Below are 50,718 nucleotides of genomic sequence, written 5' to 3'. Positions count from 1 at the left end.
GCTATCTCACTTTCAGCCTTAATCCCAACAGCCATTTCTCTCCTCTTCTTTCTATACTAATTAACCTAAAATTTCACAGATAGCATCAAACACTTCTGTCATAGGCTTAGTACCATCTACCTCTTTATACACATTCCTGCTCTGATAAAATTCTTCAAGAGGCTGTGTCTGTGCGTGGTATACCTCAAGACGCTTCTTAACAGTTTCAGGCATATCATCAGGTCTCTGAATTAAATCTCCGCTACATTTATCACAAATGCCCTCTGCCTTGGTATTGTTATAAATAATATGATAAGTTTCTCCACAGTTAGGACAGGTTCTTCTTCCTGACATTCTTTCAACAATGTTCTCATCAGGAACAACTACATTTACTGCATAGTCAATGTTCTCGCCTAATTTCTTAAGAGCCTCTTCAAGAACTTCTGCCTGAGGTATAGTTCTTGGATAACCATCTAAGATATAGCCCTTAGCACAGTCATCCTTTGCTACCCTGTCTAAAAGAATGCTTACAGTAAGTTCATCAGGAACAAGCTGTCCCTTATCCATATATTCCTTAGCCTTAAGACCAAGCTCTGTATTATTCTTGATATTATATCTGAATATATCTCCTGTAGATATATGTGGAAGACCGTATTTTTCAGCAATCTTAATTGCCTGTGTACCTTTGCCCGCACCCGGAGCACCAAGCATAACTATTTTCATATAGACCTCCTTAATTATTTAATAGGGAATTCCAGAGGAATTTCCTATTAAAATAAAAGCTGCAGCCGGACTATAACATTCATCTGTCATAACCTGCTACAGCTCGATATTAAATGTAACTTTTAATCATTTAAGAAACCTTTGTAGTGTCTCTCAAGCATCATTGACTCAATCTGCTTCATTGTTTCAAGAATAACGCCTACCACGATTATAAGAGAAGTTCCTCCAAATGATACATCTGCTCCAAATACACCTGAAAAGATAATTGGAACAAGGGCTGCAAATGTGAGCCCGCAAGCTCCTATAAATATTATGCTGTTAAGCACTTTTGTAAGATAATCACTTGTTGGACGACCCGGTCTTATACCTGGTATAAAACCACCTGACTTCTTCATATTGTTTGCAATCTCAAGCGGATTAAATGTAATAGATGTATAGAAGTAAGCAAAGAATATTATCATTACCACATAAAGTACAAGACCCAATGTGTACTTTGCCTCACCCAGACTGCTGAAATTACACCAAGCACCCTGATTTAACACCTTCAATATCTTCTCTCCAAGAGATGCCCCTGCACCGCTTTTTGGTTCTACACCAAGAAATCTGGCTATAATAATCGGTGTCTGCAAAATAGAACTTGCGAAGATAATAGGCATAACACCACCGGTATTTACCTTAAGTGGAATATTTGAACCTGAACCTCCAACAAGTCTTCTACCCTGAAGCTTCTGTGCATACTGCACAGGGATTTTTCTGATTGCATCATTTAATACAATTATATAAATTGTAAGTGCAACAATTACAACTACTATGAGGATTGCTGCAATAACCTTATTGATAACAGTTGTTCCGCCAACAACATAAGTATTAAATAATTTAATAATGTCTGATGGCATTCTTGAAACTATGTTTACAAGAAGGATGATTGATATACCATTACCCACACCCTTATCAGTAATTTTCTCACCTATCCACATAAGGAAGGCAGATCCTGCTGTAAGTGTCAGTGTAATAACTATTATTGAAGCTACGGATTTATTTTCCAAATAGTTCAAATTGCTAAAGCCTATTGCCATTGCCACACTTTCTATAAGAGCAAGTGCTACTGTAAGATAACGAGTGGCTGCTGCAATCTTCTTTCTTCCATCTTCTCCTTCTTTCTGTATCTCCTCAAGCCTTGGAATGGCTATGGTGAGAAGCTGCATTATAATAGAAGAAGTGATGTAAGGAGTAATACTTAGTGCAAAAATTGATAACTGTTCAAATGATCCACCGGTAATGGCATTCAGAAAGGACAGCTGAGTAATCTGAGATAAGAACTCAGATATCCTGCTACGATCAATCCCTGGAATTGGAAGCTGTGATCCAAGTCTGACTACTGCAAGACACAAGAGAGTGAATAAAATTCTCTCTCTTATATCCTTTACCTTAAGAGCATTACGAATCGCTTTTATCATTAGATCACCTCAGCAATCCCGCCAAGATTTTTAATCTTTTCTTCTGCCGAAGCACTGTAAGCGTTTACTTTAACTGTAAGCTTCTTTGTAAGTTCTCCATTTCCAAGAATCTTCACACCATCACAAACTTTTTTAATTACACCTGCATCAAGAAGAGCCTGAATTGTTACTTCAGTTCCATCTTCAAAGAGGTTAAGTTCTGATACATTGATAGCTACGATTTCTTTGGAATTTCTATTTACAAAGCCTCTCTTAGGAATTCTCCTGTAAAGTGGCATCTGACCACCTTCAAACCCCGGTCTTGGAGCTCCTGAACGAGCCTTCTGTCCCTTATGTCCCTTACCGGCAGTCTTACCATTTCCAGAAGCATGTCCACGGCCTCTTCTGAAATTATTACTCTGACGAGAGCCTGCTACAGGCTGTAAGTCTGTTAAATTCATGTTCACACCTCCCCTTCTTAGATTTCTTCTACCTTGAGCAGATATGCAACCTGCTTAATCATTCCTCTTATTGCCTCATTGTTAGGAAGAGTATTGCTGCGTCCTGTTTTCTTAAGGCCAAGAGCTTCTACTGTCTTCCTGTGCTTTGGTATGCGTCCGATAACAGACTTAACCAATGTTACTTTTAATTTATCAGCCATTATATTATCCTCCTATATTATAATTTACTATATCCGAATGAGCATTTACAGATCAGAAACGGAAATGCCACGAAGCCTAGCAAATTCTTCAGGAGTCTTGAGCTTAGATAAACCATTGATTGTTGCAAGTACAACATTCTGCTTGTTATTTGAACCAAGAGACTTAGTTCTGATATTCCTGTAACCTGCAAGCTCAAGTACATTACGAGCAGGACCGCCGGCAATTACTCCGGTACCATCAGGTGCTTTCTTAAGAAGAACCTCTGCACTTCCAAACTTACCAATAAAATCATGAGGTACGCTTCCGTTTTCATCAATTGGAAGTGAAACCATATTCTTAATAGCGTCTTCTTTACCCTTACGGATAGCTTCAGGGATTTCAGCAGCCTTTCCAAGACCTGCACCAACTCTGCCGTTCTTGTCTCCTACAACTACGAGAGCTGAGAATCTCATGTTGCGTCCGCCCTTTACAACCTTGACAACTCGCTTAATGGCAACTACTTTGTCAAAAAGCTCATTGTTCTCAGTATTATTATCTACTGAACGATTCATGTTTATTCCTCCTTCTCTTAGAATTCAAGACCTGCTTCTCTTGCAGCGTCAGCGAGTGCCTGTACTTTTCCCTGATAAATGAAACCACCTCTATCGAAAACGACTTCCTTAATTCCTTTTTCAAGTGCTTTTTTAGCTATAGCTGTACCTACTGCAGCTGCAGCAGCTACATTATTAGTATGTTCAAGACCGGCCTTAACATCCTTTTCAAGTGTGGATGCAGCAACTAAAGTAGCTCCAGCCTGGTCGTCAATGATCTGTGCGTACATATGGCTATCACTTCTAAATACAGCAAGACGAGGTCTTGCAGCTGTACCAGAAAGATGTGCACGCATTCTTCTATGTTTCTTTTCGCGAATAGCGCTTCTTGATGCTTTACGAACCATTCTTTTTCACTCCTTTAATTATTTTTTACCGGTCTTACCAACCTTACGCCTGATAATCTCATAATCGTACTTAATACCCTTGCCCTTATATGGCTCCGGCATTCTCTTCTCTCTGATTTCAGCTGCGTACTGACCAACCTTCTCCTTATCAATACCTTTAACAAGAATCTTGTTTGTACCTTCAACTGTTGACTCAACGCCCTCAGGATCAGTCATAACTACCGGATGAGAATATCCTAAGTTAAGGGTAAGCTCTTTTCCAGCTTTAGATACTCTATAACCTACACCGTTTACTTCAAGTGTCTTGGTATAACCTTCAGTTACACCAACTACCATGTTATTAATAAGTGTTCTTGTAAGTCCATGAAGAGACTTCATCTTCTTCAATTCGTTAGGTCTTGTAACAACAATCTCACTGTTCTCAAGTTTGATTATCATTTCCTTAGGAAGCACTCTTTCAAGTGTTCCCTTAGGACCTTTTACAGTCACTTTATTATTTTCTGCAATATCAACAGTAACACCTGCCGGTACTGCGATAGGCATTCTTCCTATTCGTGACATGCCCGCACCTCCATTTTTATTTTTGTTATCAGATACTAATTACCAAACAAATGCAAGAACTTCTCCACCAACTCCGAAGCCTCTCGCCTCTTTATCAGTTATAACGCCCTTGTTTGTAGATACTATAGCAACTCCGAGTCCTCCAAGAACCTTTGGAAGGTCTGCACAGTTAGCATAAACTCTATAACCAGGCTTTGAAATTCTCTTAATTCCGTTAATAACCTTTTCATTCTTATCCTTACCATACTTAAGTACGATATGGATATTCTTGAAACCGTTAACCTCATTGATTTCAAAGCTTTTTATATAACCCTCTTTCAAGAGAATCTCTGCGATTGATACCTTCATATTGGAAGCAGGTACATCAACCTCATCGTGTTTAGCCGTATTTGCATTACGGATTCTTGTAAGCATATCAGCAATTGGATCACTTGTTGTCATTTATATAACCTCCTTCCTAATATTACCAGCTAGCTTTCTTTACGCCTGGGATCTGTCCTTTATAAGCTAATTCACGGAAGCAAATTCTGCAAATTCCGAATTTTCTTAAATAAGCATGAGGACGGCCACAGATTTTGCAACGGGTATATTCCCTGGTAGAGAACTTTGCAGGTCTTTCCTGCTTAAGTTTCATTGATAACTTAGCCATGTTTCCTCCTTAATTACTTTGCAAAAGGCATTCCGAATGCTCTAAGCAATTCTCTTGCCTCTTCGTCTGTTTCAGCGGTAGTTACAAATATTACATCCATACCTCTTACTTTGTCTACTTTATCATACTCAATCTCAGGGAAAATAAGCTGTTCCTTAAGACCAAGTGCATAATCACCTCTGCCGTCAAAAGCATTAGGATTAACACCTCTGAAGTCACGAACTCGTGGAAGTGCAAGATTGATGAGACGGTCAACGAACTCATACATCTTATCACCTCTTAAAGTTACTTTACATCCGATTGGCATACCCTCACGGAGTTTAAAGTTTGCGACAGACTTCTTTGCCTTTGTATATACAGCCTTCTGTCCTGTAATTATTCCGAGATCATTAGCAGCTGTCTCAAGAATCTTAGAATTCTCTTTAGCCTCACCAACGCCCATATTAATAACTACTTTATCAAGCTTTGGAATCTGCATTACATTTTTATAACCGAACTTTTTCTGTAAAGCAGGTGCAATTTCCTTATCATAGGTTTCTCTTAACCTGTTCACTATGAATACCTCCTTCCAGTATTAGTCAATGATATCGCCTGTTGCCTTAGCTACACGGACCTTCTTGTCGCCCTGCATAGTAAATCCAACTCTTGTTACCTTGCCCTTTGCAACATACATAACATTAGAGATATCTATAGCAGCTTCCTCATGAACGAGTCCGCCGTTAGGATTGCTCTGTGATGCTTTCTTATGCTTTGTTACCATGTTAACACCTTCAACGATTACCTTACCTTCTTTAACGGAGATAACCTTTCCTTCGGTGCCCTTATATTTTCCTGTGATTACCTTAACGGTATCACCCTTTTTAATCTTACTGGTAGCCACTCTTACACCTCCTTATAAAACTTCCGGAGCAAGTGAAACGATCTTCATGAACTGCTTCTCACGAAGTTCTCTTGCTACTGGTCCAAATATACGAGTTCCGGTTGGTGTCTTGTCTTCCTTTATTATTACTGCTGCATTCTCATCGAACTTTATATAAGAACCGTCTTTTCTACGGCAACCCTTCTTAGTACGAACTACAACAGCTTTTACAACGTCACCTTTTTTAACAACTCCGCCTGGTGTTGCATCTTTAACACTGGCAACGATTATATCGCCTATAGCGGCATATCTTCTGGTTGAGCCACCCATAACACGAATGCAAAGAAGCTCTTTTGCACCGGTATTATCAGCAACTGCCAATCTGGTTTCCTGCTGTACCATTACTAGCACTCCTTTCAAATATTAAAAGATGGGATAATTATTTTGCTCTCTCAACTATTTCAACAAGTCTCCATCTCTTTGTCTTTGACAGAGGTCTGGTCTCCATTACTTTTACTCTGTCACCTACATGGCACTCGTTGTTAGCATCCTCAGCATAAAGCTTACGAGTTCTCTTAACGATCTTACCATACAGTGGGTGCTTCACATTATCTATAACTGCAACAACGATAGTCTTATCCATCTTATCGCTAACTACCTTGCCGGTACGCACTTTTCTAAGATTTCTCTCTTCCACGAGTATGTCTCCTTTCTTCGGATTAATTACCTAAGCCTAGTTAGCCTGTCTTGTTAAAACAGTCTGAATTCTTGCGATATTCTTTCTAACTTCTCTAATACGGCTTGTATTGTCAAGCTGGTTAGTTGCATTCTGGAATCTTAAATTAAAAAGTTCCTTCTTTGCAGCAACTAATTCTTCATTAAGCTCAACCTGTGTTTTACCATTAAGGTCCTGAACATACTTTCTACTCTTCATTATTCAGCACCTCCTTCTAAATCTGCTTTGGATACTACTTTACACTTAAGTGGAAGCTTGTGCATAGCGAGACGAAGAGCCTCTCTTGCGATTTCTTCATCAACTCCACCGATTTCAAACATTACTCTGCCAGGTTTAACAACTGCTGCCCAGTAGTCAAGGGAACCTTTACCGGAACCCATTCGGGTTTCAGCAGGCTGTAAGGTAACCGGCTTATCCGGGAATATCTTAATCCATACCTTACCACCACGCTTAATGTAACGAGTCATAGCAATTCTGGCTGCTTCTATCTGATTTGACTTAACCCAAGATGGCTCAAGTGCAACGATACCGAACTCTCCATTTGATATAGTATTGCCTCTGTGAGCAGCGCCCCTCATAGAGCCACGGAACTGCTTACGATGCTTTACTCTTTTTGGCATTAACATTATTTATCGCTCCCTTCCTTTTTGTTGTTTCCCTTAGTAGGAAGAACTTCTCCAAGGTAGATCCAGCACTTAACACCAACTTTACCATAAGTTGTGTCAGCCTCTGCAAAACCATACTCGATGTCTGCACGAAGTGTCTGAAGAGGAATTGTTCCCTCGCTGTAGAACTCTGTACGAGCCATATCAGCACCGCCAAGACGACCGGATACGCTTGTCTTTATACCCTTAGCACCGTTCTTCATAGTTCTGCCCATTGCAGACTTCATAGCACGTCTAAATGAAATACGGGCTTCAAGATCCTTAGCTATCTTCTCTGCAACCAACTGTGCACTTAAGTCAGCCTTCTTAATCTCCTTAACCTTAATATCTACTTTCTGCTTACTTAACTTCTGAACTTCTACCTTTAACTTGTCAACATCAGCACCTGCCTTACCGATTACTATACCAGGCTGTGAAGTATTAACAATAACGATAACTCTGTCAGTTGTTCTTTCTATTTCAATGCTACCTATTCCGGCATCGTAGAGTTTCTTCTTAAGAAATTCTCTAATCTTATAATCTTCTACAAGGAAGTCTGCGAAATCTTTACCAGCATACCATTTTGATGACCAGTCTTTGATTACGCCAACTCTTATACCGTGAGGATTAACTTTCTGTCCCATTTGGCCTTAACTCTCCTTTCGTATTACTTCTCATTAAGAATTACAGTTATGTGACTCATTCTCTTGAAGATGCGGTATGCACTTCCTCTTGCCCTTGGCTGTACTCTCTTCATGATTGGGCCATCTCCTGCGAAACACTCCTCAACGAAAAGGTTGTCGCGGTTAAGACCTTTAACCTCTGCATTTGCAATTGCAGACTTAAGTAACTTCTCTATTACTGTTGAAGCATATCTTGGGTTATATGCTAATATACCGAGTGCTGTATTTACATCCTTGCCTCTGATCGCATCAAGAACGAAACAAGCCTTCTGAGTTGAAACTCTTGCATAAGATAACTTTGCGTGTGGTCTCATTTCTCTATTGTTCTCATTTCTCTCTCTTTTGATCTGGGATCTATGTCCTTTTGCCATGGATGTACCTCCTTTCAGTTTTGTGGAAATATTCTATTACATTCTCTTTTCGTCTTTACCATGTCCTCTGTAAGACCTTGTTGGTACAAATTCTCCAAGCTTGTGTCCTACCATATCTTCTGTAACATATACAGGCACATGCTTTCTTCCATCGTGAACAGCTATTGTATGTCCAACGAATGAAGGGAAGATTGTTGAACGACGTGACCAAGTCTTAACTACGCTCTTATCACCGGCAGCGTTAAGAGCATCTATTTTCTTTAATAAATGTCCATCAGCAAATGGTCCCTTTTTAAGTGATCTTGCCATGATTAAACCTCCTTATAATCTATTATTTAAGTCCCTTACCATCGCGTCTTCTTACGATTAACTTATTGGACCTCTTATTGCTCTTTCTTGTCTTAAGACCAAGAGCAGGTTTACCCCAAGGTGTAACAGGGCCTGGACGACCAATTCCTGTTTTACCTTCACCACCACCGTGTGGATGGTCATTAGGGTTCATGACAGAACCACGAACTGTAGGTCTGAAACCTTTATTACGTGTACGTCCTGCTTTACCAACATTTACAAGTTCATGTTCAATATTTCCAACCTGACCGATAGTTGCACGGCACTCTACAGGCACCATTCTCATTTCACCGGATGGCATTCTGAGTGTAGCATACTTGCCTTCCTTAGCCATAAGCTGAGCTGCATTTCCTGCTGCACGGACTAACTGTCCACCCTTGCCAGGATATAACTCTATATTGTGAATATTTGAACCTACAGGAATAGCTGAAAGAGGAAGACAATTGCCTACTCTTACTTCAGCTCCGGCTCCGTTCATAAGGGTTGTTCCTACAGTTAAGCCTACAGGAGCAAGGATATAAGCCTTCTCTCCGTCTGCATAATGTAAGAGTGCTATATTTGCTGTACGGTTTGGATCGTACTCAATAGCAACAACCTTTGCCGGAATTCCATCTTTTCTTCTCTTGAAATCAATAATTCTATAAAGCCTGCGAGAACCGCCGCCTCTATGTCTTACAGTAATCTTACCCTGATTATTACGACCTGAATTCTTCTTAAGTGATACACACAAAGACTTTTCCGGAGTTGACTTTGTAATCTCTGCATAGTCTAAACCGGTCATATTTCGTCTTGAAGGTGTATATGGGCCGAATTTCTTAATTCCCATTATATAACTCCTTTCGCTGTTATCGGCTGCGCGCCATACTGTTTAATAATTATAATCCCTGGAAGATTTCGATATCCTTGCTGTCCTCAGCAAGTTTTACATAAGCCTTCTTTGTCTTAGCTGTTCTTCCAAATGTTGCTCCACGTCTCTTAACTTTTCCATCTGCAGTTACTGTGTTTACCTTAACAACCTTTGTTCCTGCAAACATTTTCTCTACAGCTTCTTTAATCTGAGTCTTGGTAGCTTCAGGATTTACAGAGAATACATACTTCTTCTCTGCCATGCCGTTCATACTCTTCTCAGTGATGATAGGCTTCAAAATAACGTCATAATATTTAATATCTGCCATTATGCGTATACCTCCTCAATCTTTGAAACAGCATCCTTAGTCATAACAAGGCTGTCATGATTTAAGATATCATACACATTGATGCTATTGGTCAAAGTTGTTGCAACTGACTCAAGGTTTCTTGCTGAAAGGATTACATTGTCTTCCTTCTCGCCAAGAACAATAAGTGCTCTATTAGCCTTAATATCCTCTAAAACCTTCTTAGCAGCCTTTGTCTTAATCTCACCAAGCTTGAACTCATCAAGCACGATAAGCTTATTCTCATTTAATTTTGTTGTGAGTGCAGAACAGATAGCTGCCCTTTTTTCTTTTCTATTCATTTTGAACGAATAATCTCTTGGCTGTGGTGCAAAAACAACACCGCCACCCTTCCACTGTGGGCTTCTGATAGATCCCTGTCTAGCGTGACCGGTTCCCTTCTGTCTCCAAGGCTTTCTTCCGCCTCCACGAACTGCCGCACGTGTTTTTGCACTCTGTGTACCCTGACGGTTGTTAGCAAGCTGTAAAACAACTGCTCTATGCATCAGATGCTCTTTAACTTCTACTGCAAAGATTTCATCATTAAGCTCTAATGAACCAACTTCTTTGCCTTCCATATTTAATACTGATATGTTTGCCATTTATCTTTCCTCCTTCCCGTCAGGTTCTATTATTTATTCTTCCTTGTTGTATTTTTGAGCATTACAAGCGCTTTCTTAGCTCCTGGAACTGCTCCTTTAACAAGGATTAAATTCTTCTCTGCATCAACTCTTACTACTTCAAGATTCTGAATTGTAACCTTTACATGACCCATATGTCCGGCCATCTTCTTGCCCTTAAATACCTTACTAGGATCGGAACAAGCTCCGTTTGAACCTGCATGTCTGTGGTACTTAGAACCATGTGCCATAGGTCCTCTGTGAAGACCATGTCTGTGAATAGCACCCTGGAAACCTTTACCCTTAGATGTAGCAGTTGCATCAACCTTATCTCCGGCTGCAAATACATCTGCCTTTATCTCATCTCCGGCTTTGTAGTTTTCAGCATCTTCAAGCTTAAACTCTTTTAAGAATCTCTTTACAGGAACACCTGCCTTAGCAAAATGTCCTTTCTTTGGCTTATTAACAAGGCTCTCACGAATCTCGCCAAAACCTACCTGAACTGCGCTATAGCCATCATTTTCTACTGTCTTAACCTGAGTTACCACAGTAGGATCAGCCTTTAATACAGTTACAGGAATTAATGAACCATCCTCAGCAAAAATCTGTGTCATACCGATTTTTGTAGCAAGTATTGCTTTCTTCATTTCTTTACCTCCTGTTAATCTACAGCGGACCGAAACTTGTCGGTCATCCTAGATGGCATAAATAGGAGTTTTCTCTCTATCATAACCCTAAGGATCTTGCTAAATTTGTTTTTCCTACTTACTCTTCATGTTGATTTTAATTTCAACACCGGCAGGAACATCAAGTCTTGATAACGCGTCAACCAATTTCTGGTTAGGCTCGAAAACATCAATGAGTCTTTTGTGGGTTCTCTGCTCAAACTGTTCTCTGGAGTCCTTATACTTGTGCACCGCACGAAGTATTGTAACTATCTCTTTCTTCGTAGGAAGAGGTACAGGACCACTAACCTTTGCTCCAGCCTTCTTTACAGTGTCAACAATCTTTGTTGCTGAACTGTCGATAAGCTGATGATCATACGCCTTTAATGTAATTCTCATTACTTGACTTGCCATAAAAAAAGTCGCCTCCTTTTCGCACTTTCGTGAATTCTCACTATTTAGTACGACAAGCGGTGACTGTACACACACCCGGGTGTTTCGCAAACATAACTATGAATGACTCACACCACGCCCTACTCTGTAGAACATATTAGTTGTTTTCTGTACAGTGACTTGTCGCCAGGTTTGCAGGCTTTACAGCCTCTTGACATTCGCTCCACGAAAAACCCAAAAACCTGTATAAACAGCTTTCTCGGCAACCTCCGCTTCTTAGCTATCAATGCCACAACAGTACCATTATATTCTATTTTTTATAATATTGCAAGTAATAATTAAGCTTTTTCCACTTTTAGTTGTTTTGTATAATATTGTTTATTATTTCCCTCATTACCTTGTCATATATTGCTTTAGTATAATGCAAGCCATCCCTAGTTTCAGCCTCATACCCTCTTACTGAAGATACTTCAGTATAGCCATCCACATATTTTACATCAGTCACTGCCAGTTTCTTCTTCATAGCAGCATTAAATTTCACTATATCCTTATTATCAATTTTATATTTCGCCTTGTCTACATATGGTAGTACTGATACATAAAATATCTTTGCTCCTGATTTTTCTGACAATTTAATCAGACAATTACTCAACTCCTCAGCATGATGTTCTCCCAAACTGTTTACTCCTAAAAGAACCGCAACATCAGTTATACCTTTTTCAGTAATGTCTTTTACCAAGTCTGCTTCCTCATTCTCAGTCAGCGTATTTATAATATATTTCTTCTGTACCTTACCAAGTCTTACCTTTAATTCATAATCTATAAAGTCCGTACCTACTCCACTTTCAGCCAGCCAGTATATTTTTTCATCAATTTTTTCTTCATATTCCTCCCTGTTTTGAGACATAAGAAAAACATTGCTGTCACCTAGAAGCAAGAGTTTTTTTTCTTTAATTTCGAATACCTTATTTCCACCTATGCCTGATGTTTCTTCTTTAGTATTAGTTTCCACCTTCTCTCCATCTTTCTTAATTTCATTTCTAATTGATTTCACATAAAACTCCGGTTTCTTTTTTAACAGCGACTTCCACTCCACCTGTTCGTACAGCAACATGGCAAGAATATTTAACATAGTAAAAATCAAAAAAAGCTTAAAGAGTTTGTATCTTTTATTCTCATTCATAGATACTCTACCTCCTTAAGCCTGTTAAATCACTTCAATTCTTCTTTTTTATTACTAATCAACGATAAGATTTCGCTAAATACTGCATTATAAACTTTTTTCGAATAATGAATGCCATCACTAGTCTGCTTATGATATTGCTTTACAGACTTTACAATTTTATATGCATCTACATAAGTTACATCACTTTTTTTAAATCCGTCCCGTGTCAGCTTATTATGCTGCATCATTACTTTTTCTCTGTTTTTATACCTGCCTTTATGTACATAAGGCAGTGTGTTTACATAATAAACTCTGCACCCGCTTTTTTTTGCAAGTTTTTTTAAACAGTCCACAATTAATTTAGTGGATTTTTCTCCATCATCAACCCCCGTATAACTCTTTTTCCCTTTTGACATTCCATAGGCAATACTGTCCCCTATAACCAAAATAGTTTTATCATCCTTTGGCTTCTTCTTAGTCTCAGCATATCCTTTATGACTAAATATAAAAAGAAACACTAAAATTCCACACAGCAAAAAAATCAACTTTTTAGAGTACCCTCTCATAAGTACCTCCATTTTAGTTAGTTTCACCGTATTCAGCCGAATGCAGTATGGTTATATTAGGGTAATACTTAAGCCATGCCTTACCGACTATTTTTTCTTTCTTTACATATTTATTGTCCCAAAATCTTGCATCTTTACTTTCGTCCCTATTATCACCCAGCATAAAGTAACAGCCTTCAGGTATATTATACGGGCCGTAATTTCCTTTCGGTGCATCATTGATATATGGTTCTGATAAAGGTTTATCACTGTCATTTATATATACAAGCCCATCTTTAATCTCCAGTTTTTCTCCAGGAAGACCTATAATGCGCTTAAGATAATTCTCACTTTCATCATCCGGATTGATAAACATAACTATATCGCCTCGTTTCGGCTCTTCAAACAAATATGCAAGTCTGTTTACTATGAGTCTATCATCCGGCTGAACTACCGGAATCATAGACCCCGTAGGTACTTCAGCATTGGCATACACAAATTTGTTCATTAAAAATGCCAGAACAAAAGCCAGTATTATAAGGAAAACATAATCCCTTACTTCCTTAATGACAGACTTTTTATCCCATTTCTTTTTTTCTTTATTATTTTCTATTTTATTTTCCATTATTTTCCAATCCACCTTCCTGATGCACCACAAGGAAGCACCAAGTTATTTTTCTTTACCGGCAGACCTATTTCTTCTGCCATTACTTTACCGCCAAACTTATCAGCTATTAAAGTATTTAACATATAACTAAGTACTGCAGGCTGCAAACCTGTAGTATAACTGTTTATAAGAAAAAATTCACTTTTCTTATGTAGCAGCTCTGTGCATTTTTTCATAAAAGGATATACCGATTCCTCAATTTTCCATATCTCTCCCTTAGGCCCTCTGCCATAAGAAGGAGGATCCATTATTATTCCATCATAATGATTGCCACGCCTTATTTCCCTCTCCACAAACTTAACGCAATCATCCACTATATAACGAATAGGTGCATTTTCAAGCCCTGAAAGCTTTGCATTTTCTTTTGCCCAGGCAACCATGCCCTTAGCTGCATCTACATGTACAACTTCAGCTCCGGCTTTTGCAGCTGCCACCGTCGCTCCGCCCGTGTATGCAAAAAGATTCAACACCTTCAGTTTCCTGTTACTTTTACTAATGATATTCGAAAACCAGTCCCAATTCACCGCCTGCTCAGGAAATAAGCCCGTATGTTTAAAACTAAAAGGCTTAAGATTAAAGGTCAAATCTCTGTAATGGATATTCCACTGTTCAGGAAGGTTAAAAAATTCCCATTCACCGCCACCACGATTACTGCGGTGATAATGTGCAGATGGTCTCTTCCATTCTTTAAGTTCTTTTTCAGTATCCCAAATCACCTGAGGATCAGGACGAATGAGGGTATAACCGCCCCAACTTTCAAGCTTTTCACCCTTTGAACAGTCTAAAACTTCATATTCTTTCCAATTATTAGCAATCCACATTGATGTATGGCTCCTATATTTTCTAATAAAACTGCCACATCAGGCTAAATTTTAACCTGATGTGGCAAAGTAAAATTTAATTTTAATCTGAAGCACAGGCTGCTTTATTCGGCTTTTCCTACTGAACCGAAAAGTTCCATTTTCTCTTTAACTGTAGCCTTGATAGCCTCAAATCCCGGAGCAAGTACCTTACGAGGATCAAATCCCTTGCTTGCTTTATCCTTATTTGCTTCAAAATATTCTCTTGTGGCTGCAGTAAATGATAACTGGCACTCTGTATTAACATTAATCTTAGATACACCAAGCTCTATAGCTTTCTTGATCATATCAGCTGGAATTCCTGTACCGCCGTGAAGCACAAGTGGTAAAATTCCTGTCTTTTTCTGTATAGCATCAAGAGTCTCAAATGAAAGTCCCTGCCAGTTTGCAGGATATACACCATGAATATTTCCAATGCCGGCAGCAAGGAAATCTACACCAAGGTCAGCTACTCTCTTGCACTCATCAGGATCTGCACATTCTCCCATACCAACTACACCATCTTCTTCTCCACCGATTGAGCCAACTTCAGCTTCGATAGAAACACCCATCTTATGAGCAGCCGCAACAAGCTCTGTAGTTTTAGCCACATTTTCATCAATAGGATAATGTGAACCATCGAACATGATTGAAGAAAAACCTGCTTCAAGGCACTTATAGCAGCCTTCAAATGAACCATGATCGAGATGAAGCGCTACAGGAACTGATATCTTAAGGTCCTTAAGTAAACCATTTACCATACCAACTACAGCATTGTAGCCACCCATGTACTTACCTGCACCTTCGGAAACACCAAGAATAACCGGACTTTTAAGCTCTTCTGCTGTTAAAAGAATGGCCTTTGTCCACTCAAGGTTATTGATATTGAACTGACCTACTGCATAATGACCTGCTTTTGCCTTAACTAACATATCTCTTGCTGATACTAAATACATAATGAACTCCATTCCGCATTTTTTACAATGCTATTTTAATGATAAATTATATTTAACTGTCCACATTTTATCACAACAATGCATAAAAGTAAAATAAAACTTAGGCTTTATTATATTTTCCATTTAAAAAATTATCAATCGCAGTCTCAACCGTACTTTTAAGCACAGGAATTGATGATATTTCTTTTGCAGCCAGATTATCTCTAAGTTTTCTATCAATTCCATTAGATATAATCATTTCGACACCTTCATTTTTGAGTGCTGACACTACATCTTCATCAACTGTAAGTTCTAAATCAGTTTTTTCTAACATCATGCTTCCTCTTGTTTCTACAATCAAAAACCTCTTAGCCTCTGCAAGTTTTCCTACCATTGATTCATTATTATCAATTGCAATGGCTACTTTGTGAATTTCTCCACCCTCCTCTATCTCTTCAGCATGATTTATGTTTTGAAGCAGATATTCAATTGTATCCGCAGTTTCAGAAAGTACATCTAACGCAAGCTCTTCTACCAACCCCTTGTCCATAGCCTCTGCAATCCTTGTATCCATCGGCAGTCTTGAGAGCACCGGTATTCCATATTTCAGACCTACATCATCAGTCTTTCCTTCTCCAAACGGATAGATAAGTTTTCCACAATCCGGACATTTGATGTAACTGTAGTTCTCCACCATTCCGAGAACCGGCACTTTCATGGCATTAGCCATATTTACAGCCTTTTCTACAATCATCGATACAAGTTCCTGTGGAGAAGTTACTATAATAATACCGTCAACAGGGAGTGACTGAAACACCGTAAGCGGAACATCTCCCGTACCGGGAGGCATATCCACAAACATATAATCCACATCTTTCCAGTTCACCTCAGACCAAAACTGCTTTACGGTTCCGGCTATAATCGGTCCTCTCCATACAACAGGTACGGATTCATCATCTAAGAGAAGATTGACTGACATAACCTGAACACCGCCTTTACTTACAGCCGGCTGTATTCCATTTTCATTTCCTTCCGCCTTCCCCTTAAGTCCAAAGCACCTTGGAATAGACGGACCTGTAATATCAGCATCCAGCACAGCTGATTTATAACCTTTTTTAGAAAATATTGATGCAAGCCTGGAAGTTACAAAGGACTTTCCTACTCCACCTTTTCCGCTTACAACTCCTATAACTCTTTTTACCGAGCCCTCATTTTTTAAGTCAATTATCTGTCTATTTCCACTATCGTTATTCAAAATACACCTCCTCGAATAATTTTGTTACCGCTTATATATTATCACTTTCCGACAAAATATTCAAATTTTCGCACTCAATTTTAAAATTTTACAATAGATTTTAATCTATATTTATGGTATAATTACAAAAGTTTACGCTTTTTAACTATGTAAGATGTGAAAGGAATGGTGCTAATGGCTTCCAATGCTAAAGATAAAGAAGAAAAATCTTTAAAAAATGAAACTGAAACTAAAAAATCTGCCAGAAAGTCTGTTAAAAAATCTGAAAACGCAAAATCTTCTAACAACATAACAGTCTCAAAAGATGATTTTCTTGCAAGATTAGAAAAAATTGTGGAACTTGCAAGAAAGAACAAAGATGTCATTGAGTCAGATAAAGTAAACGACTTTTTTAAGGATTTGAATATTGACTCTAATCAATATGAAAAAATTTGTGACTATCTTGAAAATAACAATATTACAATTATTAATATTAACGACATGGACGAAGATGCTTTTGATGATGTCCTGCCGGAGGTTGAAGATGATGCAGATCTTGATATAACTGATGACATCACTCTTTCTATAATGTCTGATGACCCTGTTAAGATTTACCTGAAAGAAATAGGAAATTATCCATTATTAAGCATGGAAGAAGAAGTTGAGCTTGCCAAAAAAATTGCCGAAGGCGATCAGTCTGCTTCTGAAAGACTTACCGAGTCCAATCTCAGACTCGTTGTAAGTATTGCCAAAAAATATGTAGGGCGTGGGCTTTCTTTCCTTGATCTTATTCAGGAAGGAAACTTAGGACTTATTAAGGCTGTTGATAAATTCGACTACTCTAAAGGATATAAATTCAGTACCTATGCTACCTGGTGGATAAGGCAGGCAATAACCCGTTCTATCGCAGACCAGTCCAGGACAATACGAATACCTGTACACATGTCGGAAGTTATTAATAAAGCCTACAGAATATCCAGAGGCCTTTTGCAAGAATTAGGCCGTGAACCTACTGAGGAAGAAATTGCTGAGAAAATGAACCTTCCTGTAGATAAAGTGAGAGAAATCATGAAAATTTCTGCTGATCCTATTTCACTTGACACTCCTATAGGAGAAGAAGATGACAGCCACCTTGGAGATTTCATAAAAGATGATACAATTATGGGACCTGAAGATGCTGCTGCCTATACAATGCTCCAGGATCAAATACAAAAACTTCTTAAAACCTTATCTGATAGAGAGCAGAGAGTACTCGTACTTAGGTTTGGGCTTCTTGACGGAAGGACAAGGACTCTTGAGGAAGTTGGAAAAGAATTTAATGTAACTAGAGAGCGTATCAGACAGATAGAGGCTAAGGCTCTTAGAAAACTCCGTCATCCTAACAGGGCAAAAATGCTCAGAGGTTTTGATTCTTATTAATTTTTGAAGAAATATCCTATTCAATAAACATAAAGACAGGCTGCTACAATTATAAGTATCAGCCTGTCTTTCTATTTAAGATTATTATGAATCTTAATATCAGTATTTCACTTATCTCCCTTCTCCACATCCATTAACTTACCATCATAGTAAAATTTTTGTGAAAATTTAATTCCAAGTGTCTTTTCATACTTTTTAATAAGTGGCAGTTCTCTTTCAGTTATTATGCTTAAGTTTCTTCCAACTCTTCCGGCTCTGCCTGTCCTGCCTGCTCTGTGGAGATAGGTATCGGCATCCTCAGGAAGATTTACATGAAAAACCGTATCCACATCATCAAATTGTAGACCTCTTGCCGCAATATCAGTTGCTATCAGATATTTGATTTTCTTATGTAAAAAGCCCTGCATAGCTTTTTTTCGCTCTTCTTTTGTACGCTCTCCGCCTATGAAGTCCACCTGATAATGATGATGGGCAAGCTTCTTATAAGTTTCTTCTATATCATAAATACCATTTACAAAAATAATAGCTTTTCTAGTTCTTATTGCTCCTGTTGTTCCACGAAGAATTTCAAGTTTGTTTCTTTTTTCACAAACTATATACCAGTGCTTGATATTATCCGGTATTTCCTTGCCGCCATCGGCAACAATTTCAGTAATATCTTTATCCCAAGCCTTTGCACCTTCTAAAGCTGCATTGGTAGCTGTTGCCGAAAATAATAAAAGCTGTCTGTCCCTTACAAAGCATTTAATCAAAGCATCAGTTGTTTCTTTATTATTTTTATCAAATAGCCTGTCACCTTCATCCAGTACCAGAGTTCTTACCAAATGAGCCGCTATCTTACGCTTTCTTATCAGCTCTATTATTCTTCCCGAAGTACCTACTATAATCTGCGGCTTTTTCTTTAAGTTTTCAATCTGCCTTATTATACTTGTATTTCCGCCAAGACACACCGAATGAAGTCCTATGCCTGTATTACCTCGTACAAGTTCTGCCTGCCTGTGTATCTGTAAGGCAAGCTCTGTAGTTGGGGCAACAATTACAATCTTGTTCTCATGCTCTGTCTTTTTATATTTCTCAAATAGAGGCAGCAAGTAAGCTAATGTCTTACCCGAACCTGTGGGAGCCTGCACAAAGAAACTTCCACCCTCAAGTATTTTCTTATAAGCTGCTTCCTGCACCGGAGTAGGATGCTTAAATCCAAACTTCCCTATTCCTACAAGGATCTTCTTATCTTCTATAAACTCATTAAATTCCATTATTTTGTAAACCAACTGCCTTTCATAGTGTGCTTAAATACTCTATAAGCTTTTTTCCCATTAGTAAAAGAAAAACTTGCCAGCTTATATCCATCAGGATTGTATTCATCAAAACTTCCATTATCTGATGCAGCAGCAACAAGATAACCATTGTTTACATCAATATTGCCATTATCCGAAGAATAAGGCAATTCTACTGCATTTTCCAAACTAAAAGTCATTTTTTCTTCATTTACAAGATATTTATAATAAAATGAATTCCTGCCTCCTGTGTTATTATTAAATACCATTATATGATACTGTCTGTTATCCAGCTTTTCATCCTTCTCTATATAAGCTGTACTCTGTCTCTTCTGACTTACAAAATCTCCATCTTTACTATAAAAAACTTTTCCATAGGCAGCCTTCAATTCATCAGTTCCGGAGATAATCGCCTTAATATTCGGATTTCTAAAAACATTGTTTATTCTTATTATCGAAGAAGTATTCTTCTCACTGACTATAAGGTCATTATCATTAATAAACTGTACAGAAGTAAATTTAAGTTTAGAACCGCCCTTCTTATAATATGAAGAAAACAGCTTATTAAAATTCACTATTTCCTTTGATTTGCCCTCTAAAATATCTAATGAAGAAATACCATCATTCCCATTTCTTTTAGACAGAGTGACAGCCTTTCTTATGCCGGTATTCAAATCCATATCTCCAAAGGCTACTGTACCATCCTCTAATCCGATAAATTTTTCAACCTTCCCCATCCTGTCAACCAAAGCAAATCTTCTCTTGTCTATTGCATAAAACAATTTATCATCAATAAGCCCTATATTTGTTTCAGGTGCTTCTCCGCCGTTTACAAGCGGTAGTTCAGCTCTTATTACTCCATAATTATCATAAAATAATATATGCCTGTTTTTTCTTCCATTATCATCTAAACCAAATACCGTGTACAATCCTTCTGACATTTGGCTTATTTCCCTCTCATGAACTGCCTCGAGAGTTTTCATTGTAACAGACTCCGACTCAGGAATTTCTACTTTATATCCTGCCTTAGCTATCATCTTATTATTTTCATCATAGATATATACAGATACATAATTTCGTTCACCAGGAATTAACCCTACTATAAGCCCCTCCTGCTCTGCAAGGGGCATTCCACTTGTATTTGTATACAATGAATTTGAAAAATTGCCGGCCTTAACATTTTCCCTACCATCAATTTCTTTCACGCTCACTGTGTATTTGGTATTTACTCTAAACTTATGCTTAAAATAAATATAGAGTCCAGTAGTATTAGTTCCATAAGGATTTACAATTAAAAGTGGAGAGTCTAAAGTATATTTTCTCTTTTTTTTGAACTTGTCTATTATACTTTTTGCCATTTTTTGATATTTCATAGAATATACTTCAGGCTTTTTAGTCTTAAGCTTTTTAGCCACCTTTTTATACATACTTTCTGCTGTAATAATTTCAGGCTTTGCATACTCTACCCTATCAGGAACAGTAGTTTCTGCTTTTTTGATATTTTCTTTTGTAGTCTTTGTTAAAAAGGCTGCTCCTGCCAGCACTACTACAAAAAAAATCGAAATTATAAGTGAAATCTTCAATGCTTTTTTTAACATATCTACCTCAACAATCTGCCAATATTTGCGTCCTCTGCTAAGTCAGGCGTACTGTAAAGTACAAGTAAATCTGTGATTTCATTCTCATTCAGATATTTCTTAAGACTCTTATTAAAATATCTGAGGTCAAGCATTATTATCCTATCATAATCCTTTATTAAGAATGGTACAAGGCTATGTGCAAAACTATCTTTGATAATAAGCAGAGTCTTACCGGTTTTATTATCCGTCTTTATATCTGTCACACTGTGATTACCGCCCAAAAATACTGTGTACTTATCCTTGCCTTTAAGAGCATCCGGATAATAAATGCTGTTAAAAGTCTTATCCTTATCATTATCCCACATCATACCGGCTTTGTCTATCTCTTCTGAAGAATAAACTGTAATACTGTCCGGTATCACTCCGCCTGTAATCCCTGTATTTACCTTAGAATCATAAGTACCAAGAAAATCTTCATCAACAATATCCACCTTAAAATATTTTAAAGGTAACACCTCAAGTCCCAATGCCTTTGCTATGGTTTCATAACCGTAATAGGCTCCGAGACTTGTCCAGTGATGATCAGTTCTATAATAAATATATTCATCTGCATGCTTTTTAAGATTTTTGCCTAAGCCTATTATAAAATCATCGCCTGCTTCCTTAACTACCTTATCTATAAAACTCGTCTGATTATAAACAGGTGCATCGGCAGGTAACCTATCTTTTAATATTTCTGAAGAAGACGGAGCAAGTGCTATCTTAAAATGTTCTTTACCGAATTTATCTGCATACATTTTTACAAAGTCTGCTATTACAGTCATATTGTTCTTAGCCGTTTCCGACTCAAACAAAGCCCCGTCATACTTTCCAAAAAGATAGCCTTCCTTTCCAAAATATACGCCATTATCATCCGTTCTTCCACGAAATCTTTCAAGAGCAGTCTTTACTCCCATAAATAAACTTCTTTTTGGGAATTGATCGGTAATAAAAGTTTCGTAATCTTTCATAAAACTTCCATCTAAAAGTTTGGCTGTTGTAAGTTTAGGTCTTTGCTCAAGATACCTGTTCTCTGTTTCTGAAAACTCTATCGGTTTATGGAGTACAGCTCCCAAAAATAATGCTGCTAAAGTAGTTCCAAAGACTGCTATCTTAGCATTTTCATAAGTTAATATCTTCATATACCTCTCCCATTAGAACCTGAAATACAAGAACGGATTGTATGTCGCTGCAACTAAGTAAGCTACACAAATTCCAAAAATTATTTCCATTACAACAATATTTATGAATTTACCTGCGGGCTTCTCTTTAGAAACAACTTTTTCAATACATTTTTTAGGTAAATTCGTACTTGCAAAAATAAGGATTATAATAAGGCTTAGATTGTTTAATAAAAGATAAATAAATTCAGTATTTATAATATCATAGCCTCCAAGCCCAAACATTCCTGCAAGGAAGGATGCTCCCTTTTTAAATGAGTCAAATGAAAACAACACCCATCCTACAATTACTAAGAGCATTGTATAAATATGTCTTATAAATATAGGTGCTTTTTCAATCCATCTTAATAAGAAGACTTTTTCCATAATGAGGATTGCTCCATAATAAAGCCCCCAAGCCACAAAGTTCCAACTTGCTCCATGCCAAAATCCTGTGAGCATCCAAACAATTATTATATTTCTAATCTGCTTAGCAATCCCTGCCCTGTTTCCCCCGAGAGGAATATATACATACTCTTTAAACCAAGTAGAAAGTGAAATATGCCACCTTCTCCAAAATTCAGTTATTGACTTTGCCATATATGGATAGTTAAAGTTTTCATCAAAATGGAAACCGAACATAAGTCCCATACCTATCGCCATATCTGAATATCCTGAAAAATCAAAATAAATCTGGAAGGTATAGGCAAGGATACCTAACCAAAATCCTCCCACCGACATCTGCGAATTTGTAAGTGCATTTACACTATCCCAAAGTAGTCCCGCATTATTTGCAAGCAAAACCTTTTTTCCCAAGCCGAAAATAAAACGACTGATTCCTTTTGCAAAATCTGCTTTATTTTCTACCCTGCCCTGCATTTCCTCCGCTACTGTACGGTATCTTACTATCGGTCCTGCTATTAACTGTGGGAAAAGAGTCACATAAGTTCCAAAATCCAAGATACTCTTTTGCACCCTGGTATCTCCCCTATAAACATCTATTACATAGGAAAGGCTCTGAAATGTATAGAAAGAAATACCTATAGGAAGTGCCAGCTTTATAGCTGTAATTCCCGCTCCTGTAAGAGAATTTACCGTATTTATAGTAAAATTGGCATACTTAAAAAATCCCAGCAATAAGAGATTTATTACTACAGCTAGAGCCAGTGAGACCTTTGCTCCATTTTTTTTGCCTGCTTTTATCTGTTTATCTATAACAAGTCCAAAAACATAGTCCACTGTTATAGTGAAACACATCAGCAAAATGTATATAGGTTCTCCCCAAGCATAAAAAAGTATACTTGACAAAAACAAAACAAGATTCCTTATACGCTTTGGTACTACGAAATAAATTGCCAGTACCAGTGGCAGGAATCTTGTAAGAAACAAAATACTTGAAAAAACCATGGGTGTTACTCCTTTTTAACTCTGATAAGCACCCATATCATACCATATTTAATTGTAAAATAAAAGATAGCAAAAGCCCAAATTTTTGTCTCTTTTTATTTTTTAATATTTGACATTTATTATGCCCCATATCATTTTTATCTTTTATAAAGGTTTCTTTAATACATATACAATGATTTTATCTGTTCCTTCTACAGCCTTTCCTTTTTCGTTATCCGTCTTTAATCCATCATATACTAAAAGAATCGGAAGAAAGTTCTTTCCCTTTTTTAGTTCTATATACGAAATTCCCTCTCCTTTATCCAGTGTTTTCACATCATACCCATAAGGATAATAGGCAAATATCAGTCTGGCTATACTTACATCAATATCTTCAGCAGAAAAAACTTCACTTAAAAGTATACCCGCCTTATGCCTTTTAAGAGATATTTTCTTATCATATGCTTCTTTTAACTTAAACTTTTTTACCAGTTTTTCAGCATTCTTAAGCTTGTCAGCCACCTTAAAACCATCAAAATCCAGACTAGCAAGGACATTATTCTTGATTTCCTCTTTTGATAGTCCCATCACAACCTGATTTTCAATAATATTTTTATAAGCTTCCTCACCTTTATTCGCTTCCACAATAAAATCTTTTTCTTTTAACCCCTCAAAAAACTTCTTATACTGTTTAGTAAAACTAATGGTAATTTTATAACTTAAACCCTTTACTTCAACATCTGTATAATACTTCTCTCCTATACGGATAGTTTTCCCCTTCGAAAATTTTTGTGCAGGTTGAAAATCCGGATTCTCCGCATCTTCTGCTCTTGTGAAAACAGTTGTTTGTACCGCCCATCTGTCCTTATCGGATTTAAAATGTAAGCTGTAATTCCAATTATCTGTCAAGAAATCATTATTCGGCACCTTTATTTTTACCATCTTATAGTCCTGAATTAAAGCGGTATAACTATCCGATGTTTTTGCAGACACTGTCTGTGAAAGAAACAAACTTATAAGCATTACCAATACCGGTAGTCCCATTCCCATTTTCTTAATCTTCTCTTGCATAAAACTTCTCCATTCTTCTGCATTTTTTATCTTTACTTTATTTTAGCATTTATCTTTTCAAATATTTGTAGTATAGTAAATATATATTTTTTTAGAAAGGTATAATTCATGAAACATATAAATACCACTCCTTTATATCAGAGCCTTAAACTCACGAGAAATTTAATAAACATAAGCTTTTTAATAATTTTTCTGATACTTTTATTTTGGGGAAATTATAACCCTGCCGCTGCCTTTGCAATGATATTTTATAATGCCTTACACTGGCTGTTGTTGTCAAACAAAAAAGACGGACGGCTATCAGAAATAAATATACTCAAACTTACTTTTACAGCCGCAGTTTTATTGCACTTAATTCTTGGCTATGGTTTTATGTACAAACTTCCCATTAAAATAAACGAACTGAGAAGCCTGCCTTTTATTTTAACAGCCGTTATTTTCTTATTTCGTTATACAAGTTATTTTTTAATTAAAATTAAAAGCAATAAAAAATAACTGATTATTCTGTCCTGCCTGCATTTCGCTTTTCGGCTTCTGCTTTAGAATATACACAACCGCAGTAATCCTGCCTATAAAGACCATAATCTTTTGATAATTGTACCGACCTGTGATATCCTCCCTTTTTCTTAAAATCTGAATAAAGATAAGGAATATCGTATTTCTCTCCAAATTTCTCACCAAGGCTATTTAGCCAGTCTGCATTTTTATGCGGACTGATTGAGAGTGTGGTAGTAAAATAATCTGCACCATACTCTTTTGCAGCCCTTGCAGCCTCTTCCATACGAAGTTCATAGCAGTGATAGCATCTTGCTCCACCCTCCGGCTGGTCTTCTCTGCCCTTTGCAATCTCATAAAACTTCTCAGGTTCATAAGTACCGCTTATCAAATTCACTTCATGTTCAAGCGGCATCTCTTTAATCAGTCTGGTAAGTTCTTTTATACGCATTTCATACTCTTCTTTAGTATCTATATTAGGATTATAAAAATATATTGTTATGTTAAAATATTTACTTAAGTATTCTAATGTGTAACTGCTGCAAGGAGCACAGCAAGCATGGAGAAAGAGAGCAGGAACTCTGCCCTCTTTTAGAAATTCTTCTATTTTTTCATCTAAAACTTTTTGATAATTGATTTTATTCAACTTATTCTCCTACATCTTTTTCATCTGCTCTTCTAAAATTTCTTTAGCATAAGAACAGGACTTTTCAACGGATCCAACTTCAAAAGGATTGGAAACATTGGCATATTTAAGTGTCTCAAGATATCTTAGACTTCCTCCAACCTTGCAGAGCTTAAGATAGTCTTCCCAAGCCTTCTCCTTATCTTCTGCATATTTCTTCTTAAACTCCATTGCTCCCATAGTTGTTAGGGTATAATTTATATAATACATAGGATCCTGGAAAATATGAAGTTTATGATACCAATAGCCTCCCCTATTCATAAATTCATCACTTTCATCATATTTTCTCCAAGGCATATATTTCTCTTCTAATTTATGCCATTCATAAGTTCTCTCTCTAGGAGTAAGCTCAGGTTTTGCATAGCAGATATGCTGAAATTCATCTACTGCCACTCCAAAAGGTACAAAGGTAATTGCTTCCTGTAAATGTTCAAAACGGTACTTGTCCGCATCTTTTCCAAAAAATTTCTCTGCATAAGGGTAGGCAAACTGTTCCATACTCATAGAGTGTATTTCTGCTATGTCGGTAGACTCTGAATAATAAGATGAAATAGGCTGGTTACGCATTGCCATATATCCTGCAAAAGCATGACCCAATTCATGAGTGAGCACCATCATATCAAAAATAGTACCGTTAAAACAAGAAAACACAAAAGGTGCTTTTATAGGTGAAAAACTTGTCATGTACCCTGTCGATGCCTTATGTGGTTTATTTTTAAGGTCAAGCAGCTCATGTTCTACCATAAAATCTATGAATTCAGCTGTTTCCGGACTCAAGTCATGATACATTTCTCTTGCCTTTTCTATCATAAAATCATCATCACCTGCCGGTACAGCATTTCCATCTGCAAAAACTCTCTTCTCATCATAGCTGTAAACTGCATCAATACCTATTCTCTTTGCCTGAGCCTCATAAAGTTTCTTACAAAGAGGAACAAGGTAAGCCTCTACCTGCTTCCTGAAAGACTCAACTTCAGCCTGTCCATAATCAGTTCTTCCCTGTTTCATATATCCTAAAGGAATATAATTTTCAAAGCCTAAGTTCCTTCCCATTTCATTTCTTATTTTAATTAACTCGGACCATATTTCTTCAAGACGAGCTTCATTGCTATGATAAAATTCAGAATATGCCCTAAATGCACTCTTTCTTACTTCTCTATCCTCATGTTCAAAATACTTCTGAATACCATAAAGATTTAATTCCTTGCCGTCAAAGTTTATTTTACATGATGCCATCATTTTCTGATATTCACTTGTCAGTTTTACTTCCTGTTGGATAAGGGGTATGTTTTTCTCTGAAAAACTTCTTTTATTTAATTCCATAGACATAAAAAACTGTTTTCCAAATTTAGCCTCAAAATCCCCCTTGAATTTACTTTCCATTATTGCGTTCTCAAATGCAACCGATAAAGGACCGAAGGTAGGGAAGGTTTCGTCAAGCACTCCCTGCTCTTCTTCATAAAACTTATCCGAGGTATCTAAGGTGTGCCTTATATAGGATATTGTATACATCATTATAAGTTCAGCGAATTCTTTGTCAGCCTCCATATATACGGACAATGCTTCTGTAAAGCTGTCTGCTGCCTTCATTTTCTCTATACTTATCTCAAAGTTTTTCTTAATTTTATCAAAATCAGGACGAACATATTCTAATTCACTAAATTTCCAATTTTCTTTCATATATCTGCCTTTCTATTAATAATATACCATATCAGCTTATAGGAAGATTATCTCTGTCCCAGTTTCAAGCTAGGTACTGCATTTAAAGTTAAATCTGCAATCATTCCTTTTTTATAATCATAATACGCGGCAGCCCCTATCATTGCCGCATTATCCGTACAAAGAATAGGTGAAGGATGAAAGAAAGCAAAGCCTCTTTTATCACAAGCATCTTTCATTGCAGCTCTTAAAGCTGTATTTGATGCCACTCCCCCCGCCATTGCAATCTTATTAAAACCTAATTGTCTTGCACCTTCAATAGTGTGACTAACCAGTACATCTACTACCGCTTCCTGAAAAGATGCTGCAACATCCGCCTTATTTATCTCCTCCCCCTTCATTTCACAGGAATTCAAATAGTTAAGCACCGATGATTTAACTCCACTAAAACTGAAATCAAACGGATTATCCACTACCTTTGCTCTTGGAAAGCTGATAGCATTTTTATCACCTTCTTCGGAGATTTTCTGAATTTTAGGACCGCCGGGATAACCAAGTCCTATGGCTCTTGCCACCTTGTCAAAAGCCTCTCCTGCTGCATCATCTCTGGTCTTCCCTAAAACCTCATACTCACCATAGTCTTTAACAATAACCAAATTAGTATGTCCGCCGGACACAACAAGGCATAAGAACGGAGGCTCTAATTCTTTATTCTCGATATAATTTGCAGAAATATGTCCCTCTATGTGATGCACTCCTATAAGCGGCTTATTATTAGCAAATGCTATGGACTTGGCTGCAGAAACCCCGACTAACAATGCTCCAACCAAACCGGGACCATAAGTTACGGCAACTGCATCTATTTCCTCCATGCTAAGTTTTGCTTCTTTTAATGCCTCATCTACAACCTGAATTACCTTCTCAATATGTTTTCTTGAAGCAATTTCAGGTACTACTCCTCCATAAAGTTTATGTATTTCTATCTGTGATGAGATAATATTTGAAAGCACATTCCTTCCATCCTTAACTACTGCTGCCGCAGTCTCATCACAAGACGATTCGATAGCCAATATATTCATTTTATGTCTTCTTTCTAGAATGTCTTTTCGGTTACTTCCCAAAAAAGAATCTTCCATTTTCCATCTTTATCTTCTCTTAAATAATACTTATGATTAGTTTTTTTGTGACCATTTCCCTCTTTTAGAAAAAATGAAACTAAAAGATTGCAAAACTTATATCCACCACGCTCTTCCATTTCAGCTTCTGCAAGTTCCTGTAAGCCAATATTAATTATTGTAACCTTAGATTTCTTATAACCTTCAATCTCTTTCTTTAACCTCGGTAAATATGTATCATAAGGATTTCTCTTCAACAGTTCCTCATCAAAAAGCTTCTGATTCTGAGCTGCAAGAACCTTAAGCTGTTCATCGCTAAGTTCCTCATTATAGTAGCATTTCATAAGCCTGTTATTAATTTTTAGTACTTCTCTTGCCGTACCCGGATAGTTATTATCAAGGTCAAATTCCATCAGTTTCTCAACCTCTGTTTTACTCTTCCTTACTTCTCTGTTTTTATTTCCCATGTTCCGTACCAAAAAAAATCCACCTATGACGGCTGCTGCCAGAGCAACCATTACTATAATAACAACAATCAGATTTTGCGCTTTTTTATACATAAGCACCTCCCCTTATTAGTCTTCATCGAACATTAAATCTACACTTTTCCCATCCTTACCAAGTTTAACTCCGCTAAATATTTCTTTCGCTTCTCTTATATACTGCTCAGGATGTGCCATTGACGGACTATAGTGAGTAAGCCACATTTTTCTCGGAACAGCTATCTTAGCCAGCTCACAAGCTTCGTACATGGTCATATGCTTCTTCTCTTTAGCCTTATAATCCGATTCATGATCCCCATACATACCCTCACATATAAATAAATCAGCATCCTTTGCCTTTTCAGCAATTAGAGGGATAGGTCTTGTATCTGTACAATATGTAACTTTAAGCCCTCTCCTTGCCTCACCCATAACCATTTCAGGAGTATAGATTTTTCCATCCATTTCAACAGTTTCACCTTTTTGAAGCCTGTTCCAACATTTTAACGGAACATCATTTTCCTTAGCTTTATCAGGTAAAAATTTGCCTGCTCTATCAACCTTTATATTATAGCCGTAACAAATCACATTATGTTTAAGCTTAAAAGCTTCGAGGGTCATTCCAAAAAACTCAAAACTTCCTCCATCACCTTCTATTTCAACAAAGTTCACCTGAAATGGAAGTTCCGGTGCAATAATACATAAGGATTTGACCACCCTCTCTACTCCCTTTGGCCCAAGTATAGTGATAGGCTCAGTTCTTCCTGAATTACCTATAGAAAGAAGCAGACCCGGAAGCCCTGCAACATGGTCTCCATGAAAATGTGTTATACAAATAAGTCCTATCGGATTGACACTCCATCCTTTTTTCTTAACAGCAACCTGCGTTCCCTCTCCACAATCTATGAGCACACTATTTCCATTGTACCTTACTAGAAGTGAGGTTAAAAACCTGTTAGGCAAAGGCATCATGCCTCCCGTACCTAGCAAACATATATCAAGCATTATTCATCCTCTATTTCTAATGACATAAGTAAGGCATCTTCCTTAGGTTCATCATAAAACCCGGACCTTATGCCATCTTCTTTAAAACCTAATTTTTTATATAAACTGATTGCAGTTTCGTTTCCATATCTAACTTCCAACAAAAACTTTCTTCTGCCATCCGATTTTCCATATTCAATAAGTTCTTTTAAAAGTCTCTGCCCTATTCCTTTACCTCTGGCTTCTTCTTTGACTGCAACATTATATATTTCAGCCTCATCCGATACACTCCAATAGCCACAGTATCCCAAAACTTCTCCATTCCTGACCGCACAAAAATAATGCCTGCCCGGATTGTTAATGCACTCAAAGAAAGCCTTTTCCGACCAAGGCATAGAAAAAACCTTCTTTTCTATTTCTGTAACCTGAGAACAATATTCATCACTTAATTCTACTATTTCTATATCATCCATAGTCACCTTATTTATCAGCCTGCTCTTTTTCTTTTCTTTCTCTTTCTGCCTGAGAGAGCCTTAAATATATAGGCTCATGACTTTCTGCTGTTTCAGCAACACCTCTATTATAATACATTTTTCCTAAAACTGCTACACTTCCTGCTCTTTGTTTTGAAATATTTGCAGTCGCATAAAAATGCTGAAGTTCCAGTCTTTCTTCTATGATATTTTTGTATACAGGTACTCCATCTCCAAGAAAAACAACCTTTTTCCCTAAATATTCACTGTTAAGCTCATTTATAAGTTCCTCTACCGCCAGTGCTCTATCTGCCTTAATCTCTGTAAATTCACCATCAGAAAAGGAATACAAACCATTATACACCTGTTCTCTTCTAGCATCCATAATAGGGCAGATAATCCCATCAAAAAATTGTATGTTGTAGGCTAAAGCTGCAAGAGTAGGTACCGGTATTATCGGTATGTTAAGGCTGTAAGCCAAGCCCTTAGCTGTCGCAGAACCTATTCTAAGTCCCGTAAAAGAACCCGGTCCGGCTGCAATAGCAATTGCTCCAACCTCTTTTAAATCTGTTTCCGACATTTTTACAATCTCGTTAAGCATCGGCATAAGAGTAGTTGAATGTGTTTTTTTATGCTCCACTGTATACTCCGCAATAAGAAGATCATCTTCAACTATTGCAACTGATGCAACCAATCCCGAACTGTCTATACCTATCAGCTTCATTATTTTACCGTAACCCTTCTATACTCAAATCCTTTGCTCAAATCTTTCTCTATATTAACATGCACTGCCGAAGGCGGAATAAGTTCCTCTATTCTAGATGCCCATTCTATAAGGCAGACTCCCTCTCCAAAGAAATAGTCCTCATAGCCTATTTCATCCATTTCTGAAACATCTCCAATTCGATATACATCAAAATGATAGAGAGGAAACCTCCCCTCTGTATATTCCTGAACTATAGTAAATGTTGGACTGTCTATATTTTCTTCTATATCAAGTCCTTTAGCAAAACCTTTTGTAAATACAGTCTTACCTACTCCGAGGTCACCTTCGAGGCAGATAATCTCTCCCTTACCTGCCTTTTCTCCAAGTTTTTTGCCAATTTCAAATGTCATTTCTTCTGAAAAACTTTCATAAACGGTCATTTTTTAGCCCTTTGCCTGTTTAATACTTAAAGATATTCTTTTTTTAGGAATATCTACTCCAATAACTTTCACATCAACTATATCACCAACACTTACAACTTCAAGCGGATGTTTTACAAATTTCTTATCCGACAGCTCAGAAATATGAACCAATCCATCCTGATGTACTCCGATATCTACAAAAGCTCCGAAGTCAATAACATTACGGACTGTCCCCTTCATCACCATACCTTCTTTAAGATCCTTCATATCCATAACATCTGTACGAAGGATAGGTGCAGGCAGATCTGCTCTCGGATCTCTTCCCGGTTTTTCAAGCTCGCTTATAATATCTTTAAGAGTAAGCTCACCTACATCCAGCTTAGCTGTCAAGTCCGGATGTTTCTTTATTTCAACGGAAATTCCTTTAATTCCGCCTCTAAGTTCTGATAAATCATAGCCCAGAGCCTTAAGAATGTCTTCTGCCGCCTTGTAAGACTCCGGATGCACACTACTTGAGTCAAGCGGATTGTCTCCATCCATAATACGCATAAAACCTGCACACTGTAAAAATGCTTTAGGTCCAAGTTTAGCAACCTTTAAAAGCTCTTTTCTGTTCTTAAACCTTCCGTTTTCCTCTCTGAAGCTTACGATATTCTTTGCTATTGTGCCATTTATTCCTGATACATAGGAAAGAAGCGGTGCTGAGGCTGTATTAAGGTCTACTCCAACCTTATTTACACAATCCTCTACAACTCCGCCAAGAGCCTCTTCAAGCTTCTTTTTGTTCATATCATGCTGATACTGTCCTACTCCTATAGCCTTTGGCTCTATCTTTACAAGCTCTGCAAGAGGATCTTGAAGTCTTCTGGCTATGGATGCCGCACTTCTCTGACCTACATCAAATTCCGGAAATTCCTCTGTAGCCAGTTTACTTGCTGAATATACGGAAGCTCCCGCCTCATTGACAATTACATAGGAAACAGGAAGATTCATTTCCTTAATCATATCCGAAATTATTTTCTCTGACTCTCTTGAAGCAGTACCATTTCCTACAGAAATCAGCGAAATCCCATATTTTTTAACTAAATCTGCTACTATTTTCTTAGTTTCAGCCACCTTGTTCTGTGGTTCTGTAGGGTAAACAACTGTTGTATAAAGTACCTTTCCGGTTTCATCAATAACCGCCAACTTACAGCCTGTTCTAAATGCCGGATCCCAGCCAAGCACTCTTTTTCCCAAAATAGGTGGCTGCATAAGAAGCTGTGTAAGGTTCTTTCCAAATACCTTAATCGCACCATCTTCTGCATTTTCTGTAAGTTCTGCCCTTATTTCATTTTCTATAGACGGAGCAATTAATCTTGTGTAAGCATCAATTGCTGTTTCTCTAAGTACTTCTGAGGTGTTCTTATTATCTCTGATTATAACTTTTCTACATAAGTAGTCTAATATTTCTTCTACCGGAGCTTCTATCTTTACTGTTAAAACCTTTTCAGCCTCACCACGATTAATTGCAAGTATTCTGTATCCTGTAATCTTTTTAACCGGTTCACTAAAACTATAATAAGTTTCATAAACGGATTCAGCTTCCTTGTCTTTTGCTTCTGAAGTTACATTACCTTTTTCAAAAGTAATATTTCGGATGTATTTTCTATAGTCTGCATTATCCGATATTTCCTCAGCAATAATGTCCATAGCTCCTTTGATTGCGGAATCAGCATCCAAAATTCCTTTTTCTTCATTGATATAGGCAAGGGCTTCTTCTGCCAAAGGCTTATCTGTCTGCTGAAGCGAAATAATGATAGCAAGTCCTGAAAGCCCTGCTTCCTTAGCTATAGTAGCTCTGGTTCTTCTCTTTTGTTTGTACGGTCTGTATAAATCTTCAACTGAAACCAAAGTCTCTGCTGCCTCTATTGCAAGCTTTAACTCATCTGTAAGTTTCCCCTGTTCATCTATAAGCCCTATAACCTGAGTCTTTCTGTCTTCAAGATTATTCAAATATCTGAGCCTTTCATCCAGATTACGCAGCACCTCGTCATTAAGTGCTCCATGCTGCTCCTTTCTATATCTGGCTATAAATGGTATGGTATTCCCCTCATCTATAAGCTTTATTACTGCGTTTACCTGCTCTTTTTTAATTCCAAGTTCTTCTGCAATCTTTTTTGCTATATCCATTGTCTTACCCTCTAAATAATATTTTGACACTTTATATCATTCTAAAGTTGAACTTCTACAAATATATCATAAATCGCTTTAATTGCAAGTTCAAAATCATCATTATCTACTCCGATTATGATATTAAGCTCGCTTGAACCCTGGTCAATCATTCTCACATTAATTCTTGCATGAGCTAAAGCTGCAAATATCCTTCCGGCTGTTCCTCTGACAGATTTCATTCCCCTTCCTACTACTGCAATAAGCGCAATACCGGACTCTATTTCTATTGAATCAGGTTCTGCAAGCTTGTGAATAGCTGAAATTACAAGCTGTTCCTTAGGCTCGAAGGCTTTCTGTTCTACAAAAAGCGTCATTGTATCTATACCTGATGGCATATGCTCGAATGAAATATCATTTTCTTCAAATGCCTGTAAGACCTTCCTTCCAAAACCAACCTCAACATTCATCATATCCTTATCTATGTTGATAGCGGAAAAACCTTTTCTACCTGCAATTCCGGTAATAATATATTTAGACTTCTGTCCTGTACTTTCAACTATCCAGCTTCCCGGATCTTCAGGTGCATTTGTATTCTTGATATTTACAGGAATACCTGCTTTTCTTACAGGGAAGATAGAGTCTTCGTGTAAAACAGAAGCTCCCATATATGAAAGCTCACGAAGCTCCTTGTATGTAATGATGTCAATAGGCTCAGGATTATAAATAATTCTTGGATCTGCAACCAGGAAGCCTGAAACATCCGTCCAATTCTCATATATATCAGCCTTAATCGCCCTTGCAACAATAGCCCCTGTAATATCTGAACCACCTCTTGAAAAAGTCTTGATAGTACCGTCAGGTAATGAGCCATAAAATCCCGGAATTACTGCATATTCAATCTTTTTAAGCTTCTTTCCAAGCACTTCATTGGTTTTTTCAGAGTCAAAAACGCCCTCTTTATCGAAAAATAATACAGCTGCTGCATCTATAAAAGTAAAATCCAGATACTTTGCCATAATAATTCCATTGAGGTATTCACCTCTGGAAGCCGCATAGTCCTTTCCGGCTTTTTCTTTAAGATTTTTCTCAATAAGAACAAACTCATCCTCCAATGAAAGAGTTATGCCAAGCCCTGCTATAATTTCATTATATCTTGATTTAATATCTTCAAATTCTTCTGAAAAGTCTTCATTATTTACAGCTTTTTCCTGACATTTATAAAGTAAGTCCGTTACCTTTATATCTGTGTTAAACCGCTTTCCGGGTGCTGATGGTATAGCATAATGTCTGTCCTTATCTGATTTTATAATATCTCCAACCTTCTTAAACTGCTCCGCATTTGCAAGTGAACTCCCACCAAATTTAACTACTTTCAACAATTACTTTTCCTCCAAATCATCTTAAATCTAAATAAAATATAATCTAACAATTAATTATATATATAAATTTACTTTTAAAAAGTAAAATATCTGCAAATACCATACCTTATAGCCTAACTCTTAATGATGATATTTGCAAGATGTTTTTAAAAATTTACTATTATTCTATTAATTAAATTGAGTCCCTTTACAGACTCATCAAAGTTATTTTCAGTCATAATACCTGTAATAAAGGCAAATTCGCCCTTCACTTTTTCCGTCTTTACTTCTTCACACTCTGCAAAACTTTTTTTTGCATCCTGCTTATCACTTTCAGGAACTCTCACAAAAAATCTCTGTTTATACTCTCTTATATCCCCAAGTTCAAGCTTATCTTCTTCCCAAATAATGTCTATATGTTTGTCCTTATTTTTAACAGCATCCACTATATCTGCTACTACTGCACTTGCTGTTGGAAGCTTGCCTGCACCTCTTCCATAAAACATCACATCATCTACCATATTTCCTTTTATGAAAATAGCATTGAACACATCATGTACACTGTAAAGCGGCTGTTCTCTATTTATTAAGGCAGGAGCTACCCTTGCATAAACTATTCCATTTTCTTTTTTGCTTTCACCTATCAGTTTTATTGATGCATTAATAGCTTTGGCATATTCCATATCCTCTTTAGTAATCTTTGTAATTCCCTCTGTACGAATATCTTCAAAGTCTACCTGTTTGCCATAGGCAAGAGAGGTAAGTATGGCAATCTTTCTACAAGTGTCGAACCCTTCTACATCGGCAGTTGGATTTTTTTCTGCATATCCCATAGCCTGTGCTTCTTTTAATACAGTCTCGTAGTCAAGTCCCTCATCGTTCATTTTGGTAAGTATAAAATTAGTAGTTCCATTAAGTATGCCTTCTATTTCAAGAATTTCCTCTGCTGTAAGTGCATAGTTAAGAGGCCTTATTATAGGTATACCACCTCCGACACTTGCCTCAAAAAGGAAATTTACATTATGTTCTTTAGCAAGTTTAATTAGACTCGCTCCAAACTTTGCCACAAGCTCTTTGTTTGAAGTACATACACTTTTACCGGCCTCAATGGAAGCTTTTACAAAATCATATGCAGGCTTAGTGCCACCCATAGTCTCTACTACTACAGTAATTTCATCATCATTTAATATATCGTTAAAATCATGTGTGATAAGCTTTTCTACTGCATCTCCAGGAAAATCCCTCAGGTCACAGATTCGTTTGACCTTTATCTCTTCGCCTGCCTTTGCTGCAATACTCTTACTATTAGTATTTAAAACCTCAAAAACTCCTGAGCCGACAGTTCCATATCCTATAATTCCTACATTAACCATTTATCACCTCTTATTTATTCTCTTGCGAGTATTTTCATCCTTCTGATACCTTCAATTGCCTCTATGCTTGATACCATTTCGGTAACATCCGTAAAGCCATCCGACACCTGAAGACTTAATGACAGCGAAGCAAGCCCATTTACCGGTATACTTTGATGGATGGTAAGGATATTTACCCCATGGTGTGCAACCTCTTTAAGCACCTCCGACAATAAGCCTTGCCTATCTTCCATTTCAAGTAGGAATGAAATTGTCTTTCCTCTTGCATCTTCATAGAAAAAATTAATCTCATCCTTATACTTATAAAAAGAACTTCTGCTTATACCTACTGCCTCAGCTGCCTCTCCAACTGTTGTTACTTTTTTAGTCTCAAGTAATTTTTTTGCTTCAACAACTTGCAGCAAAACCTCCGGTAAGGCTCTTTCCGAGACAACATATAACTTATCTTTCTTCATTATTCTTCCCATCTCTTAATAGTTATATTTGTAATTTTCACTTTTGTATGCCCTTAGTGGGCATTTGTTCGTAACAGAAAGAATAGTAACACAACTCATGGTTAATTTCAAGTATAAAAGCTGATAGTTTTATAGATAGTTTTTAGTTATTAATTACTAAATCTAACAAAAAAACACTAATTTAGAGCCTTAGAGATAATAAAGCAAAAAGAAATGTCAGTACAGGAATATCTCCCATACTGACATATTATAGTTAATCTTCTTTTTTAATACTCTTCCATTTTAAATATGCATTTATAAACGGATCGAAATTTCCATCGAGTACTGTCTGTGCATTACCGATTTCCACATTTGTTCTATGATCTTTTACCATGGTATATGGTTGCAACACATAAGACCTTATCTGGCTTCCCCAAGCGATATCCTTCTGCTCACCTCTGATTCCCGCTTCCTTAGCTTCATTTTCCTGTTGTTTTAACATATAAAGCTTTGCTTTAAGCATTTGCATAGCTTTGGCTTTATTTTGAAACTGAGAGCGTTCATTCTGACAGCTTACAACTATTCCCGACGGAAAATGTGTAATTCTGATAGCCGATGATGTTTTATTGATATGCTGACCACCCGCACCGCTTGCACGGAAGGTGTCTATTCTTATTTCATCATCTTTAATTTCAATATCTATATCTTCTTCAATATCCGGCATTACATCACAGGAAACAAAGGAAGTCTGGCGTTTACCTGCTGCATTAAAAGGAGAAATACGGACTAAACGGTGTACACCATGTTCACTCTTTAAGTATCCGTAGGCATTGGTTCCCGTAATTTCTATTGTACAAGATTTAACTCCGGCTTCTTCTCCAGCCAGATAATCAATTATCTCTGTTTTAAATCCTTTTCCCTCTGCCCATCTGGTATAAGCCCTCATAAGAATACTTGTCCAGTCACAGGCTTCAGTACCGCCTGCTCCTGCATGTAAGGTAATAATTGCATTATCTTTATCATAAGGTCCACTAAGCAGGGTTGAAATTCTAAGTGTATCAAATTCTGTCTTAAACCTTTCAAGCTCATCGCCTATTTCCGAAATCATAGAAGAGTCATTTTCTTCCTCTGCCATTTCTATAAGTGCACCTATGTCATCATACATAGTCTGTAATTCATCAAAACCCTCTATGCCATTCTTAAGACCTGATATTTCTGCCATTGTAGCATTTGCCTTATCGGCATTGTCCCAAAATCCCGGCTCTGATATAAGCCTGTTTAACTCTTCAAGCCTCATTTTTTTGCTTGTTAAGTCAAAGTGAATCCCTCACTTCGACTAATGGCTCTGCATAAGAGTTTAATGTAACTTTAAACTGGTCTAACTCTACCACTATCTCACCACCTTTTATTTTAGTTTTACGAGGGATAATTATAGCACAGAGGGGTGGGAGTTGGCAAGGATTGAAGTTGAACTATTCTAACGACTTATACTTTACATCATCATAACTATCTGCCAAAGGATTTTTCAAGTTATGTGTAATGCAACTCATTGTATGATACTTAACACCATCCCTTCTAAAATTAATCAGATAATAGTGATAGTCATAGTAATATTTTGAATCACTGTGATAAGTAACAGTTACATAATAACCACCCTGCTTATAATCTTTATAAACTTTTTTTGTTGCAATATCATCTGCCACAACACCTTGTAATTTTGAATATTCATTATACTTTATTTCTGCCATTATTCGCTGTAATGGGAAATGGTAGAGCCAGAGTACCAAAAATAACCCGGCTATAATCTTTGATGCAACTATTATAATACTTAATACACCCTTCTCTTTCTTTTTATTTTTAATCATAAAGCCTTTCCCCTATAAGATTTTGCCTTATTCATACATTAATACACCTTTTTACGCTTTAAATTCCAAATTTTATTATGCAGATCATATGGCAATATTATATTAGTTATAGGCTTGTCTGCATAATGAAAGTGTGGTCCATAATAATAAGCCTGCCAAACAAGCTTAGAACAATAAGTTTTGTTTGTAGAAGATAAATTCAAATCGATCTGATATTCTGCATTTGAGTTTAAGTAAGTATTTTTTGCCCATAATGCAGCCCCAAATGCAGCATGCCAAAAATCAGTTCTATAAACCTTTGTCCAGCCTTTAGATGTATATTCAGAATTCCATTCTGACAACGTCAGTGTATCCGGATGTTTACCAAATCCAGCAATATGAAGAATTCTATCAGAGGAAATAGCAATGCCTGAATGTCCAGTCAAACCACCAAAAGTTGTCCCATTTGTAATAAATACGTCTCCTGCTTCCATAGAATAATCAGATGTATAATTACTATCATAAACATTGTAAAACTCTTCCGAAGTTTCTAGTGCTTTTTCTAATTGTGCAGATTGTTCTTTTATTTCCTGCCATAAATCAAAAGTAATATCATTACTTAATATGCCTTCCTCTATAAGATTATTATAATTTTGATATTCTTCATTTAGATTTTTATTAACTGTTTCAGCTGCAGATACATTAATTGACATTGTTAAAAGCATAATAAATGATAAAACAATACTTAAAATTCTTTTCATAATATATTATCTCCATTCTTTTATACAGTCATAGGTTACTTTCAACCACCCTCAGTCTCCGTTCTTATACCTTTGCGGGCTCATTTCCCTCATAAAGCTCTCCCTTCCAAGCAGTTTCTCAGCAATGTTGCCATAACCTTTTAAATATTACCACTTTACTTCTATTACAAATATATCTTATCAAATAAAGTCAAAAATGCTATACCAAAAGCGGAAGCTTTTTCTATCCGGTTTTGGTATAGTATTCACCTCTATTTCATGATATCATTCGCCTCAATAAAATTTTAGGAGGTATTTGATTATGAAAAAGAAACTTAAAAGCACTTTTATAGGAGCAGTTTTACTCATGGCTGTAGTTACATTATTCTCCTTCCAGTCATTCGAAAAACCTTCCAACACATCTTCAGCAAAAATTTGTTCAATTGAAGGTACAGATGATGCTATCAGCCTCTACATGTATTTAGGTTAATCCGTTAAGCTATCTCTATATCTTCTCCATACCATTTTTTAAAAGCCTTCTTTATAGGGGCTTTTTGTTTTTCACTCGCTTTCATCAAACATCTAATTCTATAACTCTGAATATACTTGTCTCTACTTCCTTTATTGTCTCCTATCATTCTATCCATTGTATAAGTTCTCTCCTCCAATAAAAAACCCAAAAAATCTCCTCTAAGACATTCTATAGAATATCTAACAGTTTTATTAATAAGTGCTGTGGCTTTCTCAAATTGACTACCTTCTTCATAAAAGGTACATAAGTTATTATATATTAACGCTAATGGTACATAACGATACTTCAGCTCTATCTTACTTCTCTCATAAGATAATATAACCTTCTCCAATAACTCCATACTTTTATCCCTCATATTCATTCCTTTAAAGCAAATAGCTATATTATTCGCTATAATTGCCTCTGCCCTGCTAGGTACAAATTCTCCAACTCTATCAATTCCTACCTTTCCTCTTGTTATATTAAATGCCCTTATAAGTCTTTCAACAGTCTTACTTGGTGTACTTTCTTTGATTTTCATGTCAAATAACGCATCCATATATTCCACATATTGCTTATTTTTCTTAAATTCTAGTGAAAGCTTGACTTTTAATTCTTTATAAAGAACTTCTGCTTCCTCATATCTTTGAAAAGTATTCAGCTTCGCTATTTCTCTTTCCATTTCAAGCAAATAGAAATCATTGGTTATAATTCTACTCTCTGCAACTTCATTTTCTATATCAAAATAATCTAATATTTTCTGTAATGTGTTTCTTTTAGGCAGAGCTTTGCCACACTCTATCCTTGAAACAGTCTTTATATCTATCTCTAAATCTTCTGCAAGTTTTTGCTGTGAAATTCCTCTAATCAATCTTTCCCTCTTAACCATTTCAGATATTACATTTATGTTCCTCTGCTTATAGCCTACAAGTAAATTAATATCTTCTGTATTCCACTTAAATCCATATTCTTCATATAATTCTTTTAATGCATCTCTCATTTTCTTAAACTCATCATATAAAATTTTATTTATATTTTCAGAAAGAAAAAGTATCCTATCTAACAGCCGAGGAACATTTAATAACAGTCCATTGCTTACCAGCACATCCTCTGCTTTCATAGTAACTTGCAAGGCTTCCTCATATTTACCATTTTTTATAAAGCTGTCTCCTATAACCCAGGCAACCCTTCCATATAAATTGCACTTCACTTCTTCATCTGCAAAATGTCTGTCAATATAACTAAGTATAGTATTGCTGTATACACTAAGAGAATTTTCGCCAATCTCTTCATTATTTTTAAGATATAGAAGCAATAACACAATCTCATTTTCTCCAAATAAATATTCACCTAATTTATCTAAAGAAAATTTAGGCAAAGTAAGATTTATCGCCTTGTAAAAATGTTCATTAGCTTTATTGTAATCTATATATTTTTCTGAACACAGAATACCCACTATAGTTTCAATATATTGCAACTGTAGATTATTTCCTTTATCTGCTATTTTTTTATACTCTATTAATAATTCTTCTGCTTCGTCATAGTTTTTAGTTTCCAGTTTTCCATTCAATTTTTCTCTTAATATTAGTAGTTCATAGTCTTTTTCATCTTGTATAAGTTCTATCTTATTACTTGAACTACCCAACCTGCTTATAAGTCTCTCTAAAACGAAGAACTCTGCACCTCTTTCTCCCGCTTCAATTCTTCTTAAAACTGCTTCCGAGCATACTCCATCTCTCAATTTATCTATACTGATATTTTGTTTTGTGCGTTCATAGTTTATAAGTGCACCTATTCTTCCTATATCCATAATTTTCTCTACTTTCTTTAGAAATCTTATAAACATGTTTAAAATATCCTATAAATATTGCTTATATCAGTTTTATTATAACATTTTCCACAATCAAAATAAACCATCATACAGATTATATTGTCAATTTCCTCTGTATAATGGTTTATTTTTTTATAATTTTCATATTTACAAACTATTTCTTGGTTGTAAAAAATTTTGCTAAAAAAGCTATCTGCTGATATTTTATTTCTATTTAGTAAAATTTTATCACTTCAATCCCTTTACCAGTTTCCATCCAGAGTAGAAATGCACATCTCCCAATATTCTCCTTACAGCCTTATATTCTATTTCACCTTCTTTTTTACCCTTTACAGCCTGAATATTGACTTTTACATTGCCATTCTTTCCTTCTTCTATTACCAGATCTCTCAGATAATCGTATTTAAGCGGTATAATCTCTTGTCCAAACTCATTTATCATTCCCCACTTATCATTAACTCTTACAAGCTCAAGTCCTCCTTCAAAGCTTAGGTAATCATCATATTTAATGGCTGCAACAGTTCTTCCCATAAGGTCTATAGTTCCATATTTACCGTTCAGCTTTACTGTCGCATATCCTTCAGAAAAATCGCCCATATAATCATATTTAAATGGAATGTGCTTCTTTCCTTCCTCATTTACTGCTCCCCATTTACCGGACTTTTTAACTACTGCCATACCATCTTCAAATGATTCCACTTCATCATATTGTGCCGGCACAGCCTCTGTACCTTTCGCATTTATGACGCCCCATTTACTGCCTATCCTAACCTTGGAACTTCCATTTTGAAACCTGAAAATTTCATCATATTTGAAATGGGTTATTTCTTCTCCTCTTTTATCCACATAGCCCCATTTTCCATTTAACCTGGCTTTTATAAGATTATTGTAAATCATTCCTATTTCTTCATATTTCAGAGGTATTATTTCTTTGCCTTTATCATCTATATAGCCCCATTTACCATCTATGCAGGCAGAGAACATTTTCTCATCAGGATACCAGTTAATATAGTCATATTTTACAGGAATGATTTCCTCTCCTTTATCATTTATAAAGCCTTTTTTACTTCCAATTGTTACCTCTGTAAATTCTGCTCCTATCTGTTCAAAATTAAACCCATCATATTTTAACGGAGTCACTTCCTTGCCTGATTTACCTATAAAGCCACATTTGCCATCTAATTCTATACCTGCTTTGCTTCCATCAAACATCCAAGCCCTGTCATACTTAGGAGAGATTACTTCTTCACCCTTATTATTTACAAAGCCCCATTTTTCATCCTGTCTTACTGCTGCCAGACCTTCTGAAAATGGCAGAGCTGTCTGATATTTAAACTCAGTTATTTCCTTTCCTTTCTTATCTATAAAGCCCCATCTGTTTCCTTTTCTTACAGCTGTAACTTCATCTAAAAAAGGCAGAACCCTGTCATATATAAGCGGTACAATCTCTTTTCCTTTTGCATTTATAAAGCCCCATTTTCCATTAAGTTTTACTTCTATGGCATTACCGGCAAAATACTGTCCAATGCCGCTATACTTAGGTTTTACTATAACTTTTTCCTTATTGTCTGTAAGTCCCCATTTGCCACCCCGTCTTACCAAAGCAACATTATCTAAAACACCTACTTTAAAATCATATTTAGAATCCTTCGGCTTAGTTTCAGCATCTATGTCTTTAAGCGGTTCTTCATCTTCCACAAGCATTTCTCCATCCGGGCCTATCTTTACATCTGTTTTATTACCTTTTTCATCTAATACGCTCCATTCATCTTTAAGCCTGGCTGCTAACTTTCCATCAGTAAAATCCTTGATTTCATCATATTGGATAGGAATTATAAGTTCTCCCTTTGTATTTATTAAGCCCCATTTTCTATCTTTCTTTACAGCTATGGCTTCCTTTATATCAACTTCATTAACCTCATCATAAGTTATATCACTTATCTCTTTGTTAACTTCATTCAGGATTTTCCATTTACCATCAAGCCTTACTGCTGCCAAAGACCTGTCATAGTTAAACAGTATGTCATCATATTGAACAGGGATTACCTCTTCTCCCTTTTCATTTAAAGCTCCCTTTTTTCCGTTTAACTCTGCTGCAGTAAGCTTATCTTCAACACCTTCAATTTCAAAGCCCGGATCAATATCGCTATCACGTCCAATATAATCGTATTTTAATGGAGTAACTTCCTCACCTTTCATATTGATAAGACCTTTTTTACCATTTTTTACTACTGCAAGCCCATAATTAGTATAACCTGCTCCCTCGTAGGCAGGAGCAACTACTTCTTCTCCTTTTTTATTTACAAAGCCCCATTTATAATCTTTTTCGACAGGCGCATAACCCTCACGAAATCTCCTTACTTTCTGATATTTAAATGGGATAACCACTTTTCCTTTTGTGTCTATAGCTCCCCATTTATCTCCCTTCATCACATTTACCATACCATCACTAAAATTAAATCCATAATCATAAATTAATGGTATGACTTCTTTTCCTTTTTCATTTATATAGCCTGTTTTACCTGCTTTTTCTACCATCACCAGACCATCATTTGCCTCATAACCATCATCATAGTCATATTTAGGATAAACTACCACTTCTTTCTTTTTATTTATAAAGCCTAATTTTCCATTAACCACCACTCCCGTAAGGGCAAAATTATCTATAGGTTCAAGCTTTTCTACGTGCTTTAAATCTTTTAACTTCATTATTTTTGTTTTTACAACTTTACTGTTTACAGGCTTTTTAACAGTTGCCGCATTTGCTTTACCGGTTGTAGCTAAACTAATAGAAAGTGCTCCTATAAGCATTAGTGCCAAAAATTTTCCAGACAAATCATTCTTCATATAAACATCCTCCTTGTTTTAGTTAAAATATTTGAAAAAAACGCTGTTTTTATATGATAATTATAGCATTTTGTACGAAAAAATAAAGCCATTAAACAGGTTATATTCTTAATATTCTCTGTATAATGGCTTAAGCTTTTATTACGTTTAACTACTTTACCAGATGTTTCTAAGCTAAATATTAGCATTACTCTATAACTGATGTAAGATACTCCACAAGCATCTTTATTATGTTGCAAATAATTGACAATACTCCGTCAAACCTATATATTAGAAATCACAAAAAAGCAAAAATAAAGGAGCCTCCTATGTCAGAAGCTATGCTTAAAGAACATATAAAAACCCATTCCTTCAAGCGCTGTTACCTCTTATATGGCGAGGAACCATATATGGTAAGGCATTATAAAAATGCCCTTAAAAAAGCTGTTTTAGGAGATTCTGACAAGATGAACCTCAGCACATTTTCAGGCAAGGTAACCGATATAAATAATATTATAGAGCTGGCTGAAACTCTGCCGTTTTTCTCGGACTACAGATGTATCCTGATAGAAAATTCAGGGCTTTTTTCCTCTGCAAACGAGCTTTCGGAATATATCGCAAGGATTCCTGAAACTACAGTAATAATTTTTTCAGAAACTGAAGTTGATAAAAGAACCAAGCTTTATAAAGCCGTACACAAAAACGGATTTACGGTAGAATTCGATATTCAGAAAGAAAATGACTTAATCAATACAATAATAAAAAAATTTACTGCTAATAATATATCAATAAATTATGACCTTGCCAAATATTTTGTAATTCGTATCGGTCTGTCTATGGACGAGCTTTTTAGCGAAGCCAATAAACTGATTGCATATGTTTATGAGAATAAAATAGTAACTAAAGAAGATATTGACTATGTCTGTCCAAGACAGCTTTCCGACAGAATTTTTGACTTAATGGATTATATAGGTAAAAAAGAGCTGGAAAATGCTATATCGCTTTATTTGGATCTAATAAACTTACAAGAATCTCCTATTAAAATCTTATCCTTAATAAATACACATTTTTACCGTCTTCACTACATTAAACAGTGGATTGCTGAAGGAAAACGAGGAGAGCTTGCAAAACTTCTTAAAATAAATCCTTATTTCATGCCAAAATACATGGAGCAGTCCAAAAATTTCTCTGATAAAACACTAAAAGATGCCTTAGAATACGGCATCTTCGTTGACAATGCCATAAAAACCGGAGAGATGAATGAGTATATTGCCGTAGAAAGCCTAATAATTAAGTTTTCTGTTTAGCTTTCTTGCAAAAATAATTATAATTATCCCAAAAAAGCTTGCTTTCACTCCAAAATTTGTGCAAAGCAAGACCGCAATTACCACTCCCAGATAAAAAAATCCAAGGGAAACAAGATAAAATCTGCCTTTTTCCCTGTCTTCTTTTTTCCCTGTCAGGCAGTAATAGGTATAGCCTAAAACCATCTGCTTTAAGTTATTGGTAGAAAATATAGTAGAGCAGTTATATTTTCTAGTACCTGAAAATGCATTCCATTGTGTCGAAGACATAAAAAATATAGGAAGCAGCCCTAAAATGGGTTCTAGATTTTCAGGCAGGAAAGAGGAGATTACAAATCCTATGAACAATACAAAAAACACATATTCTTTCAAAAATTGCATTCCAAATTTATGTTTAAGAATTGCTCCCATAACATTTGCAAGAATATATAGTAAAAGTGCCATAAGCCTGAAGCTTACTTCTTTATAATCCCTTCCAAAAATATTTAATATAATCTCAATCAGGTTGGCTGTCTGTGCGGAGCCAAAATTTCCAAGCCTGCTAAAAAGTGCATATCCGCCCATAAACCCACCTGAAATACACATTATGTGATGTAATACTTCTTCCTGTTTCTCTGTCATATTTTCCATCTAAATTCAATCTTCTTTCGCTTTATGCATTGCCCTATCCGGGTAAGCATTTTTTTCAAAATTATAATAATCCTTATGCATAGGATTGGCTTTTCCGTAGTCCTTACTGAATTCAGCAAGCTCCAAATCACCAATCATAAAGGCTCTAAAAGAACCTGCTCCTGCAAGAGGACAGGTATCAAAATGATACCATTTATTCTTGTATTTGATTAAGTTCCAAAAATGGTCGCTGCTTTCTCCATCTCTTGTGACCATGATATTTTCAAAACCTGCTCCTGTGATAAGGGCTTCCGCAACTGCATAATATGTAAAGCAGTCACCTGTATGTGTTCTAAATCCATTGTATGCCGCCTCAGTAGCATTACTTTTATCAGAATGTCCTGTATAGTTAATCTTCGTATGGCAAAATTCAAATATCTTATCCAGTTTCTCAAGCTCTGTCATATCCTTTGTAGTTATCTCTGCCAAAGTATCTTTCACATATTTTGCCACTTCTGCTGCATGACTTTTATCAGACTTTCTTACTACTACTTCAGCTTCTTCTTCAGCCTTATTTCCTGCCTCATCCTCCGACCTGTAAATCACCTTATACATTCCCTCTTTTTTAGGATTTACACCTGAAGCATCTACCATAAGTGCAGTACCGCCAGGCTGATTATCTGTAACACTCACCCCTTCTCTATATGAAAAAGGACTTCCTATGTACAGTGTCAGATTTCTCACTCCTTTAATTATCGGCGGCTGCGTATCTTCTACTTCTAAGGTAAGGTTTATGTTTTTCTTATTCTTCTTAACCAAGGCTGTAAGAGGAATTTTATATTTACCCGTCTTTTTCAAAGCCTTATTTATGTTAAAATTTTCACGATATTCCAGCTTAAGCCCTTCCTGCTCTGTTGTTAAAAATTGACTTGCCGATAAGTCCTTTGTACCTAATTCTACTTTCAGCTTTCTTTTTACATCCAGTACATAAAGCAGGGTAGACTCTTCTGATTTATTTCCTACCAAATCCGTAGCAGTCAGCTTTATTTTATAAACTCCCGATTTTCCTTTATATTCCGAAAGCCCCGCTGCTTTTAACCTTGTCTCTGTGGCATCTTCTATTCTGTCAACAAATTCCTCTTTTTTACATTTTTCACCTGCAGCTTTCACTACTTCCCTAGTAAGGATAATAGGAGTTTCTGTATCTTCTACAGTAAGCAATGTAGTGTTAATATTTCCATTTATCAAAAACTGCACTGAATACTCCCCCGGCTTATCAAAGGGTATGTCACTCAAAGAAGTTATCATCTTACAATTAACCAATGGTATGTGATATTTAAGCAGACTCTCATAAAGCTCAGGATTTTTATAAAAATCTGTCTGTTTTAAATCAGTAGTTCCTGCCTCTATAGTAATCCCAGGCTTTAACGGTGCATTTATAAATAAAGAAAACCCACCCAAAATCATAAGAATCACAAGGCTCATAGCTGAAATAATCAAGTTTTTTTTTAGTTTACTCATAATTTTAGCCAATTACATCAGACATATTGTACTTTCCTGCACTTTTACCCTTAAGAAACTTGGCTGCACTCATAGCTCCCTTTGCAAAGACTGCCCTTGAATAGGCACTATGTTTAATTTCAATAACTTCATCAGTACCTGCAAAAATAACTTCATGCTCGCCAACTATCGTGCCGCCTCTTACTGCTGAAATTCCTATCTCTTCCCTATCTCTCTTCTTCCTTACTTCTGTTCTGTTTAAATTATAGGAAATATCCTCAAGCTCTTCTTTCATCACATCCGCAAGTGCAAGAGCTGTACCGCTTGGAGCATCTAATTTCTGATTATGATGCTTCTCAACTATCTCTATATCAAATCCATTGCCATAAAGAGTTTTTGTGACATTCTTAAGAAGCTTGAGAAATACATTTATACCAAGAGACATATTGGCAGAAACAAGTACAGCAGACTCACCTGCAAGCTTCTCCACCCTCTCAAGCTGACTTTCAGAAAGCCCTGTAGAGCAAAGTACAAGCGGAGTATGAGTTTTTTCACAATAATTAAGAAGTCCATCTATTGCAGCGGCAGTAGAAAAGTCTATAATTACATCAGCCTCATCCCTAAACTCCTCAAAGCTCTTGTACACAGGGTAGTCATTTTTAGCTTCACCGGATGGCTCAATTCCTGCTACTATAGTCATTTCTTCGTCCGCTGCAATAAGGCTTGACAACATCTGCCCCATTCTTCCATTGCATCCATGCAATATAACCTTTACCATAATCTTCTCCTTATCCTCTATATTCAATAGAAACTATTTTTTCATCTTCAAAAATAATGCTAAGTTCCATTCTACCCTTTTTATAGATATACTCATTTTCCTTTTTCTTTCTTTTTCCATACAGCTTTTCGGCTTCCTTTCTGGTCTGCCCTATATAAAGCCCCTCCTTCGTCTGTACACTGTCATCAGTAAGCAGTATGGATGCAAGTTTAAGCGACCCTGCCTCACTATCTTCATGTACAGTAAGTGTAAAACCACTGTATGTATAAATTTTATCTTCACCCTGCTTTGCACAGCTTGGCACTGTAAATGAATCAGCCTCTGCTTCAAGCTTATCAATATTTGCTGTAGGATCTTCACCTATAAAAAATTCTGCATTCTTTATTTTAAATGAATAGCCCTTATCCATATTCTTTTCTACAACAGAAGTTATATTATTTGCAACCATATTTTTTCCTGACTTGCAGCCTGTAACTACGAGTGTCATACCGGCACAGAACGAAATTATTGACAAATAATTAACAATTTTTAAACCTCGGCATATTTTCTTTCTCACTTCCAGCCTCCCTTACACTTACTTCACCGGTAAATAATGCTTCCGATTTACCATCTTCATATTTTACCAGTAATCTTGCCTCATCGTCAACTCCCAGTACCTTTGCCTTCTTAGAGCCATCAGGTGTAATCACAAAAATTTCCTTATTTAAGAGGGTCTGATACTTTTTATAGCTCTCCATAAAATCATGCTCAGGCAGTTTTTCATAATATTTAAAATAATTTTTTACTATAGCTGCAGAGAGTTTACTCATAACCCCCTTTGGAGGCTCCTCTTCATCATATACAAAACCTGCTATATCCCTAAGTTCTTCCGGAAAATTTTCGTCTGAAGGCTTGGTAATATTTATCCCAATTCCAACCACCGCATAAGAAAGTCTGCCATTTTCTACATCAGTAACCGCCTCTGTAAGTATTCCACAGATTTTTTTGCCGTCAAGATAAACATCATTTACCCACTTTATACCTGTATCCTTACCCGTTACCTCTCTTACTGCTTCAACTACAGCAACTGCTGCTATCGTGGTAAGCAGCATAGCCTCTCTAAAATCCATATCAGGTCTTAGCAACATACTTAGATAAATACCATTCTTAGGTGAAAAAAAGTTCCGTCCCAGCCTTCCCCTACCTTCAGTCTGCCTCTTAGCTATCAAAACCCTTCCCTCATCTATCCCGGCTGCCGCCATATCCTTCAATAAAGCATTAGTAGATGTAACCTCATCCCTTACCTCAGCCTCAATCTTAATCTTCCCCTTATAACCATTCTCCCCATCAGCCAGCTCATCTATAACACTCTTAGCAGAAAACACATCACCGTTATCCATTAATTCATACCCCTTATTACTCACCGAACTAATCTCATACCCCTCTTCCTTAAGAGCCTTCATATGTTTCCAAACCGCTGCCCTACTAATTCCCAAAACTTCCGCAATCCTCTCCCCCGATATAGCCTTCCCCCTACTCTCCTCAAGCAAACCTAAAATCTTATCCGCAGTTTTCATATCTCCCATCCATCCTTATCAAACTCACCAATAAGTCAAGCCTTTACTTCGTCCACTCTAACATAAGATAAATTCACTTAACTACTACACAACAAACAGCCCC

General features: G+C 36.5%; 58 protein-coding genes and 1 pseudogene. 3 read left to right on the top strand and 56 right to left on the bottom strand.

Annotated elements, in window-relative coordinates:
* Positions 1–60 precede the first annotated feature (60 nt).
* The 29 genes and pseudogenes from ACTTKP_RS02425 to ACTTKP_RS02285 form a co-directional block, all read right to left on the bottom strand.
* Positions 61–702 (bottom strand): adenylate kinase, encoded by a 642-nt coding sequence (locus tag ACTTKP_RS02425; protein ID WP_442552307.1) that lies wholly within the window; start codon positions 700–702, stop codon positions 61–63.
* Positions 703–824: 122 nt separating this feature from the next.
* A complete protein-coding gene (gene secY / locus ACTTKP_RS02420; RefSeq protein WP_442552306.1) occupies positions 825–2,159 on the bottom strand; it encodes a preprotein translocase subunit SecY in 1,335 nt (444 codons plus the stop codon).
* A complete protein-coding gene (gene rplO / locus ACTTKP_RS02415) occupies positions 2,159–2,599 on the bottom strand; it encodes a 50S ribosomal protein L15 (protein ID WP_442552305.1) in 441 nt (146 codons plus the stop codon). The genes secY and rplO overlap by 1 nt, the downstream gene beginning before the upstream one ends.
* A gap of 17 nt (positions 2,600–2,616) precedes the next feature.
* Positions 2,617–2,799, bottom strand: a complete 183-nt coding sequence (gene rpmD / locus ACTTKP_RS02410) for a 50S ribosomal protein L30 (RefSeq protein WP_442552304.1) — start codon at positions 2,797–2,799, stop codon at positions 2,617–2,619.
* Positions 2,800–2,844: 45 nt separating this feature from the next.
* A complete protein-coding gene (gene rpsE, locus ACTTKP_RS02405; protein WP_442552303.1) occupies positions 2,845–3,351 on the bottom strand; it encodes a 30S ribosomal protein S5 in 507 nt (168 codons plus the stop codon).
* Between the two features lie 17 nt (positions 3,352–3,368).
* Complete coding sequence (gene rplR, locus ACTTKP_RS02400; protein WP_442552302.1) at positions 3,369–3,737, bottom strand: 50S ribosomal protein L18; 369 nt, start codon at positions 3,735–3,737, stop codon at positions 3,369–3,371.
* Between the two features lie 18 nt (positions 3,738–3,755).
* The gene (gene rplF / locus ACTTKP_RS02395; protein WP_442552301.1) at positions 3,756–4,298 is read right to left on the bottom strand and encodes a 50S ribosomal protein L6; all 543 of its coding nucleotides are present in this window, start codon (positions 4,296–4,298) and stop codon (positions 3,756–3,758) included.
* Between the two features lie 39 nt (positions 4,299–4,337).
* Positions 4,338–4,739, bottom strand: a complete 402-nt coding sequence (rpsH, locus tag ACTTKP_RS02390; protein ID WP_442552300.1) for a 30S ribosomal protein S8 — start codon at positions 4,737–4,739, stop codon at positions 4,338–4,340.
* 22 nt (positions 4,740–4,761) lie between these two features.
* On the bottom strand, positions 4,762–4,947 hold the full coding sequence (locus tag ACTTKP_RS02385) for a type Z 30S ribosomal protein S14 (RefSeq protein ID WP_442552299.1): 186 nt from the start codon (positions 4,945–4,947) through the stop codon (positions 4,762–4,764).
* A gap of 13 nt (positions 4,948–4,960) precedes the next feature.
* Complete coding sequence (gene rplE / locus ACTTKP_RS02380) at positions 4,961–5,500, bottom strand: 50S ribosomal protein L5 (RefSeq protein ID WP_442552298.1); 540 nt, start codon at positions 5,498–5,500, stop codon at positions 4,961–4,963.
* Between the two features lie 21 nt (positions 5,501–5,521).
* Entirely contained in the window at positions 5,522–5,827 is a 306-nt protein-coding gene (gene rplX / locus ACTTKP_RS02375) for a 50S ribosomal protein L24 (RefSeq protein ID WP_023353554.1), read from the bottom strand.
* A gap of 12 nt (positions 5,828–5,839) precedes the next feature.
* Positions 5,840–6,208 carry a 50S ribosomal protein L14 gene (rplN, locus tag ACTTKP_RS02370; RefSeq protein WP_023353555.1) on the bottom strand — a complete coding sequence of 123 codons (369 nt, stop codon included), beginning with the start codon at positions 6,206–6,208 and terminating at the stop codon, positions 5,840–5,842.
* A gap of 37 nt (positions 6,209–6,245) precedes the next feature.
* Positions 6,246–6,503 carry a 30S ribosomal protein S17 gene (rpsQ, locus tag ACTTKP_RS02365; RefSeq protein ID WP_023353556.1) on the bottom strand — a complete coding sequence of 86 codons (258 nt, stop codon included), beginning with the start codon at positions 6,501–6,503 and terminating at the stop codon, positions 6,246–6,248.
* Between the two features lie 36 nt (positions 6,504–6,539).
* Positions 6,540–6,740, bottom strand: a complete 201-nt coding sequence (rpmC, locus tag ACTTKP_RS02360) for a 50S ribosomal protein L29 (RefSeq protein WP_442552297.1) — start codon at positions 6,738–6,740, stop codon at positions 6,540–6,542.
* The gene (gene rplP / locus ACTTKP_RS02355; RefSeq protein ID WP_442552296.1) at positions 6,740–7,168 is read right to left on the bottom strand and encodes a 50S ribosomal protein L16; all 429 of its coding nucleotides are present in this window, start codon (positions 7,166–7,168) and stop codon (positions 6,740–6,742) included. Before rplP ends, rpmC begins: the two co-directional genes overlap by 1 nt.
* The gene (gene rpsC / locus ACTTKP_RS02350) at positions 7,168–7,830 is read right to left on the bottom strand and encodes a 30S ribosomal protein S3 (RefSeq protein ID WP_442552295.1); all 663 of its coding nucleotides are present in this window, start codon (positions 7,828–7,830) and stop codon (positions 7,168–7,170) included. The genes rplP and rpsC overlap by 1 nt, the downstream gene beginning before the upstream one ends.
* A gap of 23 nt (positions 7,831–7,853) precedes the next feature.
* Positions 7,854–8,240, bottom strand: coding sequence for a 50S ribosomal protein L22 (gene rplV, locus ACTTKP_RS02345; protein ID WP_023353560.1), 387 nt, complete (start codon positions 8,238–8,240; stop codon positions 7,854–7,856).
* 36 nt (positions 8,241–8,276) lie between these two features.
* On the bottom strand, positions 8,277–8,549 hold the full coding sequence (rpsS, locus tag ACTTKP_RS02340; RefSeq protein ID WP_023353561.1) for a 30S ribosomal protein S19: 273 nt from the start codon (positions 8,547–8,549) through the stop codon (positions 8,277–8,279).
* Between the two features lie 22 nt (positions 8,550–8,571).
* On the bottom strand, positions 8,572–9,414 hold the full coding sequence (gene rplB, locus ACTTKP_RS02335; RefSeq protein ID WP_442552294.1) for a 50S ribosomal protein L2: 843 nt from the start codon (positions 9,412–9,414) through the stop codon (positions 8,572–8,574).
* 49 nt (positions 9,415–9,463) lie between these two features.
* Complete coding sequence (gene rplW / locus ACTTKP_RS02330) at positions 9,464–9,763, bottom strand: 50S ribosomal protein L23 (RefSeq protein ID WP_442552293.1); 300 nt, start codon at positions 9,761–9,763, stop codon at positions 9,464–9,466.
* A complete protein-coding gene (gene rplD / locus ACTTKP_RS02325) occupies positions 9,763–10,383 on the bottom strand; it encodes a 50S ribosomal protein L4 (RefSeq protein ID WP_442552292.1) in 621 nt (206 codons plus the stop codon). The genes rplW and rplD overlap by 1 nt, the downstream gene beginning before the upstream one ends.
* 29 nt (positions 10,384–10,412) lie before the next feature.
* Positions 10,413–11,048 (bottom strand): 50S ribosomal protein L3, encoded by a 636-nt coding sequence (rplC, locus tag ACTTKP_RS02320; RefSeq protein WP_442552291.1) that lies wholly within the window; start codon positions 11,046–11,048, stop codon positions 10,413–10,415.
* 114 nt (positions 11,049–11,162) lie between these two features.
* Entirely contained in the window at positions 11,163–11,480 is a 318-nt protein-coding gene (gene rpsJ, locus ACTTKP_RS02315; RefSeq protein ID WP_442552290.1) for a 30S ribosomal protein S10, read from the bottom strand.
* A 334-nt stretch (positions 11,481–11,814) separates the two neighbouring features.
* Positions 11,815–12,642, bottom strand: a complete 828-nt coding sequence (locus tag ACTTKP_RS02310; protein ID WP_442552289.1) for a hypothetical protein — start codon at positions 12,640–12,642, stop codon at positions 11,815–11,817.
* Between the two features lie 29 nt (positions 12,643–12,671).
* Positions 12,672–13,190 (bottom strand): hypothetical protein, encoded by a 519-nt coding sequence (locus ACTTKP_RS02305; RefSeq protein WP_442552288.1) that lies wholly within the window; start codon positions 13,188–13,190, stop codon positions 12,672–12,674.
* Positions 13,191–13,203: 13 nt separating this feature from the next.
* Positions 13,204–13,794 carry a signal peptidase I gene (gene lepB, locus ACTTKP_RS02300; RefSeq protein WP_442552287.1) on the bottom strand — a complete coding sequence of 197 codons (591 nt, stop codon included), beginning with the start codon at positions 13,792–13,794 and terminating at the stop codon, positions 13,204–13,206.
* Complete coding sequence (locus tag ACTTKP_RS02295; protein ID WP_442552286.1) at positions 13,794–14,657, bottom strand: class I SAM-dependent methyltransferase; 864 nt, start codon at positions 14,655–14,657, stop codon at positions 13,794–13,796. The genes lepB and ACTTKP_RS02295 overlap by 1 nt, the downstream gene beginning before the upstream one ends.
* A 104-nt stretch (positions 14,658–14,761) precedes the next feature.
* Positions 14,762–15,631 (bottom strand): class II fructose-1,6-bisphosphate aldolase, encoded by an 870-nt coding sequence (fba, locus tag ACTTKP_RS02290; RefSeq protein WP_442552285.1) that lies wholly within the window; start codon positions 15,629–15,631, stop codon positions 14,762–14,764.
* A 466-nt stretch (positions 15,632–16,097) separates the two neighbouring features.
* Positions 16,098–16,868: pseudogene (locus ACTTKP_RS02285) on the bottom strand (P-loop NTPase); the annotation flags it as partial.
* A gap of 171 nt (positions 16,869–17,039) precedes the next feature.
* Between ACTTKP_RS02285 and rpoD the strand changes: the two are divergent.
* Positions 17,040–18,263, top strand: coding sequence for an RNA polymerase sigma factor RpoD (gene rpoD, locus ACTTKP_RS02280; protein WP_442552284.1), 1,224 nt, complete (start codon positions 17,040–17,042; stop codon positions 18,261–18,263).
* Positions 18,264–18,370: 107 nt separating this feature from the next.
* Here the strand turns inward: rpoD and ACTTKP_RS02275 are convergent, their stop codons facing one another.
* From ACTTKP_RS02275 to ACTTKP_RS02180, 20 genes are all read right to left on the bottom strand, one after another.
* Positions 18,371–19,534 carry a DEAD/DEAH box helicase gene (locus tag ACTTKP_RS02275; RefSeq protein ID WP_442552283.1) on the bottom strand — a complete coding sequence of 388 codons (1,164 nt, stop codon included), beginning with the start codon at positions 19,532–19,534 and terminating at the stop codon, positions 18,371–18,373.
* Positions 19,519–21,138 carry an aryl-sulfate sulfotransferase N-terminal domain-containing protein gene (locus ACTTKP_RS02270; protein WP_442552282.1) on the bottom strand — a complete coding sequence of 540 codons (1,620 nt, stop codon included), beginning with the start codon at positions 21,136–21,138 and terminating at the stop codon, positions 19,519–19,521. The genes ACTTKP_RS02275 and ACTTKP_RS02270 overlap by 16 nt, the downstream gene beginning before the upstream one ends.
* Positions 21,139–21,140: 2 nt before the next feature.
* The gene (locus ACTTKP_RS02265) at positions 21,141–22,301 is read right to left on the bottom strand and encodes a DHHW family protein (RefSeq protein ID WP_442552281.1); all 1,161 of its coding nucleotides are present in this window, start codon (positions 22,299–22,301) and stop codon (positions 21,141–21,143) included.
* A gap of 12 nt (positions 22,302–22,313) precedes the next feature.
* On the bottom strand, positions 22,314–23,726 hold the full coding sequence (locus tag ACTTKP_RS02260; RefSeq protein ID WP_442552280.1) for an MBOAT family O-acyltransferase: 1,413 nt from the start codon (positions 23,724–23,726) through the stop codon (positions 22,314–22,316).
* A gap of 144 nt (positions 23,727–23,870) precedes the next feature.
* The gene (locus tag ACTTKP_RS02255; RefSeq protein ID WP_442552279.1) at positions 23,871–24,776 is read right to left on the bottom strand and encodes a hypothetical protein; all 906 of its coding nucleotides are present in this window, start codon (positions 24,774–24,776) and stop codon (positions 23,871–23,873) included.
* A 499-nt stretch (positions 24,777–25,275) separates the two neighbouring features.
* Positions 25,276–25,917 (bottom strand): epoxyqueuosine reductase QueH, encoded by a 642-nt coding sequence (locus ACTTKP_RS02250; protein WP_442552278.1) that lies wholly within the window; start codon positions 25,915–25,917, stop codon positions 25,276–25,278.
* 9 nt (positions 25,918–25,926) lie between these two features.
* A complete protein-coding gene (locus tag ACTTKP_RS02245) occupies positions 25,927–27,636 on the bottom strand; it encodes a M3 family oligoendopeptidase (RefSeq protein WP_442552277.1) in 1,710 nt (569 codons plus the stop codon).
* Between the two features lie 47 nt (positions 27,637–27,683).
* Positions 27,684–28,694, bottom strand: a complete 1,011-nt coding sequence (tsaD, locus tag ACTTKP_RS02240) for a tRNA (adenosine(37)-N6)-threonylcarbamoyltransferase complex transferase subunit TsaD (protein ID WP_442552276.1) — start codon at positions 28,692–28,694, stop codon at positions 27,684–27,686.
* A 14-nt stretch (positions 28,695–28,708) separates the two neighbouring features.
* Positions 28,709–29,290 carry a DUF6715 family protein gene (locus ACTTKP_RS02235; protein WP_442552275.1) on the bottom strand — a complete coding sequence of 194 codons (582 nt, stop codon included), beginning with the start codon at positions 29,288–29,290 and terminating at the stop codon, positions 28,709–28,711.
* A 15-nt stretch (positions 29,291–29,305) separates the two neighbouring features.
* Positions 29,306–30,217, bottom strand: a complete 912-nt coding sequence (locus ACTTKP_RS02230; protein ID WP_442552274.1) for a ribonuclease Z — start codon at positions 30,215–30,217, stop codon at positions 29,306–29,308.
* A complete protein-coding gene (gene rimI, locus ACTTKP_RS02225; RefSeq protein WP_442552273.1) occupies positions 30,217–30,669 on the bottom strand; it encodes a ribosomal protein S18-alanine N-acetyltransferase in 453 nt (150 codons plus the stop codon). Before rimI ends, ACTTKP_RS02230 begins: the two co-directional genes overlap by 1 nt.
* A gap of 7 nt (positions 30,670–30,676) precedes the next feature.
* Complete coding sequence (gene tsaB, locus ACTTKP_RS02220; protein ID WP_442552272.1) at positions 30,677–31,393, bottom strand: tRNA (adenosine(37)-N6)-threonylcarbamoyltransferase complex dimerization subunit type 1 TsaB; 717 nt, start codon at positions 31,391–31,393, stop codon at positions 30,677–30,679.
* Positions 31,393–31,815, bottom strand: a complete 423-nt coding sequence (gene tsaE / locus ACTTKP_RS02215) for a tRNA (adenosine(37)-N6)-threonylcarbamoyltransferase complex ATPase subunit type 1 TsaE (protein WP_442552271.1) — start codon at positions 31,813–31,815, stop codon at positions 31,393–31,395. Before tsaE ends, tsaB begins: the two co-directional genes overlap by 1 nt.
* Before the next feature lie 3 nt (positions 31,816–31,818).
* The gene (locus ACTTKP_RS02210) at positions 31,819–33,969 is read right to left on the bottom strand and encodes a Tex family protein (RefSeq protein ID WP_442552270.1); all 2,151 of its coding nucleotides are present in this window, start codon (positions 33,967–33,969) and stop codon (positions 31,819–31,821) included.
* A 41-nt stretch (positions 33,970–34,010) separates the two neighbouring features.
* Positions 34,011–35,330 carry an aspartate kinase gene (locus tag ACTTKP_RS02205; protein WP_442552269.1) on the bottom strand — a complete coding sequence of 440 codons (1,320 nt, stop codon included), beginning with the start codon at positions 35,328–35,330 and terminating at the stop codon, positions 34,011–34,013.
* Positions 35,331–35,476: 146 nt separating this feature from the next.
* Positions 35,477–36,682 carry a homoserine dehydrogenase gene (locus ACTTKP_RS02200; protein ID WP_442552268.1) on the bottom strand — a complete coding sequence of 402 codons (1,206 nt, stop codon included), beginning with the start codon at positions 36,680–36,682 and terminating at the stop codon, positions 35,477–35,479.
* A gap of 14 nt (positions 36,683–36,696) precedes the next feature.
* Entirely contained in the window at positions 36,697–37,140 is a 444-nt protein-coding gene (locus ACTTKP_RS02195; protein ID WP_442552308.1) for an ACT domain-containing protein, read from the bottom strand.
* A gap of 250 nt (positions 37,141–37,390) precedes the next feature.
* Positions 37,391–38,507, bottom strand: a protein-coding gene (gene prfB, locus ACTTKP_RS02190) for a peptide chain release factor 2 (protein WP_442552267.1) whose coding sequence is annotated in 2 segments (ribosomal slippage) — positions 37,391–38,431 and positions 38,433–38,507 — 1,116 coding nt in all. Because the reading frame shifts where the segments join, the coding sequence is not laid out codon by codon here.
* Between the two features lie 81 nt (positions 38,508–38,588).
* Positions 38,589–38,981, bottom strand: a complete 393-nt coding sequence (locus ACTTKP_RS02185) for a DUF3139 domain-containing protein (protein ID WP_442552266.1) — start codon at positions 38,979–38,981, stop codon at positions 38,589–38,591.
* Between the two features lie 38 nt (positions 38,982–39,019).
* Entirely contained in the window at positions 39,020–39,721 is a 702-nt protein-coding gene (locus ACTTKP_RS02180) for a hypothetical protein (RefSeq protein ID WP_442552265.1), read from the bottom strand.
* 301 nt (positions 39,722–40,022) lie between these two features.
* Here ACTTKP_RS02180 and ACTTKP_RS02175 point away from each other — a divergent pair, with 301 nt between their 5' ends.
* The gene (locus ACTTKP_RS02175; RefSeq protein ID WP_442552264.1) at positions 40,023–40,190 is read left to right on the top strand and encodes a hypothetical protein; all 168 of its coding nucleotides are present in this window, start codon (positions 40,023–40,025) and stop codon (positions 40,188–40,190) included.
* A gap of 4 nt (positions 40,191–40,194) precedes the next feature.
* Here the strand turns inward: ACTTKP_RS02175 and ACTTKP_RS02170 are convergent, their stop codons facing one another.
* Positions 40,195–42,057, bottom strand: coding sequence for a helix-turn-helix domain-containing protein (locus tag ACTTKP_RS02170; RefSeq protein ID WP_442552263.1), 1,863 nt, complete (start codon positions 42,055–42,057; stop codon positions 40,195–40,197).
* A 213-nt stretch (positions 42,058–42,270) separates the two neighbouring features.
* Positions 42,271–44,889 (bottom strand): WG repeat-containing protein, encoded by a 2,619-nt coding sequence (locus ACTTKP_RS02165; RefSeq protein WP_442552262.1) that lies wholly within the window; start codon positions 44,887–44,889, stop codon positions 42,271–42,273.
* 308 nt (positions 44,890–45,197) lie between these two features.
* Between ACTTKP_RS02165 and holA the strand changes: the two genes are divergently transcribed.
* Positions 45,198–46,175, top strand: coding sequence for a DNA polymerase III subunit delta (holA, locus tag ACTTKP_RS02160; protein WP_442552261.1), 978 nt, complete (start codon positions 45,198–45,200; stop codon positions 46,173–46,175).
* On the opposite strand, the gene ACTTKP_RS02155 is transcribed toward holA, so the two are convergent.
* The 5 genes from ACTTKP_RS02155 to ACTTKP_RS02135 are packed head-to-tail and all read right to left on the bottom strand — an operon-like array spanning position 46,152 to position 50,624.
* The gene (locus ACTTKP_RS02155) at positions 46,152–46,802 is read right to left on the bottom strand and encodes a YoaK family protein (protein ID WP_442552260.1); all 651 of its coding nucleotides are present in this window, start codon (positions 46,800–46,802) and stop codon (positions 46,152–46,154) included. The two genes, holA and ACTTKP_RS02155, sit on opposite strands and share 24 nt — an antisense overlap.
* A 6-nt stretch (positions 46,803–46,808) precedes the next feature.
* The gene (locus ACTTKP_RS02150) at positions 46,809–48,302 is read right to left on the bottom strand and encodes a transglutaminase domain-containing protein (protein WP_442552259.1); all 1,494 of its coding nucleotides are present in this window, start codon (positions 48,300–48,302) and stop codon (positions 46,809–46,811) included.
* A 4-nt stretch (positions 48,303–48,306) separates the two neighbouring features.
* Positions 48,307–49,059 carry a 4-hydroxy-tetrahydrodipicolinate reductase gene (gene dapB, locus ACTTKP_RS02145; protein ID WP_442552258.1) on the bottom strand — a complete coding sequence of 251 codons (753 nt, stop codon included), beginning with the start codon at positions 49,057–49,059 and terminating at the stop codon, positions 48,307–48,309.
* A 10-nt stretch (positions 49,060–49,069) separates the two neighbouring features.
* On the bottom strand, positions 49,070–49,615 hold the full coding sequence (locus tag ACTTKP_RS02140; RefSeq protein WP_442552257.1) for a hypothetical protein: 546 nt from the start codon (positions 49,613–49,615) through the stop codon (positions 49,070–49,072).
* The gene (locus ACTTKP_RS02135) at positions 49,578–50,624 is read right to left on the bottom strand and encodes a biotin--[acetyl-CoA-carboxylase] ligase (protein ID WP_442552256.1); all 1,047 of its coding nucleotides are present in this window, start codon (positions 50,622–50,624) and stop codon (positions 49,578–49,580) included. The genes ACTTKP_RS02140 and ACTTKP_RS02135 overlap by 38 nt, the downstream gene beginning before the upstream one ends.
* Positions 50,625–50,718 lie beyond the last annotated feature (94 nt).

Origin of the sequence: Catonella sp., from assembly GCF_052169795.1 — a bacterium.
GTDB lineage: Bacteria > Bacillota > Clostridia > Lachnospirales > Lachnospiraceae > Catonella.
This window is presented reverse-complemented; position numbering and strand designations above follow the sequence as displayed.

Excerpts from the sequence above, each read along its gene's own strand:
- ACTTKP_RS02425 (WP_442552307.1), bottom strand. The coding sequence starts at position 702 with ATGAAAATAGTTATGCTTGGTGCTCCGGGTGCGGGCAAAGGTACACAG.
- secY (WP_442552306.1), bottom strand. The coding sequence starts at position 2,159 with ATGATAAAAGCGATTCGTAATGCTCTTAAGGTAAAGGATATAAGAGAG.
- rplO (WP_442552305.1), bottom strand. The coding sequence starts at position 2,599 with ATGAATTTAACAGACTTACAGCCTGTAGCAGGCTCTCGTCAGAGTAAT.
- rpmD (WP_442552304.1), bottom strand. The coding sequence starts at position 2,799 with ATGGCTGATAAATTAAAAGTAACATTGGTTAAGTCTGTTATCGGACGC.
- rpsE (WP_442552303.1), bottom strand. The coding sequence starts at position 3,351 with ATGAATCGTTCAGTAGATAATAATACTGAGAACAATGAGCTTTTTGAC.
- rplR (WP_442552302.1), bottom strand. The coding sequence starts at position 3,737 with ATGGTTCGTAAAGCATCAAGAAGCGCTATTCGCGAAAAGAAACATAGA.
- rplF (WP_442552301.1), bottom strand. The coding sequence starts at position 4,298 with ATGTCACGAATAGGAAGAATGCCTATCGCAGTACCGGCAGGTGTTACT.
- rpsH (WP_442552300.1), bottom strand. The coding sequence starts at position 4,739 with ATGACAACAAGTGATCCAATTGCTGATATGCTTACAAGAATCCGTAAT.
- ACTTKP_RS02385 (WP_442552299.1), bottom strand. The coding sequence starts at position 4,947 with ATGGCTAAGTTATCAATGAAACTTAAGCAGGAAAGACCTGCAAAGTTC.
- rplN (WP_023353555.1), bottom strand. The coding sequence starts at position 6,208 with ATGGTACAGCAGGAAACCAGATTGGCAGTTGCTGATAATACCGGTGCA.
- rpmC (WP_442552297.1), bottom strand. The coding sequence starts at position 6,740 with ATGAAGAGTAGAAAGTATGTTCAGGACCTTAATGGTAAAACACAGGTT.
- rplP (WP_442552296.1), bottom strand. The coding sequence starts at position 7,168 with ATGTTAATGCCAAAAAGAGTAAAGCATCGTAAGCAGTTCCGTGGCTCT.
- rpsC (WP_442552295.1), bottom strand. The coding sequence starts at position 7,830 with ATGGGACAGAAAGTTAATCCTCACGGTATAAGAGTTGGCGTAATCAAA.
- rplV (WP_023353560.1), bottom strand. The coding sequence starts at position 8,240 with ATGGCAAAAGGACATAGATCCCAGATCAAAAGAGAGAGAAATGAGAAC.
- rpsS (WP_023353561.1), bottom strand. The coding sequence starts at position 8,549 with ATGGCAAGATCACTTAAAAAGGGACCATTTGCTGATGGACATTTATTA.
- rplB (WP_442552294.1), bottom strand. The coding sequence starts at position 9,414 with ATGGGAATTAAGAAATTCGGCCCATATACACCTTCAAGACGAAATATG.
- rplW (WP_442552293.1), bottom strand. The coding sequence starts at position 9,763 with ATGGCAGATATTAAATATTATGACGTTATTTTGAAGCCTATCATCACT.
- rplD (WP_442552292.1), bottom strand. The coding sequence starts at position 10,383 with ATGGCAAACATATCAGTATTAAATATGGAAGGCAAAGAAGTTGGTTCA.
- rplC (WP_442552291.1), bottom strand. The coding sequence starts at position 11,048 with ATGAAGAAAGCAATACTTGCTACAAAAATCGGTATGACACAGATTTTT.
- rpsJ (WP_442552290.1), bottom strand. The coding sequence starts at position 11,480 with ATGGCAAGTCAAGTAATGAGAATTACATTAAAGGCGTATGATCATCAG.
- ACTTKP_RS02310 (WP_442552289.1), bottom strand. The coding sequence starts at position 12,642 with ATGAATGAGAATAAAAGATACAAACTCTTTAAGCTTTTTTTGATTTTT.
- ACTTKP_RS02305 (WP_442552288.1), bottom strand. The coding sequence starts at position 13,190 with ATGAGAGGGTACTCTAAAAAGTTGATTTTTTTGCTGTGTGGAATTTTA.
- lepB (WP_442552287.1), bottom strand. The coding sequence starts at position 13,794 with ATGGAAAATAAAATAGAAAATAATAAAGAAAAAAAGAAATGGGATAAA.
- ACTTKP_RS02295 (WP_442552286.1), bottom strand. The coding sequence starts at position 14,657 with ATGTGGATTGCTAATAATTGGAAAGAATATGAAGTTTTAGACTGTTCA.
- fba (WP_442552285.1), bottom strand. The coding sequence starts at position 15,631 with ATGTATTTAGTATCAGCAAGAGATATGTTAGTTAAGGCAAAAGCAGGT.
- rpoD (WP_442552284.1), top strand. The coding sequence starts at position 17,040 with ATGGCTTCCAATGCTAAAGATAAAGAAGAAAAATCTTTAAAAAATGAA.
- ACTTKP_RS02270 (WP_442552282.1), bottom strand. The coding sequence starts at position 21,138 with ATGTTAAAAAAAGCATTGAAGATTTCACTTATAATTTCGATTTTTTTT.
- ACTTKP_RS02265 (WP_442552281.1), bottom strand. The coding sequence starts at position 22,301 with ATGAAGATATTAACTTATGAAAATGCTAAGATAGCAGTCTTTGGAACT.
- ACTTKP_RS02260 (WP_442552280.1), bottom strand. The coding sequence starts at position 23,726 with ATGGTTTTTTCAAGTATTTTGTTTCTTACAAGATTCCTGCCACTGGTA.
- ACTTKP_RS02255 (WP_442552279.1), bottom strand. The coding sequence starts at position 24,776 with ATGCAAGAGAAGATTAAGAAAATGGGAATGGGACTACCGGTATTGGTA.
- ACTTKP_RS02245 (WP_442552277.1), bottom strand. The coding sequence starts at position 27,636 with ATGAAAGAAAATTGGAAATTTAGTGAATTAGAATATGTTCGTCCTGAT.
- tsaD (WP_442552276.1), bottom strand. The coding sequence starts at position 28,694 with ATGAATATATTGGCTATCGAATCGTCTTGTGATGAGACTGCGGCAGCA.
- ACTTKP_RS02235 (WP_442552275.1), bottom strand. The coding sequence starts at position 29,290 with ATGTATAAAAAAGCGCAAAATCTGATTGTTGTTATTATAGTAATGGTT.
- ACTTKP_RS02230 (WP_442552274.1), bottom strand. The coding sequence starts at position 30,217 with ATGCTTGATATATGTTTGCTAGGTACGGGAGGCATGATGCCTTTGCCT.
- rimI (WP_442552273.1), bottom strand. The coding sequence starts at position 30,669 with ATGGATGATATAGAAATAGTAGAATTAAGTGATGAATATTGTTCTCAG.
- tsaB (WP_442552272.1), bottom strand. The coding sequence starts at position 31,393 with ATGAAGCTGATAGGTATAGACAGTTCGGGATTGGTTGCATCAGTTGCA.
- tsaE (WP_442552271.1), bottom strand. The coding sequence starts at position 31,815 with ATGACCGTTTATGAAAGTTTTTCAGAAGAAATGACATTTGAAATTGGC.
- ACTTKP_RS02210 (WP_442552270.1), bottom strand. The coding sequence starts at position 33,969 with ATGGATATAGCAAAAAAGATTGCAGAAGAACTTGGAATTAAAAAAGAG.
- ACTTKP_RS02200 (WP_442552268.1), bottom strand. The coding sequence starts at position 36,682 with ATGGTTAATGTAGGAATTATAGGATATGGAACTGTCGGCTCAGGAGTT.
- ACTTKP_RS02185 (WP_442552266.1), bottom strand. The coding sequence starts at position 38,981 with ATGATTAAAAATAAAAAGAAAGAGAAGGGTGTATTAAGTATTATAATA.
- ACTTKP_RS02180 (WP_442552265.1), bottom strand. The coding sequence starts at position 39,721 with ATGAAAAGAATTTTAAGTATTGTTTTATCATTTATTATGCTTTTAACA.
- ACTTKP_RS02175 (WP_442552264.1), top strand. The coding sequence starts at position 40,023 with ATGAAAAAGAAACTTAAAAGCACTTTTATAGGAGCAGTTTTACTCATG.
- ACTTKP_RS02170 (WP_442552263.1), bottom strand. The coding sequence starts at position 42,057 with ATGTTTATAAGATTTCTAAAGAAAGTAGAGAAAATTATGGATATAGGA.
- ACTTKP_RS02165 (WP_442552262.1), bottom strand. The coding sequence starts at position 44,889 with ATGAAGAATGATTTGTCTGGAAAATTTTTGGCACTAATGCTTATAGGA.
- holA (WP_442552261.1), top strand. The coding sequence starts at position 45,198 with ATGTCAGAAGCTATGCTTAAAGAACATATAAAAACCCATTCCTTCAAG.
- ACTTKP_RS02155 (WP_442552260.1), bottom strand. The coding sequence starts at position 46,802 with ATGGAAAATATGACAGAGAAACAGGAAGAAGTATTACATCACATAATG.
- ACTTKP_RS02150 (WP_442552259.1), bottom strand. The coding sequence starts at position 48,302 with ATGAGTAAACTAAAAAAAAACTTGATTATTTCAGCTATGAGCCTTGTG.
- dapB (WP_442552258.1), bottom strand. The coding sequence starts at position 49,059 with ATGGTAAAGGTTATATTGCATGGATGCAATGGAAGAATGGGGCAGATG.
- ACTTKP_RS02135 (WP_442552256.1), bottom strand. The coding sequence starts at position 50,624 with ATGGGAGATATGAAAACTGCGGATAAGATTTTAGGTTTGCTTGAGGAG.